Raw genomic sequence first — 57671 nt, 5'->3', positions numbered from 1 at the left:
GATGAAAGAAATAGCGCATGACCGCCAAATTGAGCCATACCCGCTTCAAAAGAAACTCGAGTTCGGGTCGATGACTTTTCAAATATCATCGCTAAAACTCGGTTTTTCAGCGGTTGAAATAGAGTGCCTTCGTGATGGATTTTCTTAAGCTCTGAAGCTCGTAGTAGTAACTGTTTTAACTCGTCAGAAGATAGATCCTTCAGAGTAAGAAAATGTCTAGGCGACACGCTAGGACTCCTTGTATGTCTTTGGAAAAAGGTAATCGACCAATTTAATACACTCAGGTAGGCGAGTAAAGAGCAATTAACAAGAGAAAGTCGAAAGGAAAGCTTCTTTTTGGGGTTGTAAATACACCACGAGACCCAATAAACTGATGCAAGTTTAATGAATTTAATAGACTTGAATTTAGTAAGGGCATTAATAATTGATTTACCCTTATGAATAGACAGTTGCAGAGCGAGGTTTTTAGCATGAGTAATACAATCGAAACAATTAAAGAGCAGATTAGCAGTAACGATATTTTGTTGTACATGAAAGGTAATCCTCGCGCTCCGCAGTGCGGGTTTTCATCTCAGGCGGTGCAAGCACTAATGTCCTGTGGCGAGCGTTTTGCATTTGTAAATATCCTAGATAATCCTGATATTCGTGCTGAGCTTCCAAAATTTGCTAACTGGCCAACTTTCCCACAACTTTGGGTGAAAGGTGAACTAGTAGGTGGATGCGATATTATCGTTGAAATGGCTGCAAATGGTGAGTTACAAACTTTGATAAAAGATGCAGTAGGTTCTTCAGAAGAATAAGTTTTCGTCACTATATAAATTGAGTGGCAGTATTGGTTATTAAACACTAAGCGAAAAAGGAGACGTTAGAAATGTCTATTTTAGTTGGTAAAAAAGCGCCAGATTTTACAGTTCCAGCCGTATTGGCAGATGGTCAAATTGTTGATTCTTTCAATCTTGCTGAAACGATCAAAGGCAAATATGCAATCGTGTTCTTCTATCCATTAGATTTCACATTCGTATGTCCTTCAGAAATCATCGCTATGTCTCACCGCATGGATAAATTCCGCGAAATGGGTGTAGAAGTAATTGGTGTTTCTATCGATTCTCATTTTACTCACAATGCTTGGCGTAACACTCCAGTTGAGCAAGGTGGTATCGGTGCAGTTGAATATACGCTAGCTGCAGATATGGACCACGCAATTGCAAAAGCATATGGCATTGAGTCAGAAGGTGGTGATTCTTACTACCCAGCTGGTGTTGCTATGCGTGCGTCTTTTGTTATCGACCAAAAAGGTATTGTTCGTTCACAAGTAGTAAACGATGAGCCAATTGGCCGTAACATGGATGAATTGGTTCGTATCGTTGATGCGCTGCAATTCTTCGAAGAAAATGGTCAAGTTTGTCCAGCTGGTTGGAACAAAGGCGATAAAGGTATGAATACTTCTCCAGAAGGTGTTGCATCTTACCTAGCTGAAAATTCTAAATCTCTATAAGACTTTTTGTTTTATAGCAAGAAAAAGAACAGAGCGCCCATTGCTGAAAAGTAGTGGGCGTTTTTTATTTGAGTTACTGGCTTTAGGTGCTGATTTTAAATGCCGATTTATAAGTGCTGGATTTATTGGGGCTATAGCTCGTAAAGCTCAAGTGGTAAGTCGTCTGGATCGGCAAAGAAAGTAAAACGTTTGCCAGTCAGTTCATCCAATCGAATGTCTTCCGTGATCACGCCTTGTTGATTTAGATGTTTAATACAGTCTTCTAAATTTTCTACTGCAAAGGCGAGGTGTCTTAAGCCTTGCGCCTCAGGCCGAGAAGGACGTGCTGGTGGTGATGGAAATGAGAAAAGCTCAATTTGTTGTTGGTCATTAATGGCAAGGTCTAATTTATAAGACTGACGTTCTTCTCTATAAGTCTCTTCTAGTATGCGAAAGCCAAGAATCTCACTATAGAATCGTTTTGAGACCAAATAGTCAGAGCAAATGATGGCGACGTGATGAACATGAGAAACGTTGAACATAGTTTTGTGTCTTCTGATAGCTCTTATTATTTAGCTTGTGCTTTTAGCTCATTTGCTACATCAATGACTTGTCTTCTGAACCAAATATGACTGGCATCGTGATGTAGTAGCGGGCTCCAAATCATTTTTAGTTCAATTTCTGGAATATCGAATGGTGGATCAAGAATGACTAAATCAGGGTTCTTTTTATTAACCATAGCGACTTTTTTGGGAAGGGTGGCAATAAGGTCTTGCTCAAGAGCCAGGTGCATCGCGGTATGGTAACTTCTAGTAAACACCCGAATGCTGCGTTTATGATCAAGAGCTTGTAGTGCCTCATCAACCCAGCCTAATTTCTGTACGTCGTTTGGATCCATGCCGACACCCACACCAAAGCCTGTTTTACTCACCCAAATGTGCTGGGCTTGTAAGTATGCTTCAATATCAAAATGGTCTTTGACAGGATTTTTTGAGCTCATCATGCAGACAAAGGTATCAAACCAGACACTTTTTTGATGGAAGGATTGAGGTAATTCTTCGAAACGGTTAATGGCCATATCGATTTTGCCAGCCTCAACATCATGAAAGGTGACATCACTTGGCGTCATTATGTCGAGCGTAATGCCAGGTGCAAATTCCCGTAGACGATTAAGTAGTCGTGGAATAACGGTTGAAGCGGCATAGTCACTTGCCATGATACGAAATACACGTGTACTAATACTTTCGTTAAAGTCTGCTTCTGGCTGCAGAGCTTCTTCTAGTTCTAATAGAACTTTGCGCACGATAGGTTGTAGGCGTAAGGCTTTCTCAGTTGGCTTCATGCCTTCACTAGTGCGGACTAGCAGTGGGTCGCTTAATAAATCTCTTAGTCGCTTTAAGCCATTGCTCATTGCAGGCTGTGTGATGTTTAGCTGATTTGCAGAGCGCGTAACGTTGCATTCTCGCAGTAAGACATCGAGATAAATAAGGAGATTAAGATCTATTTTATTAATATTCATAATTTTTATGTAATTCGCATAATTTATATATTTTATGAATTTATTGTATTGACCTTTGCGTAAACTTCAACTGTAAATGCTAAATAATCTAGCAAAGGTCTTAAAACGTATATTTTATGTATTTGGTAGGATTGGCACTGTACAGCATAGATCGATAAAGCGCTGGGCGTTTTGGGTTAGCGCGGTATTCTTTGGTGTGACAATTAATAGGTTTCGGTTTAACTCTAATGGTGTCTGATAAAGACGTATTAGGCCAGCGTTGAGTTCTTGGGATATAGCCATACGAGACAAACAGCCAAGTCCCATTTGATGAATGACAGCTTGTTTCACCGCTTCCATATGAGCAAGAGAAAGGACGACATTAAGTTGTGGAATTTGAGCGGCGGTGGCTTGTTCTAATATATTGCGAGTGCCAGAGCCGGATTCGCGCATTACCCAGCTGGCTTCTTTTAAATCTTCCCAAGATAAATTCTTAGGGCGTTCTTCTTCAGCGGAACCAAATACCACAAGTTCGTCTTTTAACCATACTTGGGTCATCAATTCTGCGTGTTGGCAGTAGCCTTCTATAAAACCGACTTCAGCTTTGCCTGTGAGTAATTGTTGAATCACACTTTGTGTATTGCCAATGTCTAAGTTAAAACGAATGTTAGGATGTTGACGTTTAAATAAAGACATCTGTTTAGGCAGAAGATAATTACCAACACTCACACTGGCAGCCAAATGCAACGAGCCGCTTAGCTCATCTTCGTTGCCCATGCTCTCGATTTGTTCTATTTGACTGAGAACTGCGCGAGCTTGTGGTAGGAGGTGCCTTGCTTGTGGTGTTATTTGTAAACGTTTGCCATGGCGGCGGAAAAGAGGCCTGCCTAAAAGAGCTTCTAGCTCTCTTAGTGCCTGGCTTGCAGCAGGTTGGCTGATAGAAACCATTTCTGCAGCAGCAGTAACGGATCCGGTGTGAACAACCGCTTCAAAAATTTGTAATTGTCTAAGTGTGATTCTCATTTGGCTATTGTAGCCTTGTTTCTGTTTTGATGAGTAGTGCTATTCGCTTCCCTTGTGATAAATGATCCAAGAAGTAAATAAAAGTCCATAAGCAATTGTATATTCTGAAGTTATGGTATGAAATGTGCTTCAGTTTTAACTGATAAACTCAGAGCTGAATTTACTGAATTGAATGTGGTCTGTGTTATCCGCTTTCACAAGAAGCGATTTTTACAAACCTTTGTTATTAACCAAAAGTTAATACGAATCTTGTTAAGGATGTTTTATGAAAACCACTCATCGTTGGCTCTCTATTATTGAGGGCTGTCTGCTTGTTGCCTTAGGCTTGCATATTCTAAATTCTGCTGGGTTGCTTATTAGCGGTACTGCAGGCGCTGGAATGATTCTGTTGCGGGTTACTGATTTATCTTTTGGGCAGTTGTTTTTCTTGCTTAATATTCCTTTTTACATATTAGCTTGGTACACACTAGGGCGAGACTTTACTTTACGTACCTTTGCCAGTGTTAGTTTGTTGTCTTTACTTTCTGAACTGATGAAACACTATGTTGCTCTATCGATGCATCCTCTTTTATCGGGTGCCCTAGGTGGCTTATTAGTTGGTTTTGGGCTGATTATCTTGTTCCGCCATAATGCTTCTTTAGGCGGACTGAATATCTTATCTGTGTATTTAGAGCGACGATTTGGCGTTCATGCAAGCAAAACAACGTTAGTTGCGGATATTGCAGTATTGATGGCGGCGGTGGTGTTTCTTGATTGGGGCCATTTAGCCTATTCGCTACTTGCGTTCTTATTATTAAGTTCAGTAGTTGGCCGTTATCATCGTCCACCAAAGTGGGCGCAAATAGTGATGGTAGACGCTAAAGTTTAAGGTATAAAGTCGATCTTTACTTTTGATTATACTCATTTTTACTGGTCGTTTTGTCAGTGTACTAATGTGGACTTTTCTTGATCCACATTAGTACATGCCCTGAATCTAGCTTGTATATTTCCTCTCTTCAGAGCTTTAATGAATTTTCATTTAAGATTCTTGTTCAATCTGGTTTTATTCTGTACTTTGGATCATTGTCTAATTTTTATGCTAGGCTTTTTTATATCTAACTTAGATGGATATTTGATAAGAAACAGGGGTAGTATTTAGGGGCATTATTTAATAATTGTTCAATCGTGGCGTTTTAATTACTTCATTTAAGTGATTGTTAAATCATAGAAAAGGCATAGCTAGGTATGAAGCAGTCCCCAACAGTGTTAATTGTCGATGATGTTCCAGAGAATTTACGCGTTTTAAAGGAAGTAATGGATGCATTGGATTGCCAAATTTCTGTAGCAAACTCCGGCGAACGAGCTTTGGAGCTGCTAGATAGAACCCAGCCGTGTTTGATTTTGTTAGATGTCATGATGGGGGGGATTGACGGATTCGAAACTTGTCGTCGAATTCGATGTCATCCGCATCACAAAGATGTTCCTATTATTTTTGTTACTGCGTTAGCTGATGATATTGGCCGAGGTTTTGAGGCTGGTGGCAATGACTACATAAGTAAGCCTATCCGAATTGAAGAAGTCCGCTCTAGAGTTCAGCACCAGTTGGAAAAATTCCAATTGGTGAATGAATTAAGAGAGCTTACCTTGTCACTGGAAGAGAAGGTTCGTGAGCGTACTGCTGATCTTAATTTGGTAAATCGAAACCTTCGAAAAGAAGTGAACGAAAGACGTTATATGCAAGATCGATTAAAGTATCTTGCTCAGCACGACTTCGTAACCCAACTTTATAATCGCGACGCACTAGACGAACACATATCTCATCTCATTTCTGGAGTTCAAGCTAAAACCGCTGAGCACATACCGTATTTTATTTTAATCGATGTAAACGAATTTCGTTTGATAAACGATTCATGTGGTTGTATCGCTGGCGATGAGTTATTGTATCAGTTGGCTATTATGATGAGTGAACTTGCCGATCCTCAACGAGATTTCTGTGCGCGTTTAAGTGGTGATAAATTTGCCATTGTTATTAGTAAAGGCGGTGACGAAGCCGTCGAATCTTTTTTCCGTTTACTACAAAAAGGTTTCAAGGACTTTTCATTTGTATGGGATGAGCGTCAGTTTCGAATGACGGTGACGCAAGTTGCTATTCCAATTACGCTCGATATGGTGTCTTTTGAACAAGTTGTGATGTTGGCCGACGAAATTTGCTATTCCAGCAAAAAGTCGGGTATCCATTCTAGAATTATAAAAAATGCCAAAGACCTTGCTTATGATGAGCACAGAGGCAATTTAAACTGGGGGCTGCGTATTATTGACGGCCTTGATAAAGATTTATTCGAAGTGCATTTTCAACAAGTGTGCTCATTGATTAACGATGAACCTAAGAAGAAAATAGAAATATTAGTTCGACTAAAAGACGAAGAAACGGGTGGTTTAATTTATCCCAATGACTTTATTCGAGCGGCAGAGCGTTTTGGTATCGTCTCCAAAATAGATCGCTGGGTGATTAGTAATACCATGCAGCAATTGGCAGAGCGTGCAGGTTTGTGGGACGAAATTGATCAAGTGGCGTTGAATGTGTCAGCGCTGTCAGTGCGACAGGCCAATTTTGCCGAATTCATAATTGAGCAGTTAAAGTATTATCAATTAGATGGCAGTAAATTTTGCTTTGAAATTACCGAAACTGAAGCACTTAATAATTTTTCTGATACTCGCCGGTTTATGTCTTTACTTCACGAACATGGCTGTACCATTGCTTTGGATGACTTTGGTACGGGCTTCTCGTCCTTTGCGTATTTGATGGATTTGCCATTTGATTTAATTAAAATTGATGGCATGTTTATTAAAGACATGCACGTAAATGAAATTCACTACGGTATGGTCGACTCGATTGTAAAGTTGGCTAAGATGCTCAATAAACCTGTCGTGGCCGAGTTTGTCGAAAACCAGAGTATCGTAGATAAGCTTAAGCTTTTAGGTGTTGAGTGGGGGCAGGGATATTTTTTCCATAAGCCGGAAAAGCTTTAGCACACGTTGTACTCGCGCGACTTCGTGCTGGGCTTTTAAAGTCAATAAAGTTACTTCTGGTGTTTTTAGGGATTTATCATGGATATAGAGTTTCCCATTCTACTCAAAGTGTTTGCTGGTTTATTTTGCCTAACTGCTTTTGTACTGGTTGCTTTGCAGCTCGCCTTTCTTTTTCGTTTTAAGCTATTACAGCGCCGCTATTCAAGAGCGATTCTCGCCACTAATGCAGGTGTCTGGGAGTGGTTTCCTGAAACGGGTCGTTTATATGCTTCTTCTGAATTCTTTATGCAACTTGGTTTTGAAGAACAAAAAACACCAAAGCGCCTAGAAGATTGGTTGGCGTTTTTATCATCAGAAGATCAAATAACTTTCAATACATGGAAAACTGCGTTACTCGAACAAGAAACACATCTCGCGCCTAAATCGATACGCTTACAGATTCAGAATCATCTTAATGAATGTTTTTGGATAGAGATGCGCGGTAGCGTTACTCGTAGAGATAGCCACCATCGTGTTTTGAGTGTAGCTGGGATTTTTGAAGAAATAGGCCATCTAGTTGAAACTGAAACCGCTTTGATCGTTGCACGTGAAGAAGCGCGTCGTCGAGAACTTACCTTATCCTCTCTGTTAAATAACATTCCAGATATTGTTTGGTCAAAAGATGAGCAGGGAAATTACCTCGACTGTAATCAAGCTTTTTTAGATTTTAATCAACTCACTGCGCTAGAAATAAAAGGCAAAAGTGATTTAGATTTAAATCTGGATGGTAAAGGTGCTTATTATCAAAGTGTCGGTGAGGTTCCTTTACAAACAGGCATAACATCACATGAACAAGGTTGGGGCTATCCAAAAGATGGTGGCGAGCCGTGTTTATTCGAAGTTTATCGAGTTCCAGTCATTGAACCTTCTATAAACTTTCGTGGCACATTAGGTATTGCTCGTGACATTACCGAACGCCATCAACTTTTTAATCAACTCAAGCTATTTAAAAGCTTTGCTGATAATTCCGCACAAGGTTTTGCCATGGCTACTTTGGACGGCGATATTACGTATTTTAATAAAAAAATACGTTCACTTCTTGGTGTGGGTGAAGAGGCCAGTGATGTGTCTTTGGCCGAATATAACTATCTTGAATTTTATCCTGAGGCTAGCCAAAAGTTTCTGAAAGAAACAGTGATTCCTTATGTGAGAGAGCACGGTGTTTGGGAGGGTGAGTTGCAGGCCAAGAGCTTAGACGGTCATATCTTCGCAACCTATGAAACCTATTTTTTATTGCGTGATGAAAATGGTAAGGCAACCTCTGTTGGTGACATCATGAATGATATTACCGAGCAAAAATATGTGTCTATGGAGTTGGAGCAAGCGAAAGAAGCTGCCGAGCAAGCCAGCCAGGCGAAAAGCCATTTTTTAGCTAATATGAGTCATGAAATTCGTACGCCATTAAATGCGATTATAGGCTACGCACAACTGATCAGTGAAGACAATCAATTAACCGGCGTTTCTAGAACGCGTTTTTTATCTATTGCCAGTGCTGGGCATCGTTTATTGGGCTTGATTAACGATATTTTAGACATTGCTCGAATAGAGTCCGGACGACTTGTGCTACACGAGCAAAAAGTTAATCTTTGTCGCGAAGTTAGTCAGATTAGTAAGCTCTTTCAAGGTCAAGCTCAGGAAAAAGGCCTAGAGCTTATTGTCGAGTGTGATATAGACGAGCGGCAGTTTGTCTGGATAGATCCCGTTAAATTCCAGCAAATAATTACCAACTTACTAGGCAATGCGGTGAAATTCACAGACCAAGGTTATGTGAAAGCTGTCGTTCAGATTGTCGAGGATCGTATTCATATCAGCATCGAAGATACGGGGCCAGGAATAGAAGCTGAATTAATGGATCACCTGTTCACGCCCTTTATACAGGGGAAAGCGGGGGAGGCTTCTGGTGGCACAGGGTTAGGTTTGTCTTTATCGACGACGTTAGTCAAACTGATGAACGGCACTTTATCGGTTAAAAGTAGTGAGGGTGTCGGAACACAAATTATTGTTGATTTACCCTTGTCTAAAGTCGAAGACAGCGAATCGACTGATTGTGATGACCAAGACACACTGCTTAATATGAGATTGAATGATCCCATCAAAGTTTTGGTGGCAGAAGATGATGATTGGTCCCGCGATATTTTGGTGTCTTTATTGGAAAAAGCAGGCTGTCAGATTATAGAGGCTGCGGATGGTGAGCAAGCCATTAAAGCCTTCAAAGCCAGTTCTCCAGACTTAGTTATGACTGATATTCGAATGCCCAACAAAACCGGTATAGAATTATTAAAATTCATTCAACATGAAGATCAAAAGCAACTTATTCCTGTTATTGCTGTAACTGCATCGACATTGGAGCATGAGCAGCAAGCATTATTAGACGAAGGTTTTTGGCAAGTCATTGCCAAACCCTATCAAATTGAAGATATCTACAAAGCTTTAGTAGCGCATCTTGATGTGCAGTTTGTTCCCATCAATGAAACCCCAGCAGAGCAAGATGAAGGCGCTGATCAAACGGAAGGAGCTGTCGAAATAGATAAGTCGGTTGATGGGCAACACGAGCTACAGCTTGAAGATTGGCAACCCTTGTTGATGGCAGCACAAAGTGGCGATGTACAGACAACCGAAGATGTTTTTCATCAGCTACGCCAATTCTTATCTGCAAAACAGCAAAAAGCCCTTCAAGCGGCGATCAATCAATTTGATTTGGGATTGGTAGAAACATTGATTGATAAGTATAAGACAGAGAACGAATAACCCACATCGTTTCTTCGTAGGCATGCGTTTGTTCAAGCCATGCTGTAGGCGTTAGGTTTGACATGAATCTACTGCCTCGTTAAGGTCAAACAAGACAAATCATAGCAAAAACGCCTACAATAGACGGCTTATGATTTCCTTTTCACCTTAACGAAATGCAACAGGTAGCTCAATGACCCGTTTAGCCTCTAGTGACTTTCCTTTTACCGCAGTAGCGGGGCAAGAGCCGCTTAAATTGGCGTTGATTTTGTGTGCGATTAACCCACAAATTGGCGGTGTTTTAGTCAGTGGGCCTCGTGGCTCAGCAAAGTCTACTTTAGCGCGTGGTTTATCTGGTGTAATGCCAGGATTACAAGGTGAAGATCTCGCGCCTTTTGCCACTTTACCGCTTGGTACGAGTGAGGATCGCTTGCTTGGCGCATTGGATTTAGAGCAGGTTTTACAAGACAAACAAGTGCAGTTTAAACCTGGTTTGCTTAGCAAAGCGCACGGTGGCGTCTTGTATGTGGATGAGGTGAATCTGTTGCCAGATCATCTTGTTGATCAGCTTCTAGATGTGTCGGCCAGTGGGATAAATCGTGTTGAGCGTGATGGCATCAGCCATGAACACGCGGCGCGTTTCTTATTGGTTGGTACCATGAACCCAGACGAAGGTGAATTACGTCCGCAGTTAAAAGACCGTTTTGGGTTAATGGTCGAATTAGTGAATCAATATAGCCTTGAAGAGCGCGTACAGATTGTTCGTCTGCGAGACGAATACGATCAAGATCCACAGGCTTTTTGTGAGGCGTTTAAATACAAACAACGCAACTTAAAAAACAGTATTCGTTTGGCAAGACAAGTATTAGCACAACTTAGCTGCGCTGATGAGCTGCGTTTAGAGGTTGCCAGACGTTGTCAGCTGGCCAATATTGATGGCGTGCGTGGCGACATTGTTTGGATTCGAGCCGCGATGACTCATGCTGCATGGCGTGGCGCCAAAGCGGTGTCTCTTGAAGATATTCAAGCTGTTGAAGAGTTGGTCTTGGCCCATCGCCGACAAGCGAACTCTCAGCCTCAAGCATCCAGCCCGCCACCGTCTCGCAGACCGGATTCTTCTCGGTCGCCTTCATTGAATAAAAGCCCTCAGCCACAAGATGAGCTTTCTGAAGACAATCAACACCATGATCAAGATGGCATGGGCGAGTGGGGCAGTATGCCTGCGCAAACCCTTGCCAGCAGTGCGCCAATTAGTGTCAGCTTAGATCATGACGCCAGCCTAAAGAAGGTGGATCACTCTCGTCTCGATGAGGTAACGCCGGGAAAGCTCAAAGGCAAGCAGCAGGGCGGTTATCGTCCTGATGTGGCGCCATTGCACGAAAATCAATCGGTCAATGGCATTGATTGGTTTCGAAGTATTGTGAGTCAACCGCAAGAGTGGCCACCGAAAGACTTGATCCATAAACCGAACAAAACCGGCCAAGCGGTTTTGCACTTGGTGTTATTAGATACGTCGGCATCAACCTTGAGCCAAGGCGTTTTTGCTCAAGCTAAAGGCGTGATTTTAGACATTGCCAACCGTGCGTATTTAGCACGAGAACAGATTACGATTTTAGGTTTTGGGCAGGACGGTATGTCGTCGATTTTGCCAAAAGTCCGTGCGCCAAAAGAAATCTCAGACTTACTTGATGATTTAGGTGCTGGTGGCGGTACGCCGTTTCGCGTTGCCATAGAAAACGCCAGTCAGTATTTGGTACAACAACACAAGGCAACTGCGGGATTACAGAGCCAAACTTACATATTGACCGATGGGCGCACTCAAGCGGATGTATCGGATCTTGTTCTACCGGGTAACACCGTATTGATAGATATAGAAAACGCACCGGTAAAACGTGGCCGAGGCAAAGATGTTGCCCAGCATTTGGGGGCTCAATACGTATTGTTGAGCGCTCTTTTAGAGACTATTTAGAGACTGTTTTATGACTACTGCTGTTGTTCATTGTCCCGCGCTATTTTTGACGGCTCCGGCATCGAACCAAGGAAAAACCACCATCACGGCGGCCTTGGCGCGTTATTTTACCAACCAAGGCAAAGTGGTTCGCGTGTTTAAAACCGGTCCCGATTACCTTGATCCGCAAATTTTAGCGCAAGCGTCTAAGCAACCTGTAGAGCAGTTGGATATTTGGATGGCGGGTGAAGATTATTGCCAAGACAAACTTTATCAAGCTGCGAAAGTGGCGGATTTGATCTTGGTGGAAGGTGCCATGGGCATGTTTGATGGGGAACCATCCAGTGCGGATTTAGCGGCGCGTTTTGGTATTCCCATGGCCATTGTGATGGACGTGAAAGGCATGGCGCAAACCGCGGCGGCGGTGGCCACTGGCTTGGCAAATTTTCGTGATGATGTGCAAGTGGCAGGGTTGATTGCCAACCGCTGCGGCAGCGAACGCCATGCGGAATTGATCCGCGATGCGCTACCAGCAAGTTTGCCTTTGCTTGCAACCTTAAAGCGCGATGAAGAGATTACCTTGCCTGAACGTCACTTAGGTTTGGTGCAAGCGGATGAGGTAAAAGACGAGCTAGAAGTGCGCTTTGAAGCCGCCGTTGAATGGCTAAAAGAAACACAAGATACTGGGTTGCTGGAATTACCGAGCGCGGTGCCTTTTTCTCCTGCCAGCCAAGTTGACGCCGAACAAGCCATTGAGCAAAGCTTACTGGGTAAAACTATTGCGGTTGCCAAAGACTCGGCGTTCAGCTTTATCTACGATGCTAATCTGATTGCGCTAAAAAACTTAGGCGCTAACGTGGTGTTTTTCTCACCATTGCATGATCAAGTTTTACCTGATGCCGATGCGCTTTGGTTACCGGGCGGTTATCCTGAATTACACACCAAAGCATTGTCAGAAAACACAACAATGCGCCAAGCGATCAAAGACTTTTTCCAAACCGGCAAAGGTATTTTGGCAGAATGCGGTGGCATGCTGTATAGCTTGGATGATTTAACTGATTTGGATAATCAGTGTTATCCAATGTTGGGGATTTTAGAAGGCCAAGGTGCAATGCGCGGCAAACGTGGCTGCCAAGGTATGCAAACGGCGGTGATTCCGCAAGGTGAAATTCGTGGTCATGCTCACCATAGATCTCGCAGTGCCAATACGCCAGACCCCGTGGGTTATGGTCGTCGACAACGACACCCAGCGCCAGGGGAAGCGATTTATCAGCAAAAAGGGCTAACCGCCAGTTATTTGCATTTGTTCTTTCCTTCGAATCTTGATGTCACCGCCAAGATTTTTTTAGGAAAAGGTAACTAAAAGAATGTGGCCCGAAAGTGCTGAATCGCCCGCGCCACTGCGTACTGGTTTAACCACCGGAACCTGTGCGACGGCCTGTTGCGTAGCCGCAGCACAAGCACTTTTTGCTGACCAACAAGCAACCAGCGTCAGTGTCACCTTACCAAAAGGCAAGATGGTCGATTTACCTATTATCGAGTATCAAGCCATTGATGGTGGTATGAAAACATTAACCATCAAAGACGCCGGTGATGACCCTGATGCGACCCACGGCGCGACTTTATTTGTCGAGCTAAGATTGTCCCCAGAACAAGGCGTGCGCTTCCATGCCGCGCAAGGGGTGGGAATCGTGACTCGAACAGGGTTGCTGCTTGATGTGGGCGATCCCGCAATTAACCCTGTACCGCGGAAAATGATGACAGAGCATTTAGAGGGTTTTGCGCAAACTTATCATTACCAAGGGGGATTTGATGTCTCTGTTGGCGTAATTAATGGCGAGCAGATTGCACAAAAAACCATGAATCCACGTTTAGGAATTTTGGGCGGGCTCTCGATTCTCGGCACAACGGGCATTGTGCGTCCTTTTTCTTGTGCGGCTTACATTGCGTCTATCCATCAAGGAATCGATGTGGCTCGGGCGAATGGCTTGACCCACATTGCCGCTACCACAGGCAATGCCAGCGAAGACGCCATAAAGAGCCATTATCAATTGGATGATATGGCCTTGATCGAAATGGGCGACTTTGTTGGTGCTGTGTTGAAACACATTAAAAAAGTCGAGCAAGCCGATTCTGCCAAGCTAAACAGTTCGACACAATTACAGAAACTCAGTATTTGTGGCGGCTTTGGTAAGATCAGCAAGCTTGCTCAGCATCATATGGATTTGAACAGTCGAGCGTCTAGTATTGACCTTGGCGCTTTAGCAAAACTGGCGGCCAGCTTAGGAGCCGACAATGCTTTGCAGGAGCGCATGACAAAGGCCAACACCAGCGTGGAAGCCTTGTCGTTTGCCATCTCTGACGGTTTGCCACTGGCTGATGCCATTTGTCAGCAAGCTTTAGATTTTGCACGACAGTACATTCCCGCTCACATAGCGTTAGAAGTTTGGGCGATTGATCGCAAAGGGCAATTTGTTGGCAAAGCCTTGGATGCTGATAACTCAAAACGAGACGAGCCATGAAGATTCTATTATTGGGCGGTACCGCCGATGCTCGGCACCTGTCTGACGCGTTACACAAAGCGGGTTTGGCCGTCATCTACAGTTTGGCTGGCTTGGTTCGAGTGCCAAAAGTCGATTGTCAGTTAGTGGTCGGCGGCTTTACCCAATTTGGTGGACTCGCTCAATATTTAAAAGACAATAATATCGGCGCGATTTTGGATGTTACCCACCCTTATGCGCAAACCATGAGCAGCAAAGCGGTCATGGCCGCCAAAGAAGTCGGCATTCCTTGCTGGCGTTTTCATCGTCCTGCATGGCAACAAGAAGCGGGGGATCTGTGGCAAGATTACCAAGACGACGGCGATTTACTGGCTAAGCTTAATGGCTTCCGTGTGCCGCTATTAAGTGCTGGGCAGATGAGCGAAACGTTATTAGAAGGTATTTTACAATTGCCAAGCATTGAGCGTGTTGTATGGCGAACCGCAGTGGCGCCCAAGTTTGCACTCGCTGATAAGATCCATTGGATAAAAGCCATTGGGCCGTTTACTTTGGACGACGAGCGTCAATTGTTAGTGGATCACGGCATTGATGTGATCGTTAGTAAAAACAGCGGCGGCATGGCGACTTATTCAAAGCTTGTTGCCGCCAGAGAATTATCTGTTCCCGTTTTATTGCATGCTCGGCCATTGTTGCCAGCGGCCGAACGTGAATTTCATGATACAGAAGATTGTTTGCAAGCTTGTATAGCGGCTTGGGGCAAGAACTCTATCCATAGTAAGAATCAACCAAAAGACAGCCAACAGTGACTTTTTCGAACGACTCTCAATACGAAAGAAAATATGAAAACAACCCTCAAGCCATTGAGCAAGACAGCTTTCGGCAAATTCGCGAGTTAACCGATTTATCTGGCTTGAGCCAAGACCAGCAGCAAGTGGTTATGCGCGTGGTGCACAGTTTAGGCTTGCCAGATGTGGCTGAGCAAGTACGCTTCAGTGCCAATGCCACCCAAGCGGGTCGCGCAGCATTAGCCAACAATGGCGCGATTTTGTGCGATGTGGAAATGGTCAAGCAAGGGGTGACCAAGCGTATGATCACTCAGGAACCCTTGTGCTTTTTGAACGATCCTCGTACCGCAGAGTTGGCCAAAAGCAAGGGCGAAACCCGTTCTATGGCGGCGCTGAGTTTATGGCAAGAAGCTCTGGCTGGCAGCGTGGTATTAATTGGTAATGCGCCAACTGCTTTGTTTCGTTTATTGGAAATGATAGAACAAGGTGCCCCTAAACCCGCTTTGATTATTGGTATGCCGGTGGGCTTTGTCGGCGCGGCGGAATCGAAAGAGGCGCTGTGGGAAGCCCATGAGAAATTGGGTATTGAATGCATCACCTTGCTAGGGCGAATGGGGGGCAGCGCCGTGACATCGGCCAGCTGTAATGCTTTGTTGCGCTGTAATATTGGCGAGTATTATTAATGCGTTCTATGAGCCTTGGTATCCGTTTTTTTATTTTCGTTAATCCACCTAGCTTAATGTAATGGCATTGAATGGAAGTAGGTTTATGAAACACACACAAATGCCAATCCATGTTATCGGTTTAGGCGTTAAGCAAGTGGCTTATTTGGATGAAGCGGCGCAAGCGGTTTTGGCGAGCTTGTCGGCGCATGATGTTGTGTTAGGTGCTCCGCGTCAACATGACACCATCACACACTGTGCTCATCTGGCTCGTCGTGAAGATCTGCCCAAACTCAGCATGCTGAAAGAAGCCTTTGCCAATTGGCAATCCGAAGGGGCAAAGCAGGTGGTGGTGCTAGCTTCTGGCGATCCGCTGTATTACGGCATTGGCGCTTGGTTGATGCGTACTTTTTCGCTTGAAAACCTACGCTTTTATCCGAATGTTTCCAGTATCCAAGCGGCCTGTCATCGTCTTGGTTTGTCCTTGCAAGAAGTGCAAGCGGTGAGTTTGCACGGTCGTCCATTGGCTTCGTTACGTCGTTATTTGCAGTCGAATCAGACCTTGGTGTTGCTGACGGACCAATTCAGTCAACCCCAACACATTGCGCAAGAATGTGTGCAAGCAGGCCTTGATCAAAGTGAGATCACAGTGTGTGAGGCCTTGGGTTATGAACAAGAAAAAGTCCGTACTTTTAGTGCCAAGTCTTTATTAGATACAGAAATAGAGTGGGATCCGCTTAATGTGGTTGTGTTGAAAACCAGCCAGCAAGCCTCTTTTTATCCTAGCTCAGTGGGTATCCCGGATACGGCTTTTGTTACGGACAAGGGAGATGGCAAAGGCATGATTACCAAGCGAGAAGTGCGTTTGGCGATTTTGTCTTACATGGACATTCAGCAAGGTGACACGGTTTGGGATATTGGCGCTGGTTGTGGTGGTGTGAGTGTGGAAATGGCCTATTGGCATCCGCGCAGTCAGGTTATTGCCATTGAACATCACCCAGATCGTTTGGCCTGTTTAACTGCCAACCAAGAACGTTTTGGTGTCATGCAGAATTTATCCATTGTCGCAGGGCGAGCACCAGATGTGCTGGTGGATTTGTTTGCCGACAGCAAGAAACATAATGGTAGACCCAATAAAGTCTTCATTGGTGGCAGTGATGGTGAATTGATGGCGTTAATGTCGCAAATATGGAATTTATTGCCTGATACTGGCTGTCTGATGGTCAGTGCCGTGACGGAAGAAACCAAGTGTCAGGTCATGCAATTTGCCCAACAGCGTGACCAAGCACAAGACGCTGATGAGCAAAGCTTACAAGTGTTTATCACTAAAGGCGAGCGATTAGCGGGGCAGCGTTTATTTCGTCCTAGTCTGCCTGTGACGCTTTACCATTTTAGAAAATACACGGCCTCAACATCGGCCGCCCATACCAATCAAAAGGAAAACGCACAATGAACGCCTCGGAAACTTCACAAACAATAGGCCGATTCATTGGTGTTGGCGTTGGGCCAGGGGATCCAGAATTGATCACCTTAAAAGCCTTGCGTTTGATTCAGCGCGCCAGCGTGGTGAGTTATCTGGCTAATGGGGAGGGCGGCTCTCAAGCGAAAACCATCGCCAGTGAAGCGTTCGCCGGTGTGACCCATGCGCAAAATGAAATTGCCATTGTCATGCCAATGTCCACAGATCGTTCATTGGCAAGTGAAGCCTACGACAATGGCGCAAAAGCCATTGCCAATGAATTATCGCAAGGCAAAGACGTGATTTTCTTGTGCGAAGGCGATCCCTTGTTTTTTGGTTCTTTTGCTTATTTATTAGAGCGTTTAGAAGGCGATTTTCAGTGCCAAGTGGTGCCTGGGGTGTCGTCTATTAACGCGGCTTCTTCGGCTTTAAACCATCCATTAACCGTGCTGAAAGAATCCTTTGCTGTGGTGAGTGGTCGCCATAGCGCAGAGCAAATTGATACCGCATTAGAGCAACACGACAGTGTGGTTATCATGAAGGCTGGGCGTGCCCGTCCACGTATTCTCATGGCGTTACGTAAAACCAATCGTATGCAAGACGCGAAATACCTTGAATACATTGGCCGTGAAAATGAGCGCATCGTGCGGGATGTATCCACCTTGGAAGATAAAGCGGGGCCGTATTTTTCCTTGTTTGTGGTGACCAAAAGTGAGCGAGGCACTCGGTGATTCGTTTTATTGCATTAACCCCCGCTGGGGAGCGGCTGGCCAACAAACTTTTGTCTCAAGGGATGCAGAATTATTGGCCAGAGGCCGTGGTGGACTACAAACCAAAACCTTTTGCCGAGTTCGTACAGACGGCCTTTCAAAACGGCGATTGGTTGGTATTCATTTGTGCTACTGGGATCGTGATGCGAACTCTTGCTCCTGTGATTCAAAACAAATACCAAGATCCACCGGTTTTGGTATTGGATGAAGAAGGGAAATTTGTCATTCCTTTATTGTCTGGCCATGAAGGTGGTGCGAATGAATGGGGCGCGCAAGTGGCCAAATCTCTTGATGCGCAACTGGTTATGACCACAGCCAAACCTTACCTTAATCCAGTTTACACCTTGGGAATGGGCTGCGAACGCAACTGCCAGTTGGAATTCCTTGAAAGCCTAATGCTGTATGCCCTTAATCAAAAAGGCTTAACGCCAAGCGACATCCGCTCCTTAAACAGCATCGACATCAAAGCCGATGAGGTCAACCTTATCGCCCTCGCAAAAAAGTACGGCTGGGATTTCAATACCTACAGCGCCCATCAACTCGCCCCAATGGAACCACTGCTTAGCACCAAATCCGACTACATTTTTAACACCGTCGGTGTGTATGGCGTTGCAGAATCCGCCGCATTGCTGGCGTCTCAACAAGCAACCGGCGACGAACCAGAACTTATATTGAATAAAATCAAAAACACCAAAGCGACCTGTGCTTTGGCGAGAGGGTTTAAGTCTTCAGATTCAAGTAACTCTTCCGTATCTTAACCGTTCTGTGTGAAGTGCTAATAAAACAGTAAACTGATTATTTTTTTAGGAATTCCATAGGTGTTGAGATTTTTATCTGTAGGTTATCGCATTATGAGTAAGAATCCTGTTAAGTTGACAGTACCAATTAGTCGATTCACTCGTAATTTTGCGATGAAAGGCATTTTTAATAATCTAAATAAAGAGACACATTAGTTTTAATAAAAGGAACGGGCATTTTAGATGTTGAATTTTTATATTATTGCCATTGCGTTAGTGGTCACTCTCTTTTTGGCTTTTTCCCGTAAACTTGCGCATTCGGAGGGGTGGAAGGCAACCGTTACCCCATTAGCTTCTATTATGGGCAGTGGCTTTTTGGTGGTGGCCCCATTATTGGCAGAATCTGTGGGATATTTTGCTGTATTGTTTATGGGAGTATTGCTTATCTTAGCCTATGCAGTGGGCAGCGCGATTCGCTTTAACATTCGTCACTTTGAGCCTATCGAACATCAAAAAGGTTCTGCACAGGCTGTTTCCTTCGTCTCGCGTATTGTTTTAGCGGGTGCTTATTTTATTTCTGTTACCTATTACCTTCAGCTGCTGTCGGCGTTTTTGCTTAAAGCTTTTGGTTACGACAGCGACTTCGTGGCAAATATTATCACCACACTGATTTTAATCCTGATCTGTGGTGTAGGAATGTGGCGTGGCTTAGGGGAGTTAGAGAAAATTGAAACGTATGCGGTGAGCCTAAACCTTGGCATGATCGCTGGGTTGCTCTTCTCACTCGCGGTATACAACGTTCAACTTTTACAGTCTGGCCAATGGCATTTACCCTCTCTGGATTCCAGTATCGACCTACACGATTTACGCGTGCTGTTAGGGCTATTAATCGTGGTACAAGGTTTTGAAACTTCTCGTTACCTGCAAAGTCAGCATCCTGCAGAACTTCGTATCAAAACTATGCGTATCGCTCAGTGGATTTCTGCGGCAATTTATCTCGTTTTTTTAACCTTGATGACTGTCTTATTCCACAAAGGTATGGGCGCTGATGTTACTGCAATTACCAGTATGGTGGCACCCGTGGCAGTGCTCTTGCCTATCTTAATTTCTGTCGCCGCTATTGGTAGTCAATTCTCCGCCTCCGTTGCTGATACTTCCGGTGCGGGCGGATTGGTTGTCGACATCGCTCGCGAGAAAATTCCCGTTCGTTATGCTTATATGCTGATTTTGATCGTCACCATTTTTTTAACCTGGGCGACTGATGTGAATGGCATTATTGCCTATGCATCGCGGGCATTTGCTCTGTTCTATACGCTACAATCCGCTGTCGCGGCGATTGTGGCAATGCAGAGCAAATCAGTTGAAAACCACACTCAAAAAGCGACTTTCTATAGTGTGATTTCATTGCTTTGCTTAATGGTATTTTTATTCGGTGTGCCATCGGCCTAGTTAAAAGCTGTTGAGAGATTTTACGGGGAAGTTGATCTTTTACGTTGATAGGATGTTTGCAGTAGTTCATTTAGTACTACTTTATTGTCTGTCAGTGTGAATTTGAGAGGCTGTTTTAACATGCCAAATAGAGGCGTGCCGCCACCTAATAGGATAGGGAATTGAGTGATGATAATTTCGTCTATTAGGTCTTCCTTGAGAAAGCTTTGAATGGTTTTGCCACCATCAATGTATAGGTTATTTATTCCTTTTCTCTTTAGTTTTGCAACTATTCCCTTTAACTCTCCTTTGATTAGGAATATTTTGTCTTTAAAGGCTTTCGGTACTTCCGTCATCGTGCTACTTAAAACGAAAACAGGCTTATTGTAGGGCCAATCACCCTCAAAACTCATTACAGTCTCAAGGGTCTTACGACCCATTATTAGCCCATCTATACGTTCCATGATAGATAGAAAACCAGTATCGATATTGTCTGGATTGGATACAGAATCGAGCCAGTCGAGCTTGCCGTGCTGATCTGCGATGAAGCCATCTAAACTGCAGGCAATAAAGACAATGTTAGCCATGAAAAATATCCTATTTATTATTGTGTTGAGAAAGTATATTAATTTATTCTACAGTGTAGAATAAATTAAGTTTAGAGGAATTATTTAGTGTCTGTCAATGATAAGAAGCGTGGTCGACCTAGCAGGAAACAGCAGCTGTTAAATGCTGATAGCATTTTAGCGATGGCCAAAAAATTGATGAAAAGGAATGGTAAGGCGCCAAGTATTAGGTTATTAGCCAGTGAGTTAGCTGTGGATCCCATGGCGATATACCATTACTTCGCGAGCAAAAATGCTTTGCTTGAAGCGCTGACTACGTCATTGGTTAGCGAGATTTATCTTCCTCAAGAAAGCACTTCATGGCGAGAAGACTTGAAACAATTGTGTGTCAGTTATGTTGAGCTTTTGATGGAATATAATGGCTTGCTAGAAACTATATTGACCATGTCTTCTTATGGGCCTGCTCAAGTATTTAATGAGCGTTATTTTAAAATTATTGCACTTTTAAACTTGGACCATAAAACTCAGGAAGATGGGTTAGGTTTGCTGGTTGATTATTTACATGGCTTCGCTTTTGCAAAGAGCTGTTGTCATGATCGCCGTCTATTAAATGTCGATCGCATGGAAGGGGCTTTGTTGTTAGTTTTTCGTTCTCTAGAGAGTGCTAAGTCCAATTCCTAGTACAAAGTCGTTAAAGTGGTTTTTATGGCGATTTGAATATCTGTTTGCTAATCTGGTTTCTTGTATTTGCTGTCAATATTAATTTGGGGATAAGGATGTCATGATATATAAAAATAATTTCAAGAAGAAGAATGCTAATGGATCCGGAATGAAACGTCATGACTTTCTCGCGATGGCAGGTAGTGTAGCGGTATTGGGTTTTACTAGAAAGTTGTTCTTTTACGTTGATAGGATGTTTGTAGTAGTTCATTTAGTACTACTTTATTGTCTGTCAGTGTGAATTTGAGAGGCTGTTTTAACATGCCAAATAGAGGCGTGCCGCCACCTAATAGGATAGGGAATTGAGTGATGATAATTTCGTCTATTAGGTCTTCCTTGAGAAAGCTTTGAATGGTTTTGCCACCATCAATGTATAGGCTGTTTTTCCTTTTTTAGTTTTGGAGAGAGTTTTATTAAAATAGCTTGATTGTTGGTATTCATGAGTGTATTCGAAGCTTGTTTTTTGATATTTTAAAGTGATTTATTAGTTTTTTTATGGTTTGGTTGCAGCTTCATAGTTAAATTGCATTTAAAATCTGGTATTCTTCACTCTTTATTTTTTGAATCATTATTAGTTTTTGAAACTTTTGGTTTTATATGGATTAGAGCTGAATTTAGAAAAAACTTTAATAGTGTCTATAAGTTTTTATTTTTAGGTAAAGTAATATGTTTAATAAGTTGAAATTGGTAACTCGATATTTAAGGGATGAATCTAGAAGGTTAAAAATACTTTATTTTACAGTACTTTTTTCTAGAAAAAGAAAGAAAAATAGAAATAATATAGATTTATCTTCTGTTAAAAAAGTAGCATTGCTTCGCTATGATGGGAAGTTAGGTGATGCCATCATGATGTGTAGCCTTATTGATATAATAGAAAGAAATAGTCCTGATATTGAGCTGACATTGTTCTCGTCCAGCACTTTAGTTAATGAATGGGTTAAAAAAATAAGTGGAAAAATTAAGATAATAGAATGTGAGCATAAAAAAAAGTTATCACCAGACTTCTTTGGTAAGTTTTCCAATTATTTTGATGTGGCCGTTGAGTTAAAACATAGTCTTGATCTTAAAGATATAAAGATACTACACAGCCTTAATTCAAAAATTAATATTGGATATGCTAAGAACTCTATATTTGATATAGTAATTCCTGGAGAGTTTAAAAGTAGTAGAGATCGACAAATTAAAGCTGCTTCAATTATCTTGGGCAAGGATATAATCTTGACAAGAATTCCGCCTCCTAAAATAGATAAAGACTTTGATTTTATAGTATTCGAAAGAAAAACTATTGCTTTCAATTTATTTGGTGCAAATAAATATAGATCATTTACATTTGATTCTGCTGTGAAGCTAATTAATAACTGGTTGGCCGAATGGCCTGATGAAAAAATAATATTAATACCCGTTCCTGGGAAAATAGAATTTTTAGCTAAATTGGAATCGATATTTTCTAATAAAAATGTTTTTCTTCCAAAGCAGGACCCAAGCTTGGATCTTAGTCTTTTTATTCTTTCGAAATGTGACCTCTGCTTTACACCAGACACGTCCGTTGTTCATATGGCATCTGCATTAAATACGCCAACCTTAGCCATATATCATGATAATATTGCAAATTATGAAGGCTGGAAACCGTTGTCAGATAACAGTAGAACTGTATTTTATAAAGAGATGGCGAATGAAGTTGATAGGGGGTACGTATCTGACTTCGATTGGCATCAATTAGTGTTGACAAAAAATGATATGAAAATTTAACTTATTTAAATAGTATATTTTATAACGATTAAAAAGTTTTTAATATAATTTATGATTGTAAACTTTATTTCTCGCGGTAGTTTATGCTTATGGAATGATATTTGAAAGAATTATATTTCTTGATTTTTTGACTAGCAAAGGGTGCTATTTTTATATTAACTATTTTTAAATGAAATTAATGACGGTTTTTAAAATCTGCATCGCTATTTTAAAGGCTGGATGCCTACAAACAAGTTTATAATTATCAACGAGTTAGATTGAAAATCGAAAATTACTTTATCCTTATCTATTTAGATATTACACTGTAATTTATATTAATTATCTGGATTTTAGCTTATGAGTGATTCCGCTAAACGTAGCAAGGGCTCTTCAATTAATCGTGTTTTAGAAATTATTGAATTGGTATCTATTAGTGAACGACCGCTTTCGCCTGCAGATTTAGCATTTAGTTTAGATATCCCCAAGCCTAGTATCCACCGCTTATTGCAACAGTTGGAGGCTGATGGGTTCGTGCAAACAGATTGGCGCGGTATGATTATTCCTAGCACACGGTTGGCGAAAACTGCAGTAGGTGTATTAACTCGTAATTCATTAAAAAACTTGCGTTTATCTGTGTTGCAACGTCTCGCCGCAGAGGTTGGTGAAACGTGTGGAATTGCTATACCTCATAATTTAGAAATGATATACACCGACCGAGTACAAAGTAACTGGCCTTTGCAGATTTATTTACCTATTGGTGGAAATGTTCCGCTATGGTGCACTTCAGGCGGGAAACTGTACCTTAGCTCTCTACCTAAATCACAGCGTAAATATTTAATTAATAACATGCCTTTACAGGCTTTAACTAATAATACACTGGTTGATAAAGCCGAGTTGGAAGCCAGCTTAGAGAGTATTGCTGAAACTGGAGTCGGAGTAGATAATGAAGAGTTTATTGCTGGGATGGTTGCCTGCTCTGTACCAATTTTAAGTCCTGATGGACATTATTTTGCTAGTTTATTTACTCACGCACCGACTGTTCGTAAAACATTGGATGATTTGCAGGCATTTGTACCTCAACTTCAATCAGCAGCCGAAGAACTGAGTTTATTGTTAAAAGAGGCCACTTTAGGTTCTTAATAAGAAACTGCTTACATTGATAGGCAGTTTCTTATTAAGGTGTAGCTTAGCTTAGTGTTGGCATTGAGAATTGTACACCTTCTCGAACATTGGCACTTGGCCAGCGTTGAGTGATGGTTTTTCTGCGAGTATAAAAACGCACACCATCAGGACCATAAGCATATAAATCTCCAAATAATGAACGTTTCCAACCACCAAAGCTATGGTAAGCAACAGGCACTGGTAGAGGGACATTAACACCAACCATACCGACCATAATATTGTCAGTAAAGTAGCGTGCAGCCTCACCATCACGTGTATAAATACAGGTCCCGTTTCCGTACTCATGATCATTAATGAGCTGCATTGCTTGCTCCATTGTTTGTACGCGTACGACTTGTAACACTGGGCCAAAAATTTCTTCTTGGTAACTGGTCATATCTGCTGTAACTTGATCAATTAAAGTTGCTCCAACAAAAAAGCCGTTCTCGTAACCCTCTGGTTTTAAGTTGCGACCATCTACTACCACTTTAGCACCTTGTTGCTCTGCGCTATTAATATAACCGACTACTTTTTGTTGGTGTTGTAGAGTAATTACAGGGCCAAAATCATTATCTTTTTCTGAATACACTCCTACTTTTAAGCCTTTCATGGCAATTTCCATGCGCTCGATTAACTGATCGGCAACAGCATCCCCTACGGCTACAGCGACAGAAAGCGCCATGCAACGTTCACCAGATGAGCCAAAAGCGGCACCTAATAAAGAGTTAACTACGTTGTCTAAATCAGCATCAGGCATCACGATTGCGTGATTTTTAGCACCGCCAAGCGCTTGGCAACGTTTGCCATTAGCCGCTGCTGTTGAATATATATATTCAGCTATAGGGGTTGAGCCAACAAAACTTACAGCTTGAATTCGAGGGTCATGCAATAACGTGTCAACGGCTTCTTTATCACCATTAACAACGTTCATTACACCATCAGGTAGTCCTGCTTCTTTGAGTAGCTGAGCTATAAATAAAGTAGAGCTTGGATCTCGTTCAGACGGTTTTAAAATAAAACAGTTACCGCAAACAATTGCCATAGGATACATCCATAAAGGTACCATGGCTGGGAAGTTGAAGGGAGTAATGCCTGCAACTACTCCTAGTGGTTGAAATTCGCTCCAAGAATCAATGTCTGGACCTGCATTTTTACTAAATTCACCTTTTAAAAATTCAGGTGCTCCACAAGCATATTCGACATTTTCAATCCCACGCTGTAATTCACCCGCAGCGTCATGCGAAATTTTTCCGTGCTCCTCTCCTATCAAACGGCAAATGACATCAGCATTTTTTTCAAGTAATTCCTTGAAACGAAACATCACGCGGGCACGTTTAATAACTGGGGTGTTACGCCACGCAGGAAATGCTGCTTCGGCTGCTGCAATTGCTTGCTCGACTGTTTTTTTTCCTGCTAAAGCGACTTCTTTAGTTGACTGACCTGTAGCAGGATTAAATACAGGCTGGGTACGTGTATGGTCAGATACTGTTTGGCCGTTAATTAAATGTCCAATTAAATTCATTTTGCTTTCCTCTGAGTGAGTTATTAGGTTTAGGCCCACAATTGTTGATAAATAGTGATCATTTCTTCAGTGCTTGGAATACGTGGGTTATTACTTGGCGATCCCGATGCTAAAGCTTGTTCTGCCATGGTTCCGACTAGGCTATCAAAGCGTGCTTTGTCTGCACCAAATTCTGCGAGGGTAGGAACCTGTAATTCGCGATTGAAAGTTTCAAGAGCGTTTAGTAATTTTTGATTAGCTTGTTCTGTAGTATCTGTAGAAGTAGCGACACCAATGGCACGTGCGCAGTCGGCATAGCGTTCAGGTGCTGATGGAATAGAGAAAGCAGTTACACTTGGAAGTAGCATTGCGTTAGATAAACCATGAGGGACATGAAAGAATGCACCGATTGGACGGCTCATGCCATGTACTAAAGCAACAGAGGCGCTGGAAAAAGCTATTCCTGCTAAAGTAGATCCCAGCATCATTGCTTCTCGAGCTTCAATGTTATTACCGTTTATATAGGCTTCTTTTAAGTTTGGACCGATTAAACGCATTGCTGATAAAGCCTGACAATCACTGAATGGGCTGGCTTTTTGGCTGACGTACGCTTCAATTGCATGGGTTAATGCATCAATGCCCGTATCTGCAGTGATACGTGGTGGTAAACTTAAGGTTAAATTTACATCGACAATAGCTGCAAATGGCATAAAGCCTATTCCTACACAAAGCATTTTTTCATCATTTTTTTCATCAGTAATGATAGTGAAACGTGTTACTTCGCTACCGGTGCCGGCAGTTGTTGGAATCGCAATAATTGGAATGCCAGTTTCATTGACTTGGCGAGGAAATTTATAATCTCGAATATTGCCTCCATTTTTACCCAAAATCGCGATAGCTTTTGCACTGTCTATTGGACTTCCGCCACCTAATGCAACAATCACATCATAGCTGTTATCTATTACGCACTGAACGCCAGCTTCAATTGATGCGGCAGTAGGTTCCGGTTCTGTTCCATCAAATACATCTACTTCAAATCCGTCTACAGATAATAAGTCTTGTATTTTCTGAACATAGCCAAGTTGAACCATCATTCTGTCAGTGATTATCAGCGTTCTACTGCCACCTAATGACCGTACAATACTGGGTAGTTTATTAATGGCTCCAGCGCCAATTTCCATAATTCGAGGCAAAACTACTGCTATTGACATAAGTGTTTCCTTGTTTAAATAGATTCTATTATTGGTTAAAAAGATCCGAAAAATGTGCCTAGCGTAATCACTACAGCAAGTGCGCCTAATGGAATAATTACAGCAACCATGCCAATGTCGGGATACGATTCGCGATGACTTAAGCCACAAATAGCTAATAAACTAATTACGGCGCCGTTATGAGGTAATGCATCAAGTCCACCTGAGGCCATAGATGCAATTCGGTGCAAAAGCTCTGGTGAAATATTAAATTGCGCACCTAGGTTTAAATATGTTTCACCCATAGTGTTTAGAGCAATACTTAACCCGCCTGATGCAGATCCAGTAATGCCTGCTAATATGTTAACTACTACGGCTTCAGATATGAGTGGATTGCTGGGCGATAATCCGACCAGATAGTCCCTTACGATTACAAAGGCTCCTAATGAGGCAATTACCGACCCATATCCTACTTCAGATGCAGTATTGAAAATTGGGAGTAATGAGCCTAAAGCACCCTTGTTTATTGTGGATTTTAGGTTTTTCCAGCGAGACCAGTTAGTGATGATAAGAACTAGGCAGGCGGTTACCAGCGCACAAATAATTGCCCAAGTGCCTAGAACCGAGTTTAGTGTAGTTGATCCATATTTAGGCTCGGCTAAATAGCTTGAGTCGACTAGGGGCAGTAAATATTTTGATAAGACAAAATTTGTTGTGATAACTAAGATAATTGGTAGTAAAGAGATACCGATACCGGGGTCATTTGAGGTGTCAACTTCGATGATTTCATCCTGATGATTACCGTAGCCCTCGCCCCCAGCTGTTGCGCTTTTGACTCGATAGCTGAGCCACCATATACCACCTACTAGCATAATTAAGCCGCCGATAATGCCTAGAAGTGGTGCTGCAAAAGCGTCAGTACCAAAAAAAAGCATTGGGATTGCATTTTGAATTGCAGGTGTTCCAGGTAGGGCTGTCATGGTAAATGTCAGTGCACCTAAAGCAATGGCTCCGGGAATAAAGCGCTTAGGTAGACTTGCTTCGCGAAATAAAGCTGCAGCAATAGGATAGACTGCAAACCCTACGACAAATAACGAAACACCACCGTAGGTCAATATACCGCATGCTAAAACAATCGCTAGCATAGAGTGTTGGGTACCTAATTTATTGACTAGGTACCGCGCAATGCTTCGTGCCGCTCCTGAGTCATCCATGAGCTTTCCAAACACTGCTCCAAGAAGAAATAGAGGGAAGTACTTAATGACATAGCCACCTAAGCCTTGCATAAATATTTGAGTGTAAGTTCCTAGAAGTACAGCACCTTCACCACTAAATATGATCGCGACACATGCCAAAAGGGGCGCCAAAATCAATACTGTTATGCCTCGATAGGCTAAATACATAAGCAAGCCAAGTGAGAGAATAATTCCGAATAATCCAGCCATGATGCATACCTTACGTTTATTTTGTTTTTATAATGATATGATTTGTATCATTATTGATATTTTTTCCTTTGGCAAATAGTTTTTTTTAATAAATTTAAAAAATGGAAGGAAAAAAACGTAATTTTTTATAAAATATTTATAAATAACAATGAGTTACATGAAAAAAATAATCAGCACTTGTGGGAATGAGTCGTATTTATTTAAGGTCAGCTAGAGACGATATCTATGAGTAAATGATCGAAATCTTACTTAGAAATTGCAGCAAATATAGGTTGAGATAGATCAATTACAAATAAAGAGTGGAGAGTTATTAGTTTGATATTCATTGTTGGAAATAACACTATTTCACGCGAACAGTGGTGTTGCTTCAAAGATGTGCATTCTGGAATTTTATATAAATAACAATTAGTTAGATAAAAAATGGGAGGGGCGTGCTGCTTGGTGATCAATAATTTCGCCAAAAACAACCAAACACGAGAGCCATGATAGCGACGACTATTCTGAACAAAATGCTTTTTCTATCTATCCCGAACATATTATCCAATGTCGAAATAATCGTTAGTTTACTTTTGCAGTCTACGAAGACTTTAAGGTGTACGATTACTGGTTTCGTGAGTATGCGCAGAAATATCAAATATCAGTATATGCATGAGATTTAACGAATATGTGCATTTCCCATATCTCAAGTAGCTCAACGGACACTGCAATAGTTATGTAGTCGCTGAGCCAAAAGTGGAGGTTTCTTTTTACTTTACTCCCCAGTATCCAATCATTAAGTGCTATCCATTCTTCTCTTTATAATGCCCAAGCATTGGTTATCTGCATTGATACAGCGAAAAATTAGGCTACTTGTCGCTACTTAAGTTGAGCAAGATTGTCCTCTATGTGTCATAAAAAATTATCCATTTTGCGATTACATTGTGTTACATTTCTTAACATTACTTACACTTTAATCGAGTTTTGTAAAGAAACAATTTTGATTTTTTAGAAAAGGGATATCGGATGTTACGTTCTTTGAAGTTTCAAATTTACGCATTGACACTCTTGCCATTGCTGATAGCTGGTATTTTATCGGCTGTTGGCTTGTTATCGGCAATTAACTTAGTGCAAACCAATACGACTAAGACTATTTCGACTTCTGTTCTGGAAGTAGAAAAGAAAGGTCTGATTTCGGTAATGAATAGCGTTGAGACAATTATTCAACCTTATGCCAAGCTGCCTAATAAGGAAGGCTACGCTGAGGGCATGAAAATTTTGAACTCAATTCGGTTTAATGATGGGCAAGGCTATATTTTCACTATTACATCAGATGGAACTATGCTTCAACATGGTATTAAAGCTGCTAATGTTGGGAAAAACTTTATAGATACGACTGATGCTAAGGGAGTGCATTATTTTAAAGAGTTAGTTAAATCAGCAAAAAATCAGTCACACTTTGTAAAATACTATCACCTCATGCCTGGTGATAAAGATCCTTCTGAAAAGTTTGCCTACGCAATATATATACCAGAGTGGGATGCTGTTATTAGTTCGGGTATTTATTTGGATGAAACCAAAAAAATTGTGGATTCTATTGCGACTGAAATAAATCAATCTAAGAATTCTGTGCTAATTAAAAATATCTTAATTACCGTGGGAGTCACTTTATTTATTATTGTCATTGTATATTTTGCGGTTGCTGCTCTTTATCGCGCATTGGAAACATTGCGTAACTCTGTTGCAGACCTTGCTAATGGTAACGGTGATTTAACATCAGTATTGCCATATAGTTTTATCGATTTGATTGATGAAATTTCGCAAAACTTTAATCGTTTTCTGGCTTCTTTAAATGGTGATATTAAACATTTAAAGGAAACCATTACCGAACTTAATCACATTACTAAGGCGTCTTCTGATCAGCAATTAATGCTGGTTCAGTCAGTGAATACCCAAAAAGAAGGTGCGTTACAGGTTGCAGCAGCAGCAGATGAAATGTCTTCTACGGCAAGTGATATTGCAAATAATGCTGAGACGACTCGTCTTTCCGCTGAATCTGTTAATACCCAAACAAAAGATGTTCTTCATCATGTAGAAATGTCAAATGAGCAGTTGGAGAACCTTAACGCATTACTGACTGATGTTGAGAAGTCTGTGACAGAGTTAGGGGGAAATGTTGATAGTATTCATTCGGCATTAGGGGTTATTCAAAGTATATCTGAGCAAACGAATTTATTAGCCCTGAATGCAGCAATTGAAGCAGCAAGGGCTGGTGAGCAAGGTCGTGGCTTTGCTGTGGTCGCTGATGAAGTGAGAACACTCGCTAAGCGTAGTCAAGATAGTACGGTAGAGATTAGTGGTATTTTGGAAAAATTGCAGGCGAGTGCGGCTAAAACTATAAGCGATATGGAACGTTCTGTAGACCAGCGAAATAAAGTGCTTGAAGCAACTTCAAATATTCGTTCGTTAATTAGTAGCAGTACAGAATCCATTGAAAATCTGACTTTCTTGAACATCCAAGTAGCTACGGCAGCAACGCAACAGTCGGCTGTTGCCGATGATATTGCGAAAAATATTAATGAAATAGTTGTGCTTGCTGACAGTGTAAGTCATAGCGCAGAAGAGTCATCTCGACAAATAGCAGGTTTGCAGGTGCAATCTGATTTGATCGATAAAATTACACGTAAGTTCAAGGTGTAGTTTTATTAATTAACTATTTTGGAATGTTTTATAAATAGCCGATTTTAAAGCTTGATGAAATGTTTTTTTTATGCTTTTTAATTGGTCTATTTTTTCTATTTAAAGCTCTCTTCTATTTTTTATGTCGATGATTCTATTGAAATAGAAGGGATAGTTCGGGATGAAATTAATGTCTTTTAGTAGGAAATGGTTAGGCTTACTATTTAAGCTTATTCTTGTTGTTTCCCCTTTAACGGTTCAGGCGAAAGTGGTTAATTTTACCGTGACTAATAAAATTAGCCCGGTTTTTGGTGGTGAGTCATTTGATCAAGTCGGAAAATATGAGCGAATCGATGGCTTTGTAGAATTAGCAGTCGATCCAAACTCAGATCGAGGAAGGAAGATTATTGACCTTGACCAAGCGCAAGTTGGTAAAGATGGGTTGGTGTATTTTTCAAGTAAGGTTTCTGTTCTCCGTCCTATAGATCAAGAAAAAGGTAACGGTACTATATTGTATGAAGTTCTGAATCGTGGCCGCAATTTATCAATGGGCCTTCTTAATTTGTCTACTGGCGTGGATTTACCAGAAACACTCGAGGATGCAGGAGATGGCTTTTTGATGAAGAAAGGTTATACCCTTGTATGGAGTGGTTGGCAAACCGATTTACCGAGTAATAAGTTAGGGTTGAACCTTGATGTCATTTCGTCAATCACTGGATTGTCACGAGAAGAATATGTCTTTGATAAAGAAGGCAAAACGTCTGTGGCGAATTTATCTTATCCTGCCGCTGATCTGGATGTTTCTAAAGCAAGTCTGACGGTACGTCAACGGGCAGAAGATCCAAGATCTACAGCTCCTGGCTTGTCTTTTAAATATCTATCGCCGACACAGATTGAGATTACCCGTCCAGCTGGGCTTGATAATGGCGCTATTTATGAATTTATTTATACAGCAAAAGAGCCTGTTCCTGCTGGATTAGCCTTTATATCTACGGCTGATGTAGTGAGTTTTTTGCGTGGTGCAAAAGGTCATGATGTTGCTTCACCTTTAGTCAATATTCATAACACCATTGCGCTTGGTATTTCTCAGTCTGGTCGATACTTACGTGATTTTATTTATCAAGGATTTAATGATGATGGAACGGGGGCGAAGGTATTTGATGGTGTGATGGCTCATATCGCTGGTTCACGTAAGAGTTATACTAACTATCGCTTTGCTAAAGCGGGTCGTTTTTCTCGTCAACATGAAGATCACGATGTACAAGGCGATCAATTTCCATTTGGTTATACGTTAGTCACTGACCCGTTAACAGGTCAAACAGACAGCATTCTTGAGCAATGCCTGCTAAATGCTACCTGCCCAAAAATTATGCAAACCGATACGTCTACTGAATTTTGGCAGGCAAGATCGGCTTTGGTGTCGACCGCTCCGGATGGCTCAAAAATGCAGGAAGCTGAGAATGTTCGACTGTACTTTTTAACAGGGGCGCCTCATTTTAGTGGTTGGAATGCTTTTAGTAAAAATAATAAGATGTGTCAATTTCCCACCAATCCAATTAGTACATCTCCTGTTATGCGAGCATTGACCTTGGCTATGCAACAATGGACGACAGAAGGTTTGACTCCCCCGGATAGTCGGTATCCAAGCATCGAAGATGGCAGTCTAGTGGCGTTGTCTGATCTGCGCTTGCCAGCCACAGGAAATCACGCCTATTTACCTAATTACAATGTGCTTAAAGTCCGTAATTATAGTGAGCTTCTTTCTATCGCTGGGCAGGCATATCCCGTATTAGTTCCACAGCTTGATGCTGATGGCATTGAATTAGGTGGTGTTAAAATGCCTCGTGTAGCAGCTCCGTTAGGAACCTATTGGGGATGGAATTTACGTGATGAGCAGTATGCTAAAGGTGACCTTTGTGGATTGTTAGGTTCTTTTATCCCATTTGCAAGCAGTAAAGGAGTAATAGAAGGCGATTCTCGCTTGTCCATTGTTGAGCGTTATGGCAATGAACAAGGATATGTTAATGAAGTAGAATCACAAGCTAAGGCTCTGATCGCTGATGGTTTTATGTTACCAAGTGATATGGATATTGTGATAAAACGAGCAAAAGAAGATTTCGTATATCTTAACTAAATCTATCTCGTGTCAGGCCGCTGCTTGGCCTGACACTGTATTTCGTTATATTGCTAATCTCTGCCATAACCTACTTTTTATCGAACATAGTAGAGTTATTCATATTTCTTCTTAGCTTTGGTGACTTTCTCTAGATAATTTCGAGACTCAGTTCGAGGGTGATCGTATCTCAGTTTCTTATACACATTGCTGGTGGAAGTTTGGTTTATCTTGTTCATCGCACGTGTTCTGTCATTATCAAATGTTTTTAATACATTGCCGGTACCGCCGTTGTAAGCAGAAATCATTGAGTATTCTTGGCTGACTTTGTTGCTGACTTTTACGAGATAGCGGGTTTGTAAAATATGTAAGTAAGCACTGCCGATATCGATGTTATTTTCTGGGGAGAAAAGCACTTCTTTGCTTGGCTCGCCAGATTTTTTCTTCACTAGGTTATAAACGTCTCGACCTGCGGTGGCTGGTACCACTTGCATCAAACCATAAGCATTCGCTGGGCTGACGGCGTAAGGGTTAAAAGAGCTTTCGGTTTCAATAATGCCGTAGATCAGGGCTGGAGATAAGTTGTAGCGTTTAGCAGCGGCGATTACGTATTGGCTGTATTTTTCTTGGCGTAGGTGTTCGTGTTGAGCAACTAGGTTGAATTCAACAGCATAGACTGTTTTGCCGTTTGAGCTGGATTTTTTTAGTTTGTTTGATACAAGATAATTTGAATAGCGCTCTGCACGCCAGCGGTATTGCACTAGCTTGCCATCATGGTCCATAACTTGAGGATACAAAAAGGGTACGCCTTCGGTATCTGGTGCGTCGCTAGAGAAAATATCGGTTTTGGTTGGATCGGCAGTTGTGAGTAGTGTGGTTGTTACGGCTTGTTTCAATGTATCAAGAGGAGAATTCGTGGTTAGTGTTTCTACACGCACTGTGCCTTTATCAAAATCCACAATGGTTCTTGCTTGGTAGTCGTTGGTGTATTTTACGTACTTTTTCTTCTCGGGCAGTTCGCTATTACCTTTCCCCCATTTTTTATTAACTTTTTGGTCAAGCTCTGCATATAGTGCTTTAATCGCTTTAATATCTGCTCTTACTAAGTCTCTAGTGACTTTTGCTTGTTTGGCGATGGCTTTTACATCATCAAGATCATCCGCTTCTTTTATCTGTTTTGATAACTGCTTTACCGAATCTGCTGAGTCGAAAGATAACGGAATGGATTCGCAACCACTTAATGTTAGTAATACAAGACCAATTGAAACAACGGCTGATTGGCGAACGATATTATGAAACATTCAGTTATTACTCATATAAATAAACGATATTGAAGAACGACAGTCTTGCCGTTAAAGCACTTTAGCCTAAAAAGCTAGAGTCAAAATTATATCAGAATCGTCTATCTGGGGGGAAAACTAGTAAATACTAGATTTATTATATGATAAGAATAAAAAAGCGAACCCGAGGGTTCGCTTTTAAAGTTCTACGCTAAATCTATTGGATTAACTAGATTATTTAGCTGCGTTGGCTTTACGTGCTTGATGCAGTTTTTTGTAGCTTTCAATGAGGCGTAAATGCGGTTCGATGCCTTCAAGCTGCATACTGGTTTTAGTGAGGCCATAAAAACGTACATCGCCTGAGACAGAACCGACAACGTTTTCAATAACGTCTTTGCCAAACATACGGCTGAAGTTATGGATAAAGTCGTCAAGCTCTAACTCTTCGTCTAGGGTCACTTCCAGTACACAGTTCATGGCTTGATAGAACAAACCGCGTTTAGCTGTGTTGTCGTTGAACTGTAGGAATTCACCGACTAGTTCTAACGCCTCTTCGTGAGCACCAAGGGCCAAATAGATTAGGATTTTCAGTTCCATGATGGTCAGCTGACCCCAGACGGTATTTTCATCAAATACGATACCAATTAACGTTGGTATGTCTGTGTAGTTATCGAGCTGGCTGTCTTCTAAACGATTTACCAGGTTGGTCAGTTGCTTATTGCTTAAAGAATGTAGGTTCAAGATATCTTCACGATAATCCAGCGCCTTGTTGGTGTTGTCCCACACCAAGTCTTCCACTGGATACACTTCGGAATAATCTGGTACCAAAATACGACAAGCTGATGCGCCTAAATCTGTCAGCTCGGCCACATACACTTCTTTACCTAGTTCTTCTAAAATACCAAACATGGCGTTGGCTTCTTCTTCATTGGAGCCTGAAAAGTCCCACTCGCAGAAGTCGTAGTCGTTTTTATCGCTGAAGAAGCGCCAAGAAATGACACCGGTTGAGTCAATAAAGTGTTCAACAAAGTTTTCTGGCTCTGTGACAGCCATGCTATTAAACGTAGGTTTTGGTACATCGTTCAAGCCTTCGAAGCTACGGCCTTGCATCAGCTCGGTTAAACTGCGTTCCAGTGCGACTTCAAAGCTTGGGTGGGCGCCAAAAGAAGCAAATACACCGCCGGTTTTCGGATTCATTAATGTGACGTTCATTACTGGGAATTGACCGCCAAGAGAGGCGTCTTTTACTACGATAGGAAAACCTTGTTCTTCCAATGCCTTGATGCCAGTAAGGATGCTTGGGTATTTTTCCAAGACTTCCATTGGTACATCTGGCAAGACAATTTCGTTTTCGATGATTTGGCGTTTAACGGCGCGCTCTAGAATTTCCGATAAGCACTGCACTTGCGCTTCTTGCTGGTTATTGCCCGCGCTCATGCCGTTGCTTAAGAACAAGTTTTCGATCAGGTTCGATGGAAAGTAAACCGTTTCACCATCGGATTTGCGTGTATAAGGAATCGTACAAATGCCGCGCGCTTTATTGCCTGAGTTGGTATCAATCAAGTGCGAGCCAAACAACTCACCGTCTGGGTTATAAATCTCTAGGCAGTAATCATCTAAGATGCCTTCTGGAAGGGAATCATCCTGGGTTAACGCAAACCATTTTTCATTTGGGTAATGGACAAATTCGCTGTTGGCGATTTCAGTACCAAAGAATTGGTCGTTGTAAAAAAAGTTGTTGTTCAAGCGCTCGATAAACTCACCAAGAGCGGAACACAGTGCGCTTTCTTTTGATGCACCTTTGCCGTTGGTGAAACACATAGGTGACGCCGCGTCACGAATATGCAAAGACCAAACGTTAGGCACTATGTTGCGCCATGAGGAAATCTCAATCTTCATGCCAAGATCAGCTAGCATGGCCGTCATGTTGGCAATGGTTTGCTCTAGTGGTAAGTCTTTACCAAGAATTACGGTGCTCGTCGCACCATCAGGTTGGCCCATCAACATGGCGTTAGCGTCTGCGTCTAGGTTTTCAACAGTTTCAATTTTGAATTCTGGGCCAGTTTGTACCACTTTCTTTACGGTGCAACGATCAATAGAACGCAAGATGCCTTCACGATCTTTGTCCGAAATGTCGTCTGGTAATTCGACTTGAATTTGGAAAATCTGGTTGTAGCGATCTTCTGGATCGACAATGTTGTTCTGCGACAAACGGATGTTGTCCGTTGAGATATCACGAGCCTTGCAGTAGACCTTCACAAAATACGCCGCACATAAAGCAGAAGACGCTAGAAAGTAATCAAATGGACTTGGTGCAGAGCCATCGCCTTTGTAGCGGATCGGTTGATCGGTGATAACGGTAAAATCGTCAAACTTGGCTTCAAGTCTTAGATTGTCGAGAAAATTAACTTTGATTTCCATTGAATAGGGTTTCCACTTTAGATGCGAGTTGCTCTACCAAAACCTTTCATCGGCTGGGGTGAGTCATTAGCGGGAATTATCGGTGATAGAGGGGGGCAGAGTAAAATCAAATCGGTTTTTTAAAGGACTAAATCTCAAAAGATAGAGAATTTGTTATGCATTGTTGACTTTGTCGCAGACTCTTTTCTTGTTCCGATAGGGGGAGACGGGTAAATTGAGTCTCTATTTTCTTGATGTCTTCGTTTTTAAAAGTATCGTTTTATGCATTTAATTCTTTCGTTGTTGCAGCAGATGAGTGTGTATCTTGTCTTGGCTTACATGTTGAGTAAGACTCCGATTTTTCTGCCTTTGCTGAATGTTTCCTCTCAGCGATCTCATAAATTTAGTTGTTACGTCTTATTTTCATTGTTCTGCATTATGGGGACATACTTTGGGCTGGCTATTAATGATGCTATTGCTAATACACGTGCGATTGGAGCTGTGATCGGTGGCTTACTTGGTGGCCCTGTTGTTGGTTTTGCTGTTGGCTTAACGGGTGGTATGCACCGTTACAGTTTGGGCGGTTTTACCGATGTTGCTTGTGCAATTTCTACCACCGCAGAGGGGGTAATTGGTGGCTTAATGCATCTGTATTTTGTGCGAAAAGATAAATCTGATCAGTTATTTAACCCTTTGGTTGTTCTCGCGGTGACTTTTGTGGCGGAAGTTAGTCAGATGCTTATTATTGTTGCCGTTGCTAAACCGTTTGATCAAGCCTATGCGTTAGTGTCTGAGATCGCTATGCCTATGATAATTGCCAACTGCATTGGTGCCGCGTTGTTTGTTAGTATTCTTCAAGATAAGAAAACTATTTTTGAGCGCTATTCTGCGGTTTTTTCACAACGGGCTTTAACGATTGCGGAACGTAGCGTTGGGTTATGGAGTTCTGGCTTTGATGCTAGCAGTGCTGAAAAAATTGCACGTATTATTTATGAAGAAACCAATGTTGGTGCGGTAGCGGTAACAGATAACGAAAAAACGTTGGCGTTTATCGGCATTGGAGAAGACCACCATAAACCCAATACTCCGATTTCTTCTAAATATACCTTACAAGCCATGGAAGAGAATCGGGTAGTGTATTTAGGTGGCAGTGAGTCTCCATATCGATGTTCTATTTCAGACAGCTGTAAACTTGGTTCGGTTCTTGTTATTCCCTTGCGGGCTGGTAAAAAAGTTGTCGGTACTATTAAGCTCTATGAACCAAAGCGCAAGCTGTTGTCCAATATTAATCGCTCTATGGGAGAGGGCATCGGTCAATTATTATCGAGCCAAATTTTATATGGCGACTTTCAGCAGCAGCAAACACTGTTAACTCAAGCAGAAATCAAGTTGTTGCAAGCGCAAGTTAATCCACATTTTTTATTTAATGCGCTTAATACCATTAGTGCGGTTATTCGCCGAGACCCTAATAAGGCGCGGGAACTTATTCAGCATCTTTCGCATTTCTTTAGGAGCAATCTTAAACAAAATATCGAGACGGTAATGTTTAAGGATGAGCTTGCCCATGTGAATGCATATCTGACAATTGAGAAAGCGCGTTTCACCGATCGACTTGAGGTAGAAATTGATATTCATGATGAATTATTGAATAGAATGTTGCCTAGTTTTACGCTGCAACCACTGGTTGAAAATGCAATAAAGCATGGTATTAGCACTCTGTTAGAAGGCGGACGAATTCGAATATATAGTCAACGAAATGCATTAGGTTATGACATCTTTGTTGAGGACAATGCGGGGCGATTTTTACCAATAGCTGCTGATGGTACAGGCTTAGGTATGGATATAGTGGCTAAGCGTCTTACGCATTATTTTGGTGATGCGGCGGAATTGAAAACAGAGTGTGATGAAGGGCAATGGACAAGAATGCGTTTTCTAATTCCAGTTCACGAGTAAAGATCGGATATAACCAATAACAGTTGAGAAAATATAGTTATGTTAACGGCAATTGTAATAGATGATGAGCTTTTTGCACGAGAAGAACTGACCGAATTACTTCAGGAATCGGGAGAAGTAGAGGTTATTGCTCAAGCTAGTAATGCTATCGAAGGGCTTAAGCTTATTAATACTCTAAAGCCGGAAGTCGTCTTTTTGGACATTCAAATGCCGCAGCTTAGTGGTATTGAGCTTATCGGTATGCTTGACCCTGAAACCATGCCTCATGTGGTTTTTGTTACGGCCTTTGACCAATACGCTGTTCAGGCGTTTGAAGATAATGCGTTTGACTACTTGCTTAAACCAGTGGATCCCAAGCGCCTTCATAAAAGCCTTAATAGGCTGTTAAAAGTTAGGCATAATCTAGAAGCCCCCCATACTCAGGCACAAATTGATGCTCTAATGCCAACGCAGCTTCAGCAAGTGCCTTGTATTGGACATAATCGAATCATGATTATTCCTCTACACGATATCGAAATGGCTTACAGTGATCTTTCTGGTGTTCATGTTAAAACGGCGCAACAGACGGCAAGCAGCCAGCTTACCTTGAAAACATTAGAAGAAAAGACCGAATTACTGCGTTGTCACCGCCAATATCTTATTAATGCCAAGGCGATAAAAGAGATTCAATTGCTCGATAATGGGCTTGCTGAAGTGGTTACTCTCAGTGGAAGTATCGCGCCAGTTAGCCGTCGTTATTTGAAGCTATTGAAGCAAATGCTTGGTATCTACTAAAGGCGTGACCATAACCATTTACTCATCGTGAATACCGTTCAATTCTCCCTATGACCTCTTAACTTGATATTTTGCCACTGAGTGAAAGCTCAGATGCTTGTTTTTGGAAGTGCATTTATCTTCGTGACCACACTTATAAAAACAATCATTGAATGGGAAAATAATAACATGATGATGTTTCTTTTCTGTGTAGCTGCGCTTATTGCGGGTTACTTCATTTACGGTACTTTTGTCGAGAAAGTATTCGGTATCAAAGAAAATCGTACTACGCCTGCTTTTTCTAAGCGTGACGGTGTGGATTACGTGCCAATGTCTAAGAAAAAAATCTACTTAGTACAGCTATTGAACATTGCTGGTGTAGGACCAATTTTTGGCCCTATCATGGGGGCTTTATATGGTCCTGCAGCAATGCTCTGGATTGTTTTAGGTTGTATCTTTGCCGGCGCCGTTCATGATTATTTCTCAGGAATGCTTTCTATTCGTAATGGTGGTGCTTCTGTCCCATCTATTACTGGTCGTTATTTGGGGAAAGGTGCAAAACATTTTATGAATGTGTTTGCAATTGTGCTGTTACTGCTTGTTGGTGTGGTATTTGTATCCGCTCCAGCCAGCATGATTACTAATTTAGTGAATGAACAAACAAGCACTACGGTTTCTATGGGAGCTATGGTCGCGATCATTTTCGCTTATTATATTTTAGCCACGATTGTACCGATCGATAAAATTATAGGCCGTTTTTATCCTTTTTTTGGTGCGCTATTGATTTTCATGTCTGTTGGTTTGATTGGGGCAATAGGGTTCTCTTCTGGACATTCTATTTTAGCGGATTATCAGTTTAGCGATATGTTCACTAACATGAATCCAAACAATTTACCTCTTTGGCCTGCGTTGTTTATTACTATTGCTTGCGGTGCTGTGTCTGGTTTTCATGCCACTCAATCACCATTAATGGCACGCTGTTTAGAGAATGAAAGAAACGGACGCTTCGTCTTCTTTGGTGCCATGATAGGTGAGGGGGTGATTGCCTTAATTTGGTGTGCGATTGCCTTGTCATTTTTTGGTTCTATGGGATCTTTGGGTGACGCTGTTGCTGATGGCGGTCCTGGTAATGTGGTATACACATCGTCCTTTGGTTTACTTGGGACTTTTGGCGGTATCATTGCTTTCTTAGGTGTAGTTATTTTGCCAATCACTTCTGGTGATACAGCATTTCGTTCTAGTCGTTTGATTTTGGCTGAATACTTCAATATGGAACAAAAAACACTGAAAAGTCGCTTGTTGATGGCTATGCCTTTATTCATAGTTGGTGGCGTGTTGACTCAAGTCGATTTTGCCGTGATTTGGCGTTATTTCGGTTTTGCTAATCAAATGACTGCTGTGATGATGTTGTGGACGGCTTCTGCATACTTATTACGTTTCAATAAATTGCATTGGATTTCGACTATTCCTGCGATGTTTATGACGGCGGTATGTACAACCTTTATCCTGAATAACAGTACATTAGGCTTTGGTTTGCCAATGCAACTATCAACTATCATTGGCATCGTTGTGATGTTATTAGTGACTGGTTATGTGATCAAAATCTCGAAAGGGAAAGGTGACCCCGAGTTAGACCAGATTGAAGAAGACAAGTTAAACATCAAGCCAACAAAAGCAAAAATAGTGTAGAAAACACTTTTTCTATTCAGATAAAAAAAGGTTAATTGGGGAAACTCGATTAGCCTTTTTTTATACCTGCATTTTTTCATCGTCGACACAATACGGATACAAGTCTGAATAAGATAGAAGAATTGAGCTGTATTGATCATAAAATAGTTTCTAGTGTTGTTCTTTTCTACATGAGTGGCTTTCCATTTTTTATTCATGGCTATTGAGGCACAGGTAGGTAGAGACTAACTGTCAGTGTTTTGTCATAAGATCTTAAGAAATATTTACCTTAAGTTATTTTTTAGTAATGTTTAATTATTTTTTAGAAGCAGTTAATCCTTTTTGTGAGATTTTGTTTATCAGATGTTTACTTCTGTAATAAAAAGTAAATTTTTTGTAAGTCGTTAGATTTAATAGGAATTTTATTGTTTTTAGATGGTGAAGTTTATTTTTAAAATCGCAAATTAGATTGAGTGTTTACTTAAAATGTATGCGTCTTCAAAGCGGATAAACGAATGAATGCAACCTTGATAAGCAAATAGAAACTAACTAAACGGTTTTTTTTATCTAGGATCTTGGTTGTGTTAGCGAGATAACCCAAGGAAAAAGAAAAGATGATAAAACGAGTTGGGTACTTATTATTTGCTTGTACGTTTGACGCTTTTTGTAGCAGTGACGTTAACTTGACTTTGGTCGGTTATATTCCTTCGAAGTGTGAATTCACCGCATTAAATAATAACCTAACAATATCATCTAAAGGTTACGCTAGTACCGAATTGGTGATTGATTGTAATTCACCTATGCGAGTATCAATGCAGTCCGAAAATGGTGGCTTAAGTTACCAGCATAGTACTCAAATAAATAGCTATAACGTTACTTGGTCTATTGAAAATTTGGGAAAAAGTGAAACTTATTCTTCTCATCTTCTTAAAACGACACAGTATATAAACGTTGGAGATATTTTATTTAAAAGCATGGCAAAGTTACAACTTGAACTGGTTGAGCCATTAACTTATGCGGGAGATTATCAGGATGTAATTCGCATAGAAATGACTCCATCTGCTGTTTCTGGTGGAGTTTGGTAGACATTAATTTTTAAATCTAATCCACATTATTGAAGGAATATTACAATGAAAAAGTTAATCGTATTATCAGCAATTGCAACTTTGTCATCTGGCGCAGTGTTAGCAGGCAATCTTGATGTGGGCGGTTCAGTCCCTTCAGTTTGTGAAGTAGCTACCTCAGCTACGTCAGTGCATTTCTCTCAACTAACACAAGGTGCGACGTTTCAGCTTCCAATTACTAGTTTGAAATGCAATGACTACGATGGAGCAACGGTTACTCTCACATCGTCTGAAGGTCATATGCAAACTGTCGATGGCCAAGATGGTACTGGTGTTGGTTACACTGCGCAGTTTAAAGCAGGTCCATATGACTTCACTTTGAATGCAACTACTGGTGTGAATGATTTGAAAGAATCACAAAGTAAAAATGGCTCAGCAGCTTTGGCGGCAGGTTATAACTCAGGTAACATTTTTATGACGGTTACCCAGACTCCAACCTTCGCTGGTAATTATACAGATCAACTAATGTTATCAATCACAGCTAACTAAGAAAAAACAAAAAAAGGCAGTATATTACTGCCTTTTTTTAATTAGGAAAAAGATTATGCGATATATTATATTTTTTCTTTTTATTTTTAGTTCTCTTCCTATATTCGCTTTTCAGGTACAGCCTATGGTATCTGAAATACAACCTACAGGAAGTCAGTCTCAGAAAACTATACGTGTTTTGAATAATTCAGATAAATCTTTAACAGTAGAGATATTTGCACTAGATTTATTAGTGAATAAAAATGGAAAAGAAGAACTTCGTCCAAATGACGATGATTTCTTGATTATACCTTTGACAACTATTATTCCACCAGGAAAGACTCAGTCTGTAATTATAAGGTACATAGGAGAGCCAGTTTTATCAGAGTCTAAGTCTTATCGAATTGCGATCAACCAAGTTACCGTTGACCTTGGTGAAATAGATGGATCAGGTATAGGTATGGCGCTTAGCTTTAAAACATTACTTAATGTTGTCCCAAATAATGCCAAATCTAATTTAGTAATAAAAAATAAAGAGCAAGTAGATAAAGAAACATGGAGTGTACTCTTAGAAAATAAAGGCAATAAATTTATTCGTCTTTCTCAGGCGAAATGGATAGTTAAAAATAAAGGTCAAGTTTATAAGTTGGAGGGACAAGATTTAAGTCGAGCATTAGATGGGAAGTTTTTGTTACCAAATTCTAGTCGTAAGGTATTTATAAAAATTCCTTCGAAATTTAATGCGAAAAAAAGTGATCTGGAAGTGATCTTATAATGTGTAATTTTATAAAGGTTTTTCTATTTATATCTTTATCCATGATATCACCCATTTACGCTATAGAAGTTGCTCCAATGGTAATTACATTTTCACCATTTGAAACATCACAAATTCCTTCTAGCACAATATACAACGATCTTTCTAGAGATGTGGCATTTGAAATTCAAGTTTATGAAGTTAGATTTGACCCTTTAGGTCTATCAGAGCCGAGTCTCATACCTTTGGAAGATTCTCCTTTATGGGTTTTTCCTCCGCTATTATATTTGAAATCAGGTAAAAATCAGCGGATTCAATTTCGTTGGTTGGGCGAGGCTGTTCCTAAAACTGATAAAACATATCAAGTCAGTTTGATCGAGCAGTCGGTAAAAAATGAACCAGAAGAAAAGCAATCAAAGCTAACTGTTTTGCTCAATATTAATCTCATTGTGCATATTGATCAATTACAGATGCTTCCAAATCTGAATATTGAAAATATTACTTTAGATCAGGACTCTATAGTAGCAAAAGTCGTTAATAATGGTGATGGAGCCTCTCGGTTAAGTGATTATGATATGTCAATATTTTATAATGGAGTGAAAAGAGAGATGTATTATAAAGATCAATTAAAATCACAAGGGTATGATGTTTTTTTTCCTCCTTTAAGCTCAGCTTTTATTAGGGTTCCTCTTGATTTTTTTGTTGCTAATTCAAATTCAAAAAAAATGCATATAGAGTTATTTAAATAAAATGCGACATTTGATTTTTGTGTGTTTTTTAGTACTTATTACGTTGCCAGCGCACTCAAAAATCAATCCAACAAAACGTAATATTGAATTAAGTGTGGAGGCTGAGGTGAATAAAAATACGATTGGAAAATTAACACTAACTGTCACGCCAGAAGATAGTCTACTACTACATTGGAATGAGGTTGAAGCAATTTTTGAACGTTTTTTGTATTCTGAAAGTCTCGTAAAAATCTCTAAAAATGTTCAGAATCAATTGATTTCTACAAAAGAACTTGAAATCTATGGATTAGCCTTTGTTTTTGATTTGAGTGATTTTAGTCTAGAAATTTCTGTTCCGTCTAACTTAATAAAACCACAATTTTTAAGTCTTAAATTAAATGTAAGACCACTTGATCCGTTGCATGAATCTAATTTTAGTGGCTATATGAATGTGTATTCAAGCTATTTTTATAAAGATGGCTTCTCTTCTACTGGAAATAATGAACAGTCAGCCATTCGTACCGAAATGGTTGTGAATATCAAAAAATGGGTTTTAGAAAATGAAGCTGAATATGATTCTGAAAAAAGTGAAAATGGTCCAATTTTTAAAAGACTAGGTACTCGCTTAGTCCATGATATTCCTGATAGTGGGCTGAGAATAACACTAGGGGATAAAAATACAACAGGTAGCTATTTTCAATCCTCATCGAGCATTTTAGGTGTCGCCTTGTCTCATAATTATTCTCTTGTTTCAGATGATGTTGTTCGTCCAAGTGCTTCAAGGAGTTTTACTTTAGATAATCCATCATCAGTTGAGGTTATTTTAGATGATCAAGTAATACAACGATTGAATTTAGATTCTGGAATATACCTTCTAGATGATATTCCAATTAAGGAAGGTAATAACAATATTATTTTAAGAATTACGGATAATGTAGGCAAGGTTAGTATCATTAACTTTGATGTGACCACAGGACTAAATTTATTTGCTGAGGGTGATTTGAAATATGAACTTTTTTTTGGCGTCCCTTCAGAAGTAAGCGAAGAAAAAAAATATAACTATGACGATCCTCTTATAAGTGGCTATCTTGATTATGGAATCACGACTGCATGGACCGCTGGTATGAATGCTCAAGCTGATGAATACGTACAACAAGTTGGATTTAAAAATATTGTAGCGACAAAGATTGGTCAGTTTGCATTTGAAAATTCGTGGAGTATTAGTGATGAGCTAAATGGTAGTACTTATCGAATTGTATTTAACACTTTTACCGATCCCAGCATTGAGCATAGAAGTTTTAGTGTGGGTTATGAACATTCTAGTCAGGATTATTTGTCATTAGGTTATAGGCCTGACCAAAACAACGATTTTCACCGGCGAGAACATATTTTTCAAGCAAATTATAGTTATTTTAATACCCCTAATTTTCAAACTTATTTATTTGTTAATGCTTCTACAACATATGGAGAAGAAGGTGTTGATAAAACGATAGGTGCTAGCTTTTCCCACGATTTTGATAATGGTCAATGGCGATATAATTTTGGCGGACAATGGGAGGAAAATAGTGGCAAAGAGGGTTGGCGGGCAAAACTCTCTTTATTATATAAATTCTCAAATACTCAAAGTGCAAGACTTTCTCAACAATCTGGCGGAAAAAAAACACGTCTAGAATTCACGCAAGACAGTAATCGTCGTTATGTGGATTCATTCAATTACCGAGTTGGAGCGGAAAAAAGTGATCAAGATGAAGCCGAATTTGATCTGTATGCACAATATAATGCGAATCGTTTTTTAACTAGTGTTGATCACACTAGTTCCTATCAGGAACTTAATTCGCAATCAGCCGACTATCAAACTCGCTTTAGTTTTTCTTCTAGCATTGCTTTTGCTGGAGACGATTGGGCGGTAGGCAAACCTATATATGATAGCTTTGCTTTAGTTAAAGCCCACTCAAGCCTAGAAGGTAAAAAAATTACTTTAGGAAAATACGATAATCAGTATCGAGCAAGTAATGAAGATTTTTCCACCATATTGCTAAATGATATTAATTCATATAGCCGTTCAACAGTAAGTGTTGATGTGAATGATTTAGCTCCAGGGTACGATATTGGATCTGGTGTTATTTCTTTTTATCCATCCTACCGAAGTGGACATCAAGCCGTAATAGGTACGGAAGCGAATATTTCTGTTATTGCAACGTTGCTTGATGAGCAAGATGTACCATTAGCATTACAAGTTGGAACAGCTGTTTGTACTACAGATAGTAAAAAAACAGAGATAGATTTTTTTACCAATAAAAAAGGAAAATTTGCATTGACTGGTCTTATGCCCTGTCAGTATGAAATCACCTTAAATAACGATAGACAGTCTAAATTTTTTATCAATGTTAAAGAAAATGAGCAGTTACAAAGGAAAGGGGTAATTCATGTGCATTAATAAGATAAGACTCATTTTTAGCTTTATAATTTTTATTATGTTACCTCAATATGTTATTGCTCAATGTGATGCAAAGATTGGAGAAATAAGACATATATATGATGACTTTGAAAGTTATTACTCATCAAAACCGAGTCCGGCAAGAAAAGAATTACGCATAAATTTAGTTGATGATGATAATTGTAATGCTTATATGATACTAACAACAGAAAATCAATATCAATTAAAAGGACAATTTCAGTCTATTAATTACCATATTAAAAATAATAGTCAGAGCTTAATTTTTCCATCAAGAGCTCGCTTTATATTTATTGATTCTGTAGCAGATATTAATTTTTTTATTCCTGTTGGTACAATAGTTAAAGCTGGAGTATACACAGATAATCTAATTATAAAATTGTTTGATGAGAATGATGCTTTACTAGATGAAAAATATTTTGAAATTCAGGAAGATATAATTGCCCGTGCGAGTATGTCAATTCTTGGCTATAATTCACATAGCAGTAATGTCTATTTGGGAGAATTAATACCAAGAAAAGAATATAGCATGTTGCCTAGTTTTAAGGTTATAACGAATACGGATGTTAAATTGACAGTTCTTTCGGAGAATAGAGGTGAGTTAAGGCACAATGTTTATAAAACTAGATATACTGTTGGCTATCTTATTAATTTAGATGGGGAATGGGTGGATTTGAAACAAAATTATAGCAGGGTTTTTTCTTATAACAAAAGAAATGATTTCTTTATAAGTTTGAAAATGCAGTTAGATGACTTCAAAAATCAAGCTGCAGGTGAATATACAGATATTCTTAGATTTCAGATAAGTCCTCTTAACTATTGATTTTATTAAAATTCGATTTACACCAAAGCCTAGCTTGCTGTTTATTTTTAACTTCAATTTTTTGATAGATTTTATGTAAATGAACACGCACGGTTGCTTCACTTATAAATAGGCTATCAGCAATGGCGGTATATTCTAAACCAGAGTATAATAATTTTAATACTTTTATTTCCTTTCTAGTTAAATTATTTGTTCGTAATGTGGTGTGTTGCTCTTCTTCAAGCATTTGTCGAGTCCAGCAATCAGTTATTGGTCTTGGAAACCACAATTCACCTTGTTCGATTGCTTTAAAACCTTGTTCGAAAAGAGTTTTATCTGCATATTCAAAAAATATACCTTTCAAGTTTGGCCATGATTTTAAATCAGAAAAATCTGCATTCTTAGGTACATCAAAAATAACAAGCCCCTGCTGTCCATTTTTCTGCATGAACTGACTTAAAAGTTCATGGTTGGTAATTACATTTAATGTTTTATAATTCACAAGTAATAAATTGTAATCGACAGCTTCATAGAGTAGAGGACTTTGCTTTTTATGATCTAAGTAGTTGATTTTTTTATTGATTTCTATTTCAACATCCATAATCTCTACCTTTATGGTATTTTAAATACTTATTTAATATATTCTTAATCTTTTAATATTTCAATAATTAATTTAATTAATTTAATTAATTTAATTAATATTTCCTTATTTTAAATTAATGATAGCTATTAAATTTATAATTTTTATTGATTTCAATTTTTAGCAATAAGATGGTTTTATTTAAGATTTATATTTTTGATGTAAATTTAAAAATGAAACGTTGTTTTGTAATTTTATTTATCTTGTTTTTCTATAAGTATTATCAGTTTTTTGGTTTGTAGTTCTCATTTATATGTTATGGATTTTTTCTTTTCCTTATATTTTTACTTCGCATATCTAGATTTATATCAATTTTTTTTGAAATTTAAGCCGCTATTGCTGTTAAAGAGTCTATGATGATAGAAGACAAAAATACATTTAACGAACGAGCTTGTAAGCGAGGTCGATTACGATGGAAGTGAAGCTGCATGGAATTTAAAGATTATTATAAGATTCTGGGTGTCGCTGAAAATGCCGATGCTTCTGCGATAAAAGCAAGTTATCGAAAACTTGCTAGAAAATATCATCCCGATGTCAGTAAAGAAGCTAATGCTGAGCAGAAATTCAAAGAGGTAGGCGAAGCCTATACCGTTTTAAAGGATCCAGAAAAGCGTGCTGAATACGATATGTTGCGTAAGCAAGGTTCTCGTCGAGCTGATGGTGGTTTCCAGCCACCACCTGATTGGCAATCAACTCATGCAGGCCAAAGATCCCATAATCAAAGTAGTAACGCAGATTTTAGTGACTTTTTCGATTCTATTTTTGGAGCGAGTGGCGGAGGCGGAGGGTTTCGTCAAGCGGATGATTTCCAGCGCTCGAACAATCAACGAGGCCGCGATATACATCATAAAATTGCTTTATTTTTGGAGGAAGCACATCTTGGCTGCCAACGACAATTATCTTTGCGAGTTTCCGAGCTAGACCAAAACGGTTTTATAAGGCAGCGAGATAAAACTTTAAATGTAAAGATCCCTGCAGGTGTTATCCAGGGACAGCATATTCGTTTGTCGGGGCAAGGCGAAGCGGGCATTGGCGACGGAAAAGCAGGGGACTTATTACTTGAAATTGAATTCGCGCCGCATCCTTACTTTGCGGTTGATGGCAAAAATATTTTACTTACTTTGCCTATTACTTGTTGGGAAGCTGCTTTGGGGGCTAATGTGGAAGCCCCGACACTTAGCGGTAAAGTGAAATTAAAAATTCCTAAAGGGGCGTCCAGTGGTAATAAACTCCGTATAAAAGGCAAGGGGTTGGTTGGTAAAGCTGGTGACGTCGCTGGTGATCAGGTTGTGACCTTACAAGTGAGTTTACCAAAAGTACACAGCAATAAAGCAGAAGCGCTTTATCAACAATTATCGGAGTGTGAGTCGGAGTTTAACCCACGCCACGTATTCGAGAGGTAGAGGATGTCTAAATCAGAGATAGTGGTCATTGAATCTCAACATGAGCATGTTTTATTTACTCTAGAAGAGGTCTGTGAACGATGTGATATTCACGTAGACATCATAGTTGAAATGATCGAATACGGTATTGCGGAACCAGTTGAACCAATTGAGCAATCAACGGAATCTATTTGGTATTTTAATAGCCATGCATTAGTTCGATTGCAGCGGGCGCAACGTCTGATGAATGGGTTGGAATTAAACCTATCAGGTGTGGCTTTAAGCCTTGAGTTGATGGATGAAATTGAAGAGTTGCAACAACGGATCGACATACTTAGCCGTCAATTGCCATAGAATTACGTTTTGCTGTATGCATTAGCAATTGTTTTGAATGCTTAGGGATGGTTTTAATTATGCGTATAAAGTGAAAGTAGGGACTGTTACTATAATAGTGAAATATGCTGTTTACTTTTCACTATTATAAATAGGCCTACCAAATCATGTTAAGAGGTTTCGATACTTTTAGAAAACGCATTACTCTATTATCTGGCGGTTTGTTGCTTTCTCTAAGTTTGGTGCTGATTACCTCTTTCTATCAACTGACTTCTAGTCGACTTGCAACAGCCAGCGGTGAATCTCTGGTAAATCTTAGTCAATCTATTTCAAATATGTTGTCGGCTAATTTAATGGAGCGTGAACGTGAGGTTGTCCTGCTTAGTAAGCGTACTTCCTTATATGAAACTCAAGACTTAAGCGGATTGCAGTACGCTATTGATCAAATTAAAAGCTCCTACAAGGATTATGCTTGGATTGGTTTTGCTAATGTTGATGGAGTGGTTTTAGCGTCAAGTAATGGAGTATTGAAAGAGGCAGATGTCAGTCAGCGACCTTGGTTCATTAGTGGTCAATCAGGTCCTTTTATTGGTAATGTGCATAAAGCGTTATTGCTTGAAAACTTGCTGCCTAAGACTAAGGATGGCTCGCCAATTCGTTTTGTCGATTTTGCCGCTCCTGTAATAGGTGAAAGTGGTGAGTTGAAAGGCGTAGTCGCGACTCATGCAGATTGGGCTTGGGTTAAAGAGGTTTTGTTATCTTCTTTGACCGATGCTTCGAAACGAAAAAATATCGATATCTTTATTATCGATAATGAGCACAGAGTTTTATATCCAGACTATCATTTTCCTAATGATATTGAAGTACCAAAAACACTGCCTAAAGATGGCCAATTTAAATCGTTGCTTTGGCAGGATGACAAAGAATACCTAACCAGTTTAGTTTCGGTACGCTCTCCTGAATCAACAGATCTTGCTTGGCAAATCGTTGTACGTCAGCCATTGTCTATTGCTATGTCAGCAGTAAATGAAGTTCATAAGTTGTTACTTTTTTTTGGTGTGTTTGCGACACTACTTTGTATGCTGCTTGCCTATCAATTTGCGGGCACATTAAGTCGTCCATTGGAGCGGTTAGCGCTGACAGCAAAGAGTATTCAGCAGGGAGATAGAAAGGTAACTTTTCAATCGGATAGTAAGTTGATAGAAGTGGCAAGCTTAAGTTGTTCTTTGCAGGAAATGATGTCTTCTTTATTGATGAGAGAGCAGTCTTTGATGCAGATGAATGTCATGCTAGAGACAAAAGTAAAAAATAGAACGGCAGAGTTAGAAGCCAGTAATCGGTCTCTAGAAGCGATTGCTCGTAAAGATCCACTAACACACATCTATAATCGTTTGGCTTTAGATGAGGCGTTGCATAAAGAGTATCGCCAAGCACAAGAGTCAAAATGTCCTTTTGCAGTGATTATGACAGATGCTGACCATTTCAAAAGAGTAAATGATTCTTTCGGTCACACTGTGGGAGATTTGGTGCTGCAAAAAATCGCAAAATTGCTTACCGTGCAAGTTGGAGACAAAGGTATTGTCGCTCGATTTGGCGGTGAGGAATTTACTGTGTTGTTACCAAATATGAATGCTGACGAAGCAAAAAACATAGCCGAAATGATTCGCGAAGCACTTGAAAAAGAAGAGATGAGCGACGGGCTTTATGTTACGGCGAGTTTTGGTGTCGCCATGTATAAAATAGATGATAGTCATTATGAGCAAGTGCTTAACCGTGCCGACGCCGCTCTATACAAAGCTAAAGAGCAAGGTCGAAATAGGGTGGTTATTGGTGCTTAATAAAATTGTTTTTATACGAGCTCCAATGGCTTTATTGTTATATTCGAATTCTCCAAACTAGTTACACTGGATTTCTATCCAGAATGTCATCATAAATATCTAAAGATGTAGTGACGTTAGTAGGAGTATCGCTGTTAAGTGATGAAAAATCACAGGGATTATTGCCTATTTAGTCGTGATGGTGCTCATGGCGAACATTGTTTGTATTCGATTCTAGGGCTTCGAGTATGGTGCAATGCTCGGCACTTTCTTCACCACCGCAGCAGGCATCAGATAGGCGTTTGAGTGAGGTTTGAAAGCGCGTAAGTTCTGCAAGTTTTCTTTCCACATCTGCAAGTTTGGTGTCGACAAGAATTTTTACATCAGCACAAGCGTTATCAGCTTTGTTTACTTCAATAGAAAGCAGTTCACGGATTTCTGCAAGGGTGAATCCGACCCCTTTTGCGCGCAGAATAAATTGCAGAATTTCTTTGTCTTTTTCTGTGTAAAGGCGGTAGCCAGATTCAGATCGACTTGAAGGGCTGAGTAGGGCGTTTTTTTCATAAAATCGCAATGTGTCATTGTTTATGTCACATGCTTTTGCTAGTTCTCCAATGCGATACATATTTTGCTCCTAGTCTGTTGCCTTCTAGTATAAACCTTAGATCTAGATCATAGGTCAAGATTCCTTATTGATCATTTTTTATTTTTCTTTCACCTAAGATGCTTTATATTGCTGGCGCAGTTTTTTATGTATTTGATTGTATTGTGTTGTTATTAGTCGTTGTAAACAGTGGAAGGTAGGTTTTGATGGATGTGTTACATAGTGTCATTCTCGGATTGGTAGAGGGAGCGACAGAATTTTTACCTATCTCTTCAACGGGGCATCTGATTGTTGTTAGCCAATGGTTGGGAATGGAGCAGACGGAAGGCAATAAAGCGTTTGAAGTGATTATTCAGCTAGCTGCGATTTTAGCGGTTGTCGCGAATTATAAAGAGCGTTTTACATTGAAACATTTCCGTTTGTGGTGCCAAGTATTTGTAGCTTTTTTACCTGTCGCTATGGTTGGTTTTTTGTTTCGTCACCAAATAAAAGCCATGTTTTCGGTTTCTGTGGTGGCGACCATGTTTATTGTTGGTGGTGTGATTTTCCTGATGACAGAGAGATGGATCAAACATAAATCACCTAGTGTCGATAACTTGGACAACTTAAATTTCAAGCAAGCTCTGTGGATTGGTATTGCGCAAGTATTTGCGCTTATTCCTGGTACTAGCCGCGCAGGTTCAACCATTGTTGGTGCTTTGTTTGTAGGCTTAAGCCGAAAAGCGAGTGCTGAGTTTTCTTTCTTATTGGCGTTGCCTGTGATGATGGCAGCTTCTGGTTATGATTTGCTTTCAAACTACAAAGAATTTGCCGGCGAGCAATGGATGCCCTTGGTGATCGGCTTTGTGGTGGCTTTTCTAAGCGCTTTTGTTGTTATGAAGCTGTTTATGGCGTTTTTGGAAAAATTCACTTTTGTGGCTTTTGGTTGGTATCGTATTTTGTTTGGTGGGCTTTTGTTGTTTTTAGCATAATCAGCGAGTCCTTCGCTGGCTTAGCTCATGATTTACATTGAATAGTGGTTTACACATAGAAAGGGATGTTTTGTAATATCTCTTTCTGTTTGTCTTTTTAATGTAATTCATAGGGATATTTGCTATGCGCCGTTGTTTTCCTTTCGCCATTTTGGCTTCTTTGTTCGCGGCTGGTTGCGCTTCTTCAGATAACACGCCAGTAAATCGCTCTTTGGATTCCTTTAGAGGCACATCTGCCTGTTATGACAGAGAGACAGAGCCTTACACCTCTGTTGTAGATACACACTTGCATTACCGGCCTTTTGATGGTCGGGCGATTCCTTTTAATGAGGTAAATGAATACCTGTCTCGTACTACGGTGCGTTTTGCTAATGTTTACGGCATTGGGCAGATGTTACCTGCGAATTCTTCTTGTTCTAATTATCTAAAATGCCCAGGAACACCGGTATCTCCTACGACTCGTAATGATTTCGTTAATGCTGCAAACATGCTGGAATACAAACCTGACGACCTTCATCTTACTTTATCGATGACCTTCACTGATTTATCTAATCCAGAGCCAACTATTGAGCTAATGCAGCTTTATGAAAAGGAATACCCTGGTATGTTCCATTGGATGGGGGAAGTTAATTTGGTGAAACAAGCCCAATTTAATAATCGTCATAAGCCAGCAACACCAAAAGACATTACTAAGTGGGCTGTCTTTATGGCGGAGTTAAGAGCTAGGGATTATCCAATTACTATTCATTCAGATATTGGTAACGATACATCACCTACCTTGTATCTGCCTTTAATGGAACAAGCGTTAGCACTTTATCCAGATAACAAAATTGTTTGGGCCCATATGGGATTGTCTTATGAGCAGACTAAAATGAGAGCATCAGAGCACATTGCAATCTTGTCTCGTTTGTTAGATCAGTATCCCAATTTAATGCTGGATATTTCTTGGCGCATTTTGGACGATTATTACTTTAGTAAATCTGCTTATCGTCCTCAGTATGTTGCCTTTATAAATCAATATTCGGATCGAATTCTGCCAGGGTCTGATTTTGTCGCCTTTCGAAATAATAGTTTTAAGGTGTACCAGCAGGAGCTGGAGGTAACGAGTCGAATACATCAATATCTAGATGACAATGCTTTTCGTAATATTGCCTTAGGGGAAAATTACTTTACGTTATTAAACCTCGATTATCAGGCACCACAGATATGTAGTAAGCAGTGATATTTGATATGTTCTTGCAGTTTGCATAGTTTATTCGCTGTCTTTCATTGTTAAATCGGTCCACTTGCTCCATGCTTTTAAAAGTGTATTTAGGGGGATTTGAGTATGGGGAAGTTTATTTCAACTGTGTCTAATCGAGGTCAGTCATTAGGTGAGGAGGTGGCAAATAGCATTAGTCATGGCTTGGGGCTGGTGGCTGCGATTGTCGGTACCCCATTCCTAATTCTGAGTGCAATCGACTACGCAGATGTGAGTTTTGTTGTTGGGGTAAGTATTTTCTCCGGCACTATGATTTTACTGTATTTGGCATCAACACTTTATCATGCGATGCCAAGAGGCAAGGCCAAATACATTTTTCGGGTGATTGATCATTCTGCTGTGTACTTATTGATCGCTGGGACTTATACACCTTTCATGTTGGGGGTGTTAGAAGGCGCATGGGGATGGTCCTTGCTTGCAGCTGTTTGGACGCTAGCATTTATAGGTGTTGGTCTTAAGGCGTTTGGTAAAGCCTCGCATCCAGCTATATCTACTACACTTTATGTGGTGTTGGGTTGGCTTATTCTTATCGTAATTAAACCACTTATTTCCTTGATGGAGCCTAATGGTTTGCTGCTGTTGGTGTTGGGTGGTGTTCTTTACACGCTTGGAGTGGTGTTTTTTGTGATTGATTCGCGGATGCGCTATGGGCATTTGGTGTGGCATTTATTTGTTGTGGGTGGGACGGTTTGTCACTATTTTTCAATTTATTATTATGGAGCTTAGGAGTAGAAAGTTGAGCTACTGCCCTTTTTATTTTCTTAAATATTTATTGGCCTAGTTTAGTTTGCCATCTATGCAGTGTTTTTAACTGCTCTAATAGCAAGGACTTATTATCTGGTGTCAGCTCGCTGAACAGTTTTAGAGCGACTTGTGTGTCGTGGTTGAGTAGCAATTGGTTAATGTTATCTTCTTTTTTTTCGTCATTCCCTTCTTTCTCTAAAAAATCTGAAATATTTGTTATTGGCTGTTCGCTGGCCGCATAGAGTACAGATGGCTTGGTATTGAGTGCTTTAGCTAGTTTCTGAAGGACTTTTTGAGACGGTTGCCTTAAGCGTTTTTCAATGCGTGAGACATTACTGGTAGCCATGTCAGCCTCCAGTGCAATTTGTTCTTGTGTCATCTTACGTTGAATACGCAAAATTTTAATAACGTGGCCAATGTTCATGGCAAGATTATCCGTTTAATTTTGCCTATGTGGCAAAACCTGTGAGGCAATTCACTTGACACTATTTGCCATATAGGCAATATTGACGAACCTTTGTGTCTAAAAGACAAATAATAGATGGTGATCTGTGTTAATCGAAGCATGCAGTAGAAGGATTTTTTTGTGAAAACGGATAGTTTGAATACTGAGCGTGATTGGCAGGAGTTACAAGAAACGAATAGTCGGTTTATTGTGTTAGACAGTAATGATCTGATCGTTTCGTGTAATGACAAGGTAAAGTATGCTCGATTCGACTTACACAGAGAGGATATTCTTCCGTCAGATTGCTTCTGGTTAGACGCCGATCAACGTACATTTTGCTTTGGTGAATTCAAAAAAATTGCTGGAAAAGAAATTAAGCTTTTGTTTATGCCGAATGGCTCCGAAGCTCGTAAAGTGAAAGTGCAGGTAGAAGCGTTCCAGTTATTCAATCAACAATATTACAGCCTTCTTATCCAAGACGAACATGTAGAACTTGATCATGGCAAAGCACATCCATTTTATGGCATGGCTCAGGCATTGAGTGCGGATTTGAAAAATAGTTTGTTAGAGCTGCGCTATCAGCCTCAGATAAATATTGTTGATAATAGTCTTTATGGAGTGGAGGTCTTAGCTAGATGGACTAGCGATGAATTTGGAAGTGTTACACCTGATCGCTTTGTTGCTCTTGCCGAAGAATTTGGGTTAATTGCTGAATTAGATTTATGGGTATTACGTCAATCATGTCAGCAATTGGCTTCATGGCGAGCCAGAGGCGTTTATATTCCCATTATTGCTGTTAATTTTTCCCCTCTCAGCTTTAATTATCCTAGTCTAAAATATGAAATTCAGTCCCTCCTTGATCAGAATGGTCTTTTGGCTTCTAGTTTAGTTATTGAAGTCACTGAAAGTGAGAAAATAAAGACATCAGATCTTTTTGTTGATGTAATTAATGACCTCCATTCAATCGGCGTAATTATTTCCTTAGATGATTTTGGTACAGAACATTCTAATTTAAAAAGACTTCTGAAATTTCCTGTATCTCAATTAAAGTTAGATAGAACTTTTGTAAACGACTTACCTAATAAGCTTTCTAAAGACCTCAGTGAAGTAGTGCTTTCTATTTGTAAGAAAATAGGTGCTGTAGCGATTGCGGAAGGGGTTGAGACTCAGCAGCAGTTGTCCTGTCTAAAAAGGATGGGGTATGAGATTGTTCAGGGGTATATATTTTCTCCTCCTTTATCTAAATATGAATTAGAACATTGGCTTCATTCTATGGAATAAGTTCGAATATCATCTATAAGAAAATAATTGTTAAAATTTATTAATTATAAAATTAATGGCGTTACTGTTTTATTTGTTTCTTAAAAATATAATTTTTTTGTTGATGTTTTTTCTCAATATTTTAGTTGGATATTTTGGCAAACTATTATGTTAGATGATAAGTGGTTTCTTTTGTATTAAGTTTAGAGAGGGATATAAATGTTACGAAATATAAATATTAGGTCAAGATTATTAATGGCCTTCACGGTAATTATATTTTTATTAGTTTGTCTAGGTGGTGTGACCAGGGCAAACGCATGAACATTTTCTGAACAGTGTGTGCTGCATTTGCATTTAATCCGTGTTTGATGAATGATCGTTCCCTTTTGATGCCGATGACTCTATTAGACCGTATGATGCTGTTAAATGACCCACGCCAGCAAGCAAAATGTACCCACGATTTAGGGGAAGTGGTTTTCATGACTACCTGCGCGTTGCTTTGTGGTGCGGATGACTGGGAGTCGATTCAATTCTTTGCGGACACCCGAAAGGATTGGTTCAAACAGTTTTTACGCTTGCCAGGCGGCATCCCATCACATGACACCTTTAACCGTTTATTTTCTCTGTTGGACCCGGTCTGTTATCGAGAAATGTTCTGTGGCTGGGTGCAGGATATGTTAATTGATACCC

50 protein-coding genes (1 of these 50 running past the window's edge) are annotated in these 57671 nt (G+C 40.2%); 36 read left to right on the top strand and 14 right to left on the bottom strand.

The window, feature by feature from the left end; translation table 11 throughout:
* On the bottom strand, window positions 1-227 hold the 5' end (the start) of the coding sequence (gene argF / locus B6N13_RS10950; RefSeq protein WP_169459377.1) for an ornithine carbamoyltransferase. The gene continues 679 nt to the left of window position 1, outside the view; only the first 227 of its 906 coding nucleotides appear in the window; it begins with the start codon at window positions 225-227; the stop codon falls past the left edge of the window.
* 243 nt (window positions 228-470) lie between these two features.
* Between argF and grxD the strand changes: the two genes are divergently transcribed.
* Both grxD and B6N13_RS10940 read left to right on the top strand, forming a co-directional pair.
* Entirely contained in the window at window positions 471-800 is a 330-nt protein-coding gene (grxD, locus tag B6N13_RS10945) for a Grx4 family monothiol glutaredoxin (protein WP_012071058.1), read from the top strand.
* A 71-nt stretch (window positions 801-871) separates the two neighbouring features.
* Window positions 872-1495, top strand: a complete 624-nt coding sequence (locus tag B6N13_RS10940) for a peroxiredoxin (protein WP_012071057.1) — start codon at window positions 872-874, stop codon at window positions 1493-1495.
* 131 nt (window positions 1496-1626) lie between these two features.
* Here B6N13_RS10940 and B6N13_RS10935 read toward each other — a convergent pair whose 3' ends face one another.
* The 3 genes from B6N13_RS10935 to B6N13_RS10925 all read right to left on the bottom strand — a co-directional run bounded on the left by B6N13_RS10935 (window position 1627) and on the right by B6N13_RS10925 (window position 3995).
* On the bottom strand, window positions 1627-2016 hold the full coding sequence (locus tag B6N13_RS10935) for a VOC family protein (RefSeq protein WP_169459376.1): 390 nt from the start codon (window positions 2014-2016) through the stop codon (window positions 1627-1629).
* A 26-nt stretch (window positions 2017-2042) separates the two neighbouring features.
* Window positions 2043-2993: a LysR family transcriptional regulator gene (locus B6N13_RS10930; protein ID WP_012071055.1), complete on the bottom strand. Its 951-nt coding sequence runs from the start codon at window positions 2991-2993 to the stop codon at window positions 2043-2045.
* A gap of 114 nt (window positions 2994-3107) precedes the next feature.
* A complete protein-coding gene (locus B6N13_RS10925; RefSeq protein WP_012071054.1) occupies window positions 3108-3995 on the bottom strand; it encodes a LysR substrate-binding domain-containing protein in 888 nt (295 codons plus the stop codon).
* Window positions 3996-4260: 265 nt separating this feature from the next.
* Between B6N13_RS10925 and B6N13_RS10920 the strand changes: the two genes are divergently transcribed.
* From B6N13_RS10920 to B6N13_RS10865, 12 genes are all read left to right on the top strand, one after another.
* Window positions 4261-4863 carry a YitT family protein gene (locus tag B6N13_RS10920; RefSeq protein WP_169459375.1) on the top strand — a complete coding sequence of 201 codons (603 nt, stop codon included), beginning with the start codon at window positions 4261-4263 and terminating at the stop codon, window positions 4861-4863.
* A 356-nt stretch (window positions 4864-5219) separates the two neighbouring features.
* On the top strand, window positions 5220-7004 hold the full coding sequence (locus B6N13_RS10915) for an EAL domain-containing response regulator (protein ID WP_169459374.1): 1785 nt from the start codon (window positions 5220-5222) through the stop codon (window positions 7002-7004).
* Window positions 7005-7082: 78 nt separating this feature from the next.
* Window positions 7083-9791 (top strand): PAS domain-containing hybrid sensor histidine kinase/response regulator, encoded by a 2709-nt coding sequence (locus B6N13_RS10910; protein ID WP_169459373.1) that lies wholly within the window; start codon window positions 7083-7085, stop codon window positions 9789-9791.
* 172 nt (window positions 9792-9963) lie between these two features.
* Window positions 9964-11739 (top strand): ATP-binding protein, encoded by a 1776-nt coding sequence (locus B6N13_RS10905; protein ID WP_169459372.1) that lies wholly within the window; start codon window positions 9964-9966, stop codon window positions 11737-11739.
* Between the two features lie 10 nt (window positions 11740-11749).
* Complete coding sequence (locus B6N13_RS10900; RefSeq protein ID WP_169459371.1) at window positions 11750-13081, top strand: cobyrinate a,c-diamide synthase; 1332 nt, start codon at window positions 11750-11752, stop codon at window positions 13079-13081.
* Between the two features lie 4 nt (window positions 13082-13085).
* Complete coding sequence (locus B6N13_RS10895; RefSeq protein ID WP_169459370.1) at window positions 13086-14240, top strand: cobalt-precorrin-5B (C(1))-methyltransferase; 1155 nt, start codon at window positions 13086-13088, stop codon at window positions 14238-14240.
* Entirely contained in the window at window positions 14237-15025 is a 789-nt protein-coding gene (locus B6N13_RS10890; protein WP_169459369.1) for a precorrin-6A/cobalt-precorrin-6A reductase, read from the top strand. The genes B6N13_RS10895 and B6N13_RS10890 overlap by 4 nt, the downstream gene beginning before the upstream one ends.
* Window positions 15022-15687, top strand: coding sequence for a precorrin-8X methylmutase (locus B6N13_RS10885; protein ID WP_169459368.1), 666 nt, complete (start codon window positions 15022-15024; stop codon window positions 15685-15687). The genes B6N13_RS10890 and B6N13_RS10885 overlap by 4 nt, the downstream gene beginning before the upstream one ends.
* 85 nt (window positions 15688-15772) lie before the next feature.
* Entirely contained in the window at window positions 15773-17119 is a 1347-nt protein-coding gene (gene cbiE, locus B6N13_RS10880) for a precorrin-6y C5,15-methyltransferase (decarboxylating) subunit CbiE (protein WP_248280299.1), read from the top strand.
* Window positions 17116-17856 carry a precorrin-2 C(20)-methyltransferase gene (gene cobI / locus B6N13_RS10875; RefSeq protein ID WP_169459366.1) on the top strand — a complete coding sequence of 247 codons (741 nt, stop codon included), beginning with the start codon at window positions 17116-17118 and terminating at the stop codon, window positions 17854-17856. The genes cbiE and cobI overlap by 4 nt, the downstream gene beginning before the upstream one ends.
* A complete protein-coding gene (locus B6N13_RS10870) occupies window positions 17853-18653 on the top strand; it encodes a cobalamin biosynthesis protein (RefSeq protein WP_169459365.1) in 801 nt (266 codons plus the stop codon). Before cobI ends, B6N13_RS10870 begins: the two co-directional genes overlap by 4 nt.
* 222 nt (window positions 18654-18875) lie before the next feature.
* Window positions 18876-20081 carry a hypothetical protein gene (locus tag B6N13_RS10865; protein ID WP_169459364.1) on the top strand — a complete coding sequence of 402 codons (1206 nt, stop codon included), beginning with the start codon at window positions 18876-18878 and terminating at the stop codon, window positions 20079-20081.
* 20 nt (window positions 20082-20101) lie between these two features.
* Here B6N13_RS10865 and B6N13_RS10860 read toward each other — a convergent pair whose 3' ends face one another.
* Entirely contained in the window at window positions 20102-20647 is a 546-nt protein-coding gene (locus B6N13_RS10860) for a dihydrofolate reductase family protein (protein WP_169459363.1), read from the bottom strand.
* An 87-nt stretch (window positions 20648-20734) separates the two neighbouring features.
* On the opposite strand from B6N13_RS10860, the gene B6N13_RS10855 reads away from it, so the two are divergent.
* Window positions 20735-21307: a TetR/AcrR family transcriptional regulator gene (locus tag B6N13_RS10855; protein WP_169459362.1), complete on the top strand. Its 573-nt coding sequence runs from the start codon at window positions 20735-20737 to the stop codon at window positions 21305-21307.
* Between the two features lie 203 nt (window positions 21308-21510).
* On the opposite strand, the gene B6N13_RS10850 is transcribed toward B6N13_RS10855, so the two are convergent.
* Window positions 21511-21717 (bottom strand): dihydrofolate reductase family protein, encoded by a 207-nt coding sequence (locus tag B6N13_RS10850; RefSeq protein ID WP_083766353.1) that lies wholly within the window; start codon window positions 21715-21717, stop codon window positions 21511-21513.
* 295 nt (window positions 21718-22012) lie between these two features.
* Between B6N13_RS10850 and B6N13_RS10845 the strand changes: the two genes are divergently transcribed.
* Window positions 22013-23095 (top strand): glycosyltransferase family 9 protein, encoded by a 1083-nt coding sequence (locus tag B6N13_RS10845; protein WP_169459361.1) that lies wholly within the window; start codon window positions 22013-22015, stop codon window positions 23093-23095.
* A gap of 336 nt (window positions 23096-23431) precedes the next feature.
* The gene (locus B6N13_RS10840) at window positions 23432-24214 is read left to right on the top strand and encodes an IclR family transcriptional regulator (protein ID WP_169459360.1); all 783 of its coding nucleotides are present in this window, start codon (window positions 23432-23434) and stop codon (window positions 24212-24214) included.
* A gap of 46 nt (window positions 24215-24260) precedes the next feature.
* Here B6N13_RS10840 and B6N13_RS10835 read toward each other — a convergent pair whose 3' ends face one another.
* Genes B6N13_RS10835 through B6N13_RS10825 form a run of 3 tightly spaced genes read right to left on the bottom strand, consistent with a single transcriptional unit; the run spans window position 24261 to window position 28371 of the window.
* Window positions 24261-25757 (bottom strand): CoA-acylating methylmalonate-semialdehyde dehydrogenase, encoded by a 1497-nt coding sequence (locus tag B6N13_RS10835; RefSeq protein WP_012071023.1) that lies wholly within the window; start codon window positions 25755-25757, stop codon window positions 24261-24263.
* A gap of 29 nt (window positions 25758-25786) precedes the next feature.
* Entirely contained in the window at window positions 25787-26947 is a 1161-nt protein-coding gene (locus B6N13_RS10830; protein WP_012071022.1) for an iron-containing alcohol dehydrogenase, read from the bottom strand.
* Window positions 26948-26982: 35 nt separating this feature from the next.
* Window positions 26983-28371 (bottom strand): GntP family permease, encoded by a 1389-nt coding sequence (locus B6N13_RS10825; protein ID WP_169459359.1) that lies wholly within the window; start codon window positions 28369-28371, stop codon window positions 26983-26985.
* A 1002-nt stretch (window positions 28372-29373) separates the two neighbouring features.
* On the opposite strand from B6N13_RS10825, the gene B6N13_RS10820 reads away from it, so the two are divergent.
* Window positions 29374-31047 (top strand): methyl-accepting chemotaxis protein, encoded by a 1674-nt coding sequence (locus B6N13_RS10820; protein ID WP_169459358.1) that lies wholly within the window; start codon window positions 29374-29376, stop codon window positions 31045-31047.
* A 160-nt stretch (window positions 31048-31207) separates the two neighbouring features.
* Window positions 31208-33160, top strand: coding sequence for an alpha/beta hydrolase domain-containing protein (locus B6N13_RS10815; protein WP_169459357.1), 1953 nt, complete (start codon window positions 31208-31210; stop codon window positions 33158-33160).
* Window positions 33161-33255: 95 nt separating this feature from the next.
* Here B6N13_RS10815 and B6N13_RS10810 read toward each other — a convergent pair whose 3' ends face one another.
* Window positions 33256-34440: a murein transglycosylase domain-containing protein gene (locus B6N13_RS10810; RefSeq protein ID WP_169459356.1), complete on the bottom strand. Its 1185-nt coding sequence runs from the start codon at window positions 34438-34440 to the stop codon at window positions 33256-33258.
* A 213-nt stretch (window positions 34441-34653) separates the two neighbouring features.
* A complete protein-coding gene (locus B6N13_RS10805) occupies window positions 34654-36840 on the bottom strand; it encodes an OsmC domain/YcaO domain-containing protein (protein WP_169459355.1) in 2187 nt (728 codons plus the stop codon).
* 261 nt (window positions 36841-37101) lie between these two features.
* Between B6N13_RS10805 and B6N13_RS10800 the strand changes: the two genes are divergently transcribed.
* The 9 genes from B6N13_RS10800 (at window position 37102) to B6N13_RS10760 (ending at window position 47545) form a co-directional block, all read left to right on the top strand.
* Window positions 37102-38772: a sensor histidine kinase gene (locus B6N13_RS10800; protein WP_169459354.1), complete on the top strand. Its 1671-nt coding sequence runs from the start codon at window positions 37102-37104 to the stop codon at window positions 38770-38772.
* A 39-nt stretch (window positions 38773-38811) separates the two neighbouring features.
* A complete protein-coding gene (btsR, locus tag B6N13_RS10795; protein ID WP_012071015.1) occupies window positions 38812-39546 on the top strand; it encodes a two-component system response regulator BtsR in 735 nt (244 codons plus the stop codon).
* A 168-nt stretch (window positions 39547-39714) separates the two neighbouring features.
* Window positions 39715-41214 (top strand): carbon starvation protein A, encoded by a 1500-nt coding sequence (locus tag B6N13_RS10790; protein WP_169459353.1) that lies wholly within the window; start codon window positions 39715-39717, stop codon window positions 41212-41214.
* A gap of 593 nt (window positions 41215-41807) precedes the next feature.
* Window positions 41808-42278: a hypothetical protein gene (locus B6N13_RS10785; protein WP_012071013.1), complete on the top strand. Its 471-nt coding sequence runs from the start codon at window positions 41808-41810 to the stop codon at window positions 42276-42278.
* Between the two features lie 45 nt (window positions 42279-42323).
* Window positions 42324-42806: a hypothetical protein gene (locus tag B6N13_RS10780; RefSeq protein ID WP_012071012.1), complete on the top strand. Its 483-nt coding sequence runs from the start codon at window positions 42324-42326 to the stop codon at window positions 42804-42806.
* A gap of 55 nt (window positions 42807-42861) precedes the next feature.
* Entirely contained in the window at window positions 42862-43560 is a 699-nt protein-coding gene (locus B6N13_RS10775) for a molecular chaperone (protein ID WP_169459352.1), read from the top strand.
* Window positions 43561-43637: 77 nt separating this feature from the next.
* Window positions 43638-44288, top strand: coding sequence for a hypothetical protein (locus tag B6N13_RS10770; protein WP_248280298.1), 651 nt, complete (start codon window positions 43638-43640; stop codon window positions 44286-44288).
* A 106-nt stretch (window positions 44289-44394) separates the two neighbouring features.
* Window positions 44395-46704: a fimbria/pilus outer membrane usher protein gene (locus B6N13_RS10765; RefSeq protein ID WP_348981539.1), complete on the top strand. Its 2310-nt coding sequence runs from the start codon at window positions 44395-44397 to the stop codon at window positions 46702-46704.
* Window positions 46694-47545, top strand: a complete 852-nt coding sequence (locus B6N13_RS10760) for a hypothetical protein (protein WP_169459349.1) — start codon at window positions 46694-46696, stop codon at window positions 47543-47545. The genes B6N13_RS10765 and B6N13_RS10760 overlap by 11 nt, the downstream gene beginning before the upstream one ends.
* Here the strand turns inward: B6N13_RS10760 and B6N13_RS10755 are convergent.
* The gene (locus B6N13_RS10755) at window positions 47535-48125 is read right to left on the bottom strand and encodes a LuxR C-terminal-related transcriptional regulator (protein WP_100187128.1); all 591 of its coding nucleotides are present in this window, start codon (window positions 48123-48125) and stop codon (window positions 47535-47537) included. The genes B6N13_RS10760 and B6N13_RS10755 overlap by 11 nt on opposite strands.
* A 467-nt stretch (window positions 48126-48592) precedes the next feature.
* Between B6N13_RS10755 and B6N13_RS10750 the strand changes: the two genes are divergently transcribed.
* The 3 genes from B6N13_RS10750 to B6N13_RS10740 all read left to right on the top strand — a co-directional run bounded on the left by B6N13_RS10750 (window position 48593) and on the right by B6N13_RS10740 (window position 51717).
* A complete protein-coding gene (locus tag B6N13_RS10750; protein ID WP_169459348.1) occupies window positions 48593-49567 on the top strand; it encodes a DnaJ C-terminal domain-containing protein in 975 nt (324 codons plus the stop codon).
* A gap of 3 nt (window positions 49568-49570) precedes the next feature.
* On the top strand, window positions 49571-49900 hold the full coding sequence (locus B6N13_RS10745) for a chaperone modulator CbpM (protein WP_169459347.1): 330 nt from the start codon (window positions 49571-49573) through the stop codon (window positions 49898-49900).
* Window positions 49901-50046: 146 nt separating this feature from the next.
* Window positions 50047-51717: a GGDEF domain-containing protein gene (locus tag B6N13_RS10740; RefSeq protein WP_169459346.1), complete on the top strand. Its 1671-nt coding sequence runs from the start codon at window positions 50047-50049 to the stop codon at window positions 51715-51717.
* Window positions 51718-51886: 169 nt separating this feature from the next.
* Here the strand turns inward: B6N13_RS10740 and zntR are convergent, their stop codons facing one another.
* Window positions 51887-52321, bottom strand: coding sequence for a Zn(2+)-responsive transcriptional regulator (zntR, locus tag B6N13_RS10735; protein ID WP_169459345.1), 435 nt, complete (start codon window positions 52319-52321; stop codon window positions 51887-51889).
* A gap of 185 nt (window positions 52322-52506) precedes the next feature.
* On the opposite strand from zntR, the gene B6N13_RS10730 reads away from it, so the two are divergent.
* The 3 genes from B6N13_RS10730 (at window position 52507) to B6N13_RS10720 (ending at window position 55258) form a co-directional block, all read left to right on the top strand.
* Window positions 52507-53271: an undecaprenyl-diphosphate phosphatase gene (locus tag B6N13_RS10730; protein ID WP_012071002.1), complete on the top strand. Its 765-nt coding sequence runs from the start codon at window positions 52507-52509 to the stop codon at window positions 53269-53271.
* Between the two features lie 124 nt (window positions 53272-53395).
* A complete protein-coding gene (locus B6N13_RS10725; protein ID WP_012071001.1) occupies window positions 53396-54493 on the top strand; it encodes an amidohydrolase family protein in 1098 nt (365 codons plus the stop codon).
* A gap of 105 nt (window positions 54494-54598) precedes the next feature.
* Window positions 54599-55258, top strand: a complete 660-nt coding sequence (locus B6N13_RS10720) for a hemolysin III family protein (protein WP_169459344.1) — start codon at window positions 54599-54601, stop codon at window positions 55256-55258.
* Between the two features lie 43 nt (window positions 55259-55301).
* Here the strand turns inward: B6N13_RS10720 and B6N13_RS10715 are convergent, their stop codons facing one another.
* Window positions 55302-55700, bottom strand: a complete 399-nt coding sequence (locus tag B6N13_RS10715; RefSeq protein WP_169459343.1) for a helix-turn-helix transcriptional regulator — start codon at window positions 55698-55700, stop codon at window positions 55302-55304.
* 162 nt (window positions 55701-55862) lie between these two features.
* Here B6N13_RS10715 and B6N13_RS10710 point away from each other — a divergent pair, with 162 nt between their 5' ends.
* Complete coding sequence (locus B6N13_RS10710) at window positions 55863-57002, top strand: EAL domain-containing protein (protein WP_169459342.1); 1140 nt, start codon at window positions 55863-55865, stop codon at window positions 57000-57002.
* A gap of 347 nt (window positions 57003-57349) precedes the next feature.
* Window positions 57350-57671, top strand: a 322-nt coding sequence (locus B6N13_RS10705) for an ISAs1 family transposase (protein WP_169459341.1), incomplete at its 3' end; no start/stop codon positions are given.

Origin of the sequence: Marinomonas sp. UCMA 3892 (genome assembly GCF_012726345.1) — a bacterium.
In the GTDB taxonomy this organism is placed as follows: Bacteria; Pseudomonadota; Gammaproteobacteria; order Pseudomonadales; family Marinomonadaceae; genus Marinomonas.
Note: the sequence above shows the minus strand (reverse complement) of the source record. Positions and strands in the feature narration are given on the sequence as shown.

Excerpts from the sequence above, each read along its gene's own strand:
- B6N13_RS10910 (WP_169459373.1), top strand. The coding sequence starts at position 7,083 with ATGGATATAGAGTTTCCCATTCTACTCAAAGTGTTTGCTGGTTTATTT.
- B6N13_RS10750 (WP_169459348.1), top strand. The coding sequence starts at position 48,593 with ATGGAATTTAAAGATTATTATAAGATTCTGGGTGTCGCTGAAAATGCC.
- B6N13_RS10845 (WP_169459361.1), top strand. The coding sequence starts at position 22,013 with ATGTTTAATAAGTTGAAATTGGTAACTCGATATTTAAGGGATGAATCT.
- zntR (WP_169459345.1), bottom strand. The coding sequence starts at position 52,321 with ATGTATCGCATTGGAGAACTAGCAAAAGCATGTGACATAAACAATGAC.
- B6N13_RS10920 (WP_169459375.1), top strand. The coding sequence starts at position 4,261 with ATGAAAACCACTCATCGTTGGCTCTCTATTATTGAGGGCTGTCTGCTT.
- btsR (WP_012071015.1), top strand. The coding sequence starts at position 38,812 with ATGTTAACGGCAATTGTAATAGATGATGAGCTTTTTGCACGAGAAGAA.
- B6N13_RS10815 (WP_169459357.1), top strand. The coding sequence starts at position 31,208 with ATGAAATTAATGTCTTTTAGTAGGAAATGGTTAGGCTTACTATTTAAG.
- B6N13_RS10720 (WP_169459344.1), top strand. The coding sequence starts at position 54,599 with ATGGGGAAGTTTATTTCAACTGTGTCTAATCGAGGTCAGTCATTAGGT.
- B6N13_RS10805 (WP_169459355.1), bottom strand. The coding sequence starts at position 36,840 with ATGGAAATCAAAGTTAATTTTCTCGACAATCTAAGACTTGAAGCCAAG.
- B6N13_RS10890 (WP_169459369.1), top strand. The coding sequence starts at position 14,237 with ATGAAGATTCTATTATTGGGCGGTACCGCCGATGCTCGGCACCTGTCT.
- B6N13_RS10740 (WP_169459346.1), top strand. The coding sequence starts at position 50,047 with ATGTTAAGAGGTTTCGATACTTTTAGAAAACGCATTACTCTATTATCT.
- B6N13_RS10865 (WP_169459364.1), top strand. The coding sequence starts at position 18,876 with ATGTTGAATTTTTATATTATTGCCATTGCGTTAGTGGTCACTCTCTTT.
- B6N13_RS10895 (WP_169459370.1), top strand. The coding sequence starts at position 13,086 with ATGTGGCCCGAAAGTGCTGAATCGCCCGCGCCACTGCGTACTGGTTTA.
- B6N13_RS10745 (WP_169459347.1), top strand. The coding sequence starts at position 49,571 with ATGTCTAAATCAGAGATAGTGGTCATTGAATCTCAACATGAGCATGTT.
- B6N13_RS10800 (WP_169459354.1), top strand. The coding sequence starts at position 37,102 with ATGCATTTAATTCTTTCGTTGTTGCAGCAGATGAGTGTGTATCTTGTC.
- B6N13_RS10830 (WP_012071022.1), bottom strand. The coding sequence starts at position 26,947 with ATGTCAATAGCAGTAGTTTTGCCTCGAATTATGGAAATTGGCGCTGGA.
- B6N13_RS10930 (WP_012071055.1), bottom strand. The coding sequence starts at position 2,993 with ATGAATATTAATAAAATAGATCTTAATCTCCTTATTTATCTCGATGTC.
- B6N13_RS10820 (WP_169459358.1), top strand. The coding sequence starts at position 29,374 with ATGTTACGTTCTTTGAAGTTTCAAATTTACGCATTGACACTCTTGCCA.
- B6N13_RS10780 (WP_012071012.1), top strand. The coding sequence starts at position 42,324 with ATGAAAAAGTTAATCGTATTATCAGCAATTGCAACTTTGTCATCTGGC.
- B6N13_RS10905 (WP_169459372.1), top strand. The coding sequence starts at position 9,964 with ATGACCCGTTTAGCCTCTAGTGACTTTCCTTTTACCGCAGTAGCGGGG.
- B6N13_RS10715 (WP_169459343.1), bottom strand. The coding sequence starts at position 55,700 with ATGAACATTGGCCACGTTATTAAAATTTTGCGTATTCAACGTAAGATG.
- B6N13_RS10840 (WP_169459360.1), top strand. The coding sequence starts at position 23,432 with ATGAGTGATTCCGCTAAACGTAGCAAGGGCTCTTCAATTAATCGTGTT.
- B6N13_RS10900 (WP_169459371.1), top strand. The coding sequence starts at position 11,750 with ATGACTACTGCTGTTGTTCATTGTCCCGCGCTATTTTTGACGGCTCCG.
- B6N13_RS10940 (WP_012071057.1), top strand. The coding sequence starts at position 872 with ATGTCTATTTTAGTTGGTAAAAAAGCGCCAGATTTTACAGTTCCAGCC.
- B6N13_RS10810 (WP_169459356.1), bottom strand. The coding sequence starts at position 34,440 with ATGTTTCATAATATCGTTCGCCAATCAGCCGTTGTTTCAATTGGTCTT.
- cobI (WP_169459366.1), top strand. The coding sequence starts at position 17,116 with ATGAACGCCTCGGAAACTTCACAAACAATAGGCCGATTCATTGGTGTT.
- B6N13_RS10755 (WP_100187128.1), bottom strand. The coding sequence starts at position 48,125 with ATGGATGTTGAAATAGAAATCAATAAAAAAATCAACTACTTAGATCAT.
- B6N13_RS10860 (WP_169459363.1), bottom strand. The coding sequence starts at position 20,647 with ATGGCTAACATTGTCTTTATTGCCTGCAGTTTAGATGGCTTCATCGCA.
- B6N13_RS10725 (WP_012071001.1), top strand. The coding sequence starts at position 53,396 with ATGCGCCGTTGTTTTCCTTTCGCCATTTTGGCTTCTTTGTTCGCGGCT.
- grxD (WP_012071058.1), top strand. The coding sequence starts at position 471 with ATGAGTAATACAATCGAAACAATTAAAGAGCAGATTAGCAGTAACGAT.
- B6N13_RS10775 (WP_169459352.1), top strand. The coding sequence starts at position 42,862 with ATGCGATATATTATATTTTTTCTTTTTATTTTTAGTTCTCTTCCTATA.
- B6N13_RS10915 (WP_169459374.1), top strand. The coding sequence starts at position 5,220 with ATGAAGCAGTCCCCAACAGTGTTAATTGTCGATGATGTTCCAGAGAAT.
- B6N13_RS10935 (WP_169459376.1), bottom strand. The coding sequence starts at position 2,016 with ATGTTCAACGTTTCTCATGTTCATCACGTCGCCATCATTTGCTCTGAC.
- B6N13_RS10785 (WP_012071013.1), top strand. The coding sequence starts at position 41,808 with ATGATAAAACGAGTTGGGTACTTATTATTTGCTTGTACGTTTGACGCT.
- B6N13_RS10925 (WP_012071054.1), bottom strand. The coding sequence starts at position 3,995 with ATGAGAATCACACTTAGACAATTACAAATTTTTGAAGCGGTTGTTCAC.
- B6N13_RS10770 (WP_248280298.1), top strand. The coding sequence starts at position 43,638 with ATGGTAATTACATTTTCACCATTTGAAACATCACAAATTCCTTCTAGC.
- cbiE (WP_248280299.1), top strand. The coding sequence starts at position 15,773 with ATGAAACACACACAAATGCCAATCCATGTTATCGGTTTAGGCGTTAAG.
- B6N13_RS10730 (WP_012071002.1), top strand. The coding sequence starts at position 52,507 with ATGGATGTGTTACATAGTGTCATTCTCGGATTGGTAGAGGGAGCGACA.
- B6N13_RS10760 (WP_169459349.1), top strand. The coding sequence starts at position 46,694 with ATGTGCATTAATAAGATAAGACTCATTTTTAGCTTTATAATTTTTATT.
- B6N13_RS10790 (WP_169459353.1), top strand. The coding sequence starts at position 39,715 with ATGATGATGTTTCTTTTCTGTGTAGCTGCGCTTATTGCGGGTTACTTC.
- B6N13_RS10825 (WP_169459359.1), bottom strand. The coding sequence starts at position 28,371 with ATGGCTGGATTATTCGGAATTATTCTCTCACTTGGCTTGCTTATGTAT.
- B6N13_RS10835 (WP_012071023.1), bottom strand. The coding sequence starts at position 25,757 with ATGAATTTAATTGGACATTTAATTAACGGCCAAACAGTATCTGACCAT.